Consider the following 57671-nt stretch of genomic DNA (forward strand, 5'->3'; position numbering starts at 1 on the left):
GCGAGTTCCTTGTGGACGCGCTGGGACACGTCTTCGGCCTCGGCCATCGTCTCCACGCCCGTCTCGATGTGAGTCGTGGCGACGGTGATCTGGCTGCACACCTGCCACCCGTGCAGGTCATCGATCTCCTCGACGCCCTCTATCTCCCGAAGGTGCGCTCGGATTTCGCCTGCGTCGAACGGCGACCGGTGGAAGAAGATGGCACCGCTACCGCGCAACACGTTCCCCGCCGACCACGTGATGACCACCGCGATGAGGGCGGCAGTAATCGGGTCAACGATACGCACGCCAGTTACCTCGATCACGACGGTCGAGACGATGACGGCGACCGAGCCACCGGCGTCACCAAGGAGGTGGTAGAACGCACCCCTCTCGTTGAGGCTCATCTCGCCACCCTGCAAGACGTATACCGAGCCGACGTTGACCAACAGGCCGCCGAACGCGATTGCGAGCGTGGGGCCAGTTCCAATTTCGATCGGGTTGAGGAACCGCTGATAGGACTCCCAAAGAATGAACCCAACCATCGGCAACAACAGGATGCCGTTGAGAAACGCTGCCGTCGGCTCCAATCGGTGGAGGCCGTACGACCACTGGTCGCCCTCGTCGTAGTGGTCAGCCACGTACGCCGCGGCGAATGCCATCACGTACGCTAGCGCGTCAAACAGCATGTGGAACGCGTCGCTCAGCAGTGCGACTGACCCGAACAGGATGCCGCCAGCAAATTCGACAAGGAATCCGAGGAGGTTGATGACCGAGACAGCAGCGAGCTTCCGGCTGCTCGTCGATGAGCCACCGTGTCCGTGACTGTGGTCATCATGCGACCCATCGTGAGTCGGGGGTGACCCGTGTTCGCTCATCTTACTTCGGTCTTGAGACGGGATGTTGTTAAAACTGCTTCTAATACTCCGGGTCTAGTTACCAACTGCTAATAAAAAATAGCGCGTATATTATTAATAAACCGCGCTCCTCCCGCGCATCCCTCCCGACATTCAGCACGAGGCGGTTTACGACGCACTCGGATTGCAGCGATAGGTTTTGACGCTACCTCTACCGTCGCATGACCGACTCGCGCACTCTATTCAGCACGGTCACGTCTAGCTGTCATATACCCGGAGTTTCGACGAGGCCAGTCGTTTCCACTGTTCTGTCCATCTCCACCGCTCATTAGCCGCGACGGTCACCGTTATCCGCCGCCCGCACCTACCCTCGACCATGCCGACCTACGAGCGGACGACACGCGTCGCCGCGCCGCTGGAGGAGGTGTGGGAATTCCACTCCCGCGTCGAGGGGCTGGAGACGCTCACGCCCGACTTCATGAACCTCCGTGTCGAGCGCGTCGTCGGGCCGGACGGGGAGTCCGACCCCGAGGTGCTGGAGACGGGCGCACGCATCGACATGTCGATGCGGCCGTTCGGTGTCGGGCCGCGCCAGACCTGGACCTCCGTCATCGGGGCCCGCGAGGCCCACGAGGGTGCGGCCTACTTCCGGGATACGATGGAGGACGGCCCCTTCCCGGAGTGGGAGCACACGCACCTGTTCTACGCCGACGACGGCGGGACCATCTGCCGGGACCGGCTCCGATACCGGCTTCCCGGCGGGCCGCTCGGGCGACTCGCGGAACCCTTCGGCGACGTGGGATTCGAGCCGATGTTCGCGGGCCGCCACCGGAAGACGAAGCAGGTCCTGGAGTAGGGTGAACGCGACGAACCGGGAGCGCTTTTGTGCCGCCGGGTCCCGGGAGGCGTATGGACTGGTTCGTCGTCGCCCACGTCGGCGACACGTCGCTCGGGCTCCAGGGCGCCATCGGCGTCGGTGCGTTCGCGGGCCTGCTCGCGACGATACTGATGAACGTCCCGATGCAACGGCTCCCGGAGGGGAGTACCCCGCCGTTCGTCGCGGCCGGCGCACTCACGGGCGAGGAACTGTCCGAAGTGTCCGAAGGACTGGCCAGCCTCGTCCACTACGCCGCCGGAACCCTGGGTGGTGTCGGGTTCGTCCTGGCCGCCGAGGGTATCGAACGGGTCGTCACCGCGCGCGGCGGGGCCCCGGGGTTCGACCTGGTGCTCTCCGGAACCGGCATCCGTCTGGTGCCACATTTCATCGCCGCCGCCATCACGTTCTCCGTCCTCTTCCTCCTCTTCAGCTACGTCGTCCTCCCGCTGTTCGGCAAGGGAGCCGGGGACCGGGCCCGACAGGTCCGCAACGACTGGGCCATCTCGGTGGCGGTGTACACGGCGGCACTGACCATCGTTCTCCCCGTCCTGACGGTAGCGCTGACCTGACGGCGCGACTGTGTGCGCCCGGGCGGGCCATCGAACTCGGCCACCGCCGCGTCCGGGGACCGCCCGGACTTTTGCCGGGCGCGCGAGGAGCGGGCGTATGGCCAAGCAGCCGCACATCCTCTGCGAGCCGGGCGACCTGAACGACATCGCGCTCGTACCGGGCGACCCTGGGCGGGTCGAGCGTATCGCGGGGCAGTGCGACGACCACTCGCTCGTCGCCGAGAACCGGGAGTACCGGGTGGTGAACGCCACCTATGGCGGGGTCGACCTGACGCTCTGCTCGACCGGAATCGGGGCCCCCTCGACCGCCGTCGCCGTCGAGGAACTGGCGAACGTCGGCGTCGAGACGTTCCTGCGCGTGGGGACGACCGGCGCACTGCAGCACGGCATCGAGATCGGTGACATGGTCGTCGCCACGGCGGCCGCGAAGGACGAGGGGACCACGAAGCGCTACGAGGACGCCACGGTGCCGGCGGTCGCGACCCACGAGGTGGTCGCGGCGCTGCTCGCGGGCGCACAGGCACGTGACGAGGACATCCACGTCGGCCCCATCGCGACGGACGACGCGTTCTACGCCGAGACGGAGGCGTACGTCGAGCGCTGGGAGGCCGCCGGACTGCTCTCCGTGGAGATGGAGGCCGCCGCGCTGTTCACGCTGGCACGGCGGAAGGGACTGGACGCGGGCGCCATCTGTACGGTCGATGGTAACCTCGTGGCGGGGACCCAGAAGGGCGAGACGGACGACGACGAACTGCCCGAGAAGGCCCACGACAACGTCGAGCGTGCCATCGGCATCGCGCTGGACGCCGTCGTCACGCTCGACGAGGCCTGAGCCACACGCCGCCACCGCGGAGGCCGGCGCTTCGCCAGGCATCCGGGTGGCGCTCCCCCCTTGTATCTCGGCCGTGATGAACCGTGTAGTATAACGATTCTGCCGCCCCCTTGTCAGACATATTAACACACTTAGTGATATATTATCTCACGATATTCTTATTATGCTACATCGTCTGGACAGCAGCATGCACCAGCACGCGGTCCGAACGGCGATGGCCCTGTACACAGGTGGGACACTGGACCTGGAGACGGCAGCACGACAGGCGGGTGTGTCGACCGACCGCATCGAGCGGGCGGCCCGGCGTCTCGGCACCACCCCATCCGCACGCACGACCTCCCGCGAACGGCTCAACGTCTCCGCGGACTGACCGCGTCCGGCAGTCAGGTCCCCGAGCGATACGTACGGAATCGACTCTCTCTCTCTTCCGCGACTACCACCAGCCACGCAGCCGTCGCTTCAGGGCGGTCATCGAGCGGCAGTCAGTTCTCGGACACCGTACCGCCAGCGAGAGTCCGCGGGCGGCTAGCTCCCTTCGGCGGCCGCCGTGGGCGGCGCGAGCGCGTTCGTCGAACTCGTGCCCGTCGACCCGGACGAGCCGTCGTCACCGCCACCGAGGAAGTCCGTCTCGATGGTCGTGTCGTTGCCGAGGATGTCGAAGGAGACACGCTTGGTTCCTTCCGGCGTCTGGATGGTCGCGGTGGTGTTGCTGGACATCCGGGTGACCTCGTCGTTGCGGATGTGAGTCGGCCACCACTCGTCCATCTTCTGGTTGTCCAGGTAGATGACGTAGGAGACCCGCCGGGTCGCACCAGGGGCGATGGTGTGGCTGTTCTCGGAGCTGTTGTCCGCGACGGTGACGCTGTTGAGGTTCACGACGTAGTCGATGCCCTCGATGGTGACCGAGGAGAACGTGTTCTCGTTGCGAATCTCGGTCGTGACGATGAGCGGCGCCGACTGCGGGTCGGAGACACCCCACTCCGCGTCGACCTCCGTGATGGTGAGGACGTGTTCGCCGCGCTCCGTCGTAACGCGCTGGGAATCCTCGGTCTCGACCTGTCCGATGATGTTCGTCGTCTGCGTGTTCTGCCGGTCCGGCAGACTCACCGGGAGCGTCGTGACCGCGATGTCGGCGGTGCCGGTGGCGGTCGTCGTGACCGTGGAGCGCTCACCGTTGTTGACGTGGCGCGACCACCAGCGCGGGACGGCGTCGTTGTCCGCCAGCGCGGTGATGGTGAACGTCCCCTCGCCGGCGGGGAGGCTGTCGACGGTCGACGTGTTCTGTGCGAACAGCACGTCGTTGACCTCGGTCGTCTGGTTGACCTGCAGCGTCAGCAGGTCGTTGAACTCGCCCTCGTTCGGGTTGTCGACGGTGACGTCGGTGACGATCTCGGTCGTCTCGTCGGTCACCGCGCCCCAGTCGCTGCTGGTCGACTGGACCTCCGGCTCGCCGAACTCGGGCGCGACGCCGTCCTCGGCGGGGAGTTCGGTGATTCGCGTGGGCTCGTCGCCGAGGAAGTCGGTCTCGAACCGGATACGCCGGTCGAAGACGTTCAGCGGCACCCGCTTCAGTTCACCGTCGTCGCGGACGAGGCCGAACACCTCGACGCGGAGGCGCGTGGACTGTGAGTCTCGCAGGTGCGTGACCCACCACTGCTCCATCCGCGGCGTGGACAGCGCCGCGTTCGCGGTGAACGTGTCCGCCTCGCCCGGTTCGAGGACGATGGAGTCGTTCGTTCGCCCCTCACCCACCGTGACGTTGTTCATCACGATTCGGTACTCCGTGCCGTCGAGCTGGACACTCCGGTTGTGGACGTTCTCGAGGTCGACGGAGAAGGCGATGGGTGTCTCCTCGGCGGTCGCGGTTCCCCACGAGGCCCGCTGGTCGGAGACGGTCATGATGTCCTGGTCGGCGATGCGGACGGTGCTACTGTTGTCGCTGGCGAACGCGGTGAGCAGGTCGGTCTCGATGGAGCGGTTCTGCGGCGGGAGCGAGGCACCCAGCCCCGCCACGCCGACCCTGGCCTGCGTGGAGACGACCGTCCGCTCGTCGTTGTTGACGTGGGTCACCCACCACGCCGGGATCTTCGCGTTGTCGAGCTGGGCGGTGAAGTCGACCACGTTCCGCCCGGGGTCGAGACCGATACCACCCTCGGAGCCCTCCGAAACCCGCACCGAGTTCATGTATATCTCGTAGTTCAGGCTCGCGGCGCCCGGGAACGACTGGTTGTTCGGATTGGTCACCACGACCTGTGTCTCGATGCCGGTCGACTCCTCGGAGACGCTGCCGAACTCCGTCTGGACCGACTCGACGATCGGCTGCTCGAAGGAGAGATCACCACCAGTGAAGAACAGTGCTGCCGCGCCACCGGCGGCAGCCACCACGACGATTCCACCGACCGCAGCCGCCACCTTCGTTGACACCACGGTTACCTCGGATAGTCCGTCGGCGCGGTAAAACGTGTTGGCCACCCGGCGTACCCCCGGCGGCTAAGGGGGCGGCACGCCCAGCGCGGGTGTGAACGTCGGCTACATCACCTACTCGCTCGTCGCGCTCGCGGCGTACACGCTCGTCTCCCCGCTGACGAAACTGGCCACCCGGGACCTCCCCAGCGACGCCGTCGCCGCCGTCACCAACGGGATGCTCGCGGTCGCCGCGCTCGGGTTGACACTGTACGCCGGGGACTCGGTCACCCGCACGCTGACCCACCCCGACCGCGTCTATGTCCTCGGTGCGGGCGTCTGCCTCTCGGTCGGCATCGTCGCCTACTACCGCGCGCTCAAGGCCGGCCCCGTCTCGGTGGTCGTGCCCATCTTCGGGATGTTCCTGGTGACCTCCTCGCTCGTGGGTATGGCCTTCCTCGACGAGGCGCTCACGTTGCGGAAGGGCGCGGGTATCGTGCTGGCGGTGGTGGCGGTACTGCTGGTCACGACGGAGTAGTGGTTCGGAAAGCACTCGATGCCGGCATTCAGCTTCTCCAGTACGCGAACGCGAGGAGGAGTCCCAGAGGAGTTGAGTATTAATTGCGGTGGTGCAGAAATCAGCACACACGCTGCCCAGGAATCCCGCTATGCCGTTTACACCATTCCATCTCGGTCCCGGACTCTTGCTCGGGCTGTTGGCCCTGCGGTGGCTCGACCTCCCGACAGTGCTGGTCGCCAGCGTGCTCGTCGACATCCGGGCAGCACTGGTGTTCTTCGACGTTTTGACTGGCCCACTACACGGTCCGTTCCACACGTTTCTCGGGGCGACCCTTCTGGGGGTCGTACTCATCGCTGTCTCGCTGCCGGTACGTCCGACACTCGATTCCGTCCTTGCCTGGTTCCGGCTACCACAAGAACCGTCGGTGACGCGGATTGTAGCCGGTGCGTGTGTTGGGGTCTGGCTCCATATCGTCCTCGACGCGATACTGTACGCGGATATGGCACCGTTGGCACCGCTCTCCGGGAATCCACTACTCGGTCTGATCGGTGTCACAGCGGTCTATATCGCCAGTCTCGTCGCTGGTGTCCTTGGCGTTGGGCTGTACGTGCTGGCAGCGTCTGGTCTGGTAGAACTGCTGCCACAATCCACTGGACGATAGCGACCACGCCGCTCAATAGGCCGCGACCCCACCGGACGAGTAGTGAGCGAACCGGAGCCGGTCGCGGGTGCGGACGCGTTCACCCACCTGCACGCGGACGTTCGGGCGGCCCTCTCCGAGCGCGGCTTCAGTACGCCGACGGAGCCACAGCGCCGCGCGATTCCACCGCTGGCGCGAGGCGATGACTGCCTCGTCGTCGCGCCGACCGGCACGGGCAAGACCGAGACGGCGATGCTGCCGGTCCTCTCCGCCATCGTCGAGCGGCGCGAGCGTACCGACGAGGACACCCACGGCGTTCAGGCCCTCTACATCACGCCGCTCCGGGCCCTGAATCGCGACATGCGCGAGCGGCTGGAGTGGTGGGGCGACGTGCTGGATGTGACTGTCGACGTGCGCCACGGCGACACCACCGACTACCAGCGCTCGAAGCAGGCCGAGAACCCGCCGGACGTGCTCGTGACGACACCGGAGACGCTACAGGCGATGTTCACCGGCAAGAAGCTCCGGCGGGCCCTGGCGGACGTCGAGCACGTCGTCATCGACGAGGTCCACGAACTCGCCGCGGCCAAACGTGGCGCGCAGTTGACAATCGGCCTCGAACACCTCCGGGAGTACGCCGACGACTTCCAGCGGGTGGGCCTCTCGGCGACCGTCGGCGACCCCGCCGAGGTCGGGCGCTTCCTCACCGGTGGCACGGACCCGACCATCGTCGAGGTGGACGTGGGCTCTCGGCTCGAAATCGAGGTTCGCGAGCCCGCCGTGACCGAACGTGACGAGCGACTCGCCGGCCAGCTCATGACCGAGGCGAGCGTCGCCAGCCACGTCCGTGTCATCGACGACCTGGTCCGGGAGAACGAGGCGACGCTCGTCTTCGTCAACACCCGGCAGACCGCCGAGGCACTTGGCTCGCGGCTGAAGGAACTCGGGACGAACATCGGCATCCACCACGGCTCGTTGTCGAAGGAGGCCCGCATCGACGTCGAGGACGGGTTCAAGGCCGGCGAGCTGGACGGGCTGCTCTGTACCTCCTCGATGGAACTGGGCATCGACGTTGGCCACATCGACCACGTCGTGCAGTACCAGTCGCCGCGGCAGGTCTGTCGGCTCCTGCAGCGCGTCGGGCGGGCGGGGCACCGCCGCGACGCCGTCTCCTCGGGGACGGTCATCACGACGCGCCCGGACGACACGTTCGAGGCGCTGGCCATCACCGAGCGCGCGCTGGACGGCGATGTCGAGCCCGCCCGCATCCACGACGGGAGCCTCGACACCGTGGCCAACCAGCTATGCGGGCTCCTGATGGGCTTCGGCGAAATATCGGCGCGGGGCGCCTACGAGATAATCACGCGCGCCTACCCCTTCCGCGACCTCGACGAGGACGCGTTCAAGGAGGTCGTCCGCGAGTTGAGCGAGAACCGCATCCTCTGGCTGGACGAGGAGGCCGACCGGCTGGAGAAGTCCCGGGGGACGTGGCAGTACTTCTACGCCAACCTCTCGATGATTCCCGACGAGGCCAACTACACCGTCGAGGACATGGCCTCTGGACGCACCGTCGGTACCCTCGCAGAGCGCTTCGTCGTCAACTTCGCCGGCCCGGGCGAGGTGTTCATCCAGGGCGGCGAGATGTGGCGCATCACGGAGGTCGACGAGGAGGAAGAAGCCGTGAAGGTGACGCCGGTCGAGGACCCCGGCGGCGAGGTCCCCTCCTGGGTCGGCCAGGAGATTCCCGTGCCGTACGACGTGGCCCAGCACGTCGCCCGACTCCGTGAGAAGGCCGCGAGACGGTTCGAGTCGGGGGCCGACCACGACGCGGTCGCGCGGTGGCTCGCCGACGCGTACCCCACAGACGAACACACCGCACACTCCGCGCTCGGACAGGTCGCCGACCACGTCGAGGCCGAGGCGCCCGTCCCCGGACCCTCACGCGTCGTGGTCGAGTTCAAGGGCCGCGAGGTGGTGCTGAACGCCGCCTTCGGCCATCGGACGAACGAGACGCTGGGGCGCGTGCTGTCGGCACTCCTTGGCCAGCAGTCCGGCTCCAGCGTGGCGATGGAGGTGGACCCGTACCGCATCGAGATGGAGGTCCCGGGTGGCATCCGCGCCAGCGACGTGGTGGAGAAACTGGAGACGACGGACCCGGACCACCTCCGGCCGCTGGTCGAACTCTCGCTGAAGAACGCGGACTCGCTGAAGTTCAAGCTCGCACAGGTCGCCGCGAAGTTCGGCGCGCTCAAGCGGTATCGCGGCACGGGCGCTGCCAGCTTCGGCCGCGACCGCCTGCTCGCGGCGCTGAAGGACTCGCCCGTCTACGACGAGGCCGTCCGAGAAACCCTCCACGAGGACCTCGCGGTCGGGCGGGCCGCCGATGTCCTCCAGCGTATCCAGACGGACGCGGATGCTGACGCAGGGTTCGTCCCCATCGACATCGAGGTGGTCGGCAACCGTACACCCATCGGGCTGGGCGGGCACTCTTCCGGTCGCGAACTGCTCGCTCCGGAGAACGCCGACGCGAGCGTCATCGCGACGGTGAAGGAACGCCTCCAGAACGACCGTGTCATCCTGCTGTGCTGTCACTGCCACGAGTGGGACCGACGCCAGCAGGTGAAGCGGGTACCCGACCAGCCCGAGTGCCCCGAGTGTGGCTCGACCCGTGTCGCGGCGCTCAACCCGTGGGCCGACGAGGTGGTGCAGGCCGTCCGCGCGGACGAGAAGGACGAGGAGCAGGAGAAGCAGACCGAGCGCGCCTACCGGGCGGCGAGTCTGGTCCAGAGCCACGGCAAGCAGGCGGTCATCGCGCTCGCCGCGCGGGGCGTCGGCCCGCACAACGCCGCGCGGGTCATCAACAAACTCCGGGAGAACGAGGACGACTTCTACCGGGACATCCTCACGAAGGAGCGCCAGTACGCCCGGACGAAGTCGTTCTGGGACTGACCGCGTGTCGGTCGCCAGCCTGCGGGCGTCAGCAGACGCTGTACGTCGCGTCCGCGCCGCCGTCGTCGGTCGGCCAGACGATGGCGTCGCCGTAGCACTCGCTGGTCTCGATGGTGACCGACGCACGGTCGCCGCCGCGCTCGGCGACGACGCGGAACGACTCGATGCCGTCCGGGTCGGCCGCGGCGGTGTTGTAGACGACGCGCTCGCCGGGCGGAAGCGTCACGGACTCGTCGTAGACGGTCTCGCTCGTCGCCTCACGGAGCACCTGCACGTGGATGGTGACCTCGCCGTCGAGTCGGTTCTCGACCACGACCTCGTGGTCCGGCTCGGGCCCGTAGTGTGGCGTCCCGGGCGTCGGGTCGGCTGTCGGCGTGGCGGAGGAGCCCGGTGTGTCGGTCGGTGTGTCGGTCGGTGTGTCGGTCGGTGTGTCGGTCGGGGATACTGTCGGCGACCTCTCGGTCGGGGACGGGGCGCCATCGGTCGGGACGAATCCGGTACAGCCCGCGAGCAGGAGGCTCGCGACCAGGAGGAGGGCGTACGGGCGGGGCATCGACCGGGAATGGCCACTCCCCCGGCATAGGTCTTCCTCGTGTCGTCACCGCAGGACAGGGTGCGGATGAGCCACACGGTCGGGAACCGCTCGATACCACGGTACTTCGGGCACCATCCATGTCCGACCCGGTCTGTTACGCCAGCGTGGTATCACGGCTCGGTGTTCGGAAACAGTACCGTCTGCTCACTCACTCCCGGAGCGACGGCTCCACGGCCTCCAGCGCCTGCTCGAAGTGCGCCCGTGTGATGCGGACCTCGTCGGCCCGCTCGGTCGCGGCCTCGGGTCCCAGGTCGGCCGCGAACTCGCGGATGGCACGCATCGAGGCCGTCCGGACCAGTGCCTCCAGGTCAGCCCCCGAGTAGCCCTCCGTGACGGCGACGAACTCGTCGAGGTCCACATCGTCGGCGAACGGCTTGCCCCGGCCGTGGACCTGGAGGATGGCCCGGCGACCGTCGGCGTCGGGGGCCGGCACCTCGACGTGCTCCTCCAGCCGACCCGGGCGCAGGAGCGCCGGGTCCAGCGCGTCCCGGCGGTTCGTCGCCGCCAGCACCACCACGTTCGGGTTGTCCTCGAGTCCGTCGAGTTCCGTCAGGAGCTGGGAGACGACCCGCTCGGTCACCTCGTGCTGGCCCGAGCCCCGGGCACCGGCGACGGCGTCGATCTCGTCGAAAAAGAGGATCGAGGGCGCGGCCTGTCGCGCGCGGTCGAACACCTCCCGGACGGCCCGCTCCGACTCGCCGACGTAGCGGTCCAGCAGCTCCGGCCCGTCGACGGCGATGAAGTTGACCTCGGACTCGCCAGCGAGCGCACGGGCGAGCAACGTCTTCCCGGTTCCGGGGGGGCCATACAGCAACACCCCTGACGGCGGGTCCGTCCGGGTCGCCTCGAACAGGGCACCGTACTGGAGCGGCCACTCCACGGCCTCCCGGAGGGTCTGCTTGGCCCCGTCCAGCCCACCCACGTCGGCGAACGTCGTATCCGGCGCCTCGGCGACGTACTCGCGCATCGCGCTGGGCTCGACCGCGTTCATCGCGGCCTCGAAATCCGCCTTCGTCACCGTGAGCGGGTCCCGGTTCGCGCGGTCGCGCAAGGCGACCATCCCGGCCTCCTTCACCAGCGACGCGAGGTCCGCCCCGACGAACCCGTGGGTCCGGTCCGCGTACGTATCGAGGTCGACATCGTCCGCCAGTCGCACGCCGCGCGTGTGGACATCGAGTATCTCCCGGCGGCCCTCGGCGCGCGGCGCCCCGATCTCGATCTCGCGGTCGAACCGCCCGCCCCGGCGGAGCGCCGGGTCGATGGTATCGACGCGGTTGGTCGCCCCGATGACGACGACCTCACCGCGGTCGTCGAGGCCATCCATCAGTGTCAGGAGCTGCGCGACCAGACGGTTCTCCATATCCGCGTCCTCGTCGCGCGCGCCGGCGATGGAGTCGATCTCGTCGATGAAGACGATGGCAGGGGCGCTGGCCTCCGCACGGTCGAACGTCTCGCGGAGCCGTTCCTCGCTGTCGCCCTTGTACTTCGAGACGATCTCCGGCCCCGAGATGGTCTCGAAGTGTGCATCGACCTCGCTGGCCACTGCCTTCGCAATGAGGGTCTTCCCGGTCCCCGGCGGGCCGTGCAGGAGCACCCCCTTCGGCGGGTCGATGCCGAGCTGGCGGAACAGCTCCGGCTCGGAGAGCGGCAGCTCTATCATCTCCTTGACGAGGTCGAGTTCCTCGTCGAGCCCACCGATGTCCTCGTAGGTGACGTTCAGCCCGCTGCCGGCGTCCGCGTCGGTCGGGCTGCCGGTCTCGACGGTCGTCCGGCCGGTCTCGTCGGGCTCGCCCTCCGCGTCGGACGGCGGGCTCCTCCCATCACCCGACGGCGCGTCCGATGCCCCGGGCGCGCTTGCCCCGGGCTGTGGGTGTGAGATGACACGTACGTCGGTCCGTCCGGTAACCCGAACGGTCCCGTCCGGGTCGGTCGACCGAATCTCGGCGCGGGTGTCGAGCCGTTCCAGTCGGACGGTTTCACCGACCCGGAGGGGCCGGTCGAGGAGGTCCCGCCGGACGACCTCCAGCGTGTCCTCGTCGAGGCCCACGGGCACGTCCAGTGTCACCTCGTCGGCGTCGGCCACGGAGACCGGTCGGACGGTCACCTCGTCGCCGATGGTGACCCCGGCGTTGGCCCGCGTGTCGGCATCGATACGGATGCCTTCCCCGTCGCCGCCGGGCCACACCTTCGCCACGGTCGGGCGTTCGCCCTCCACGACGACCGTGTCGCCGCTGAGCACGCCGAGCGCCCGGCGCGCGTGTTCGGGCAGACGCGCGACCCCGCGGCCGGCATCGCGCTTCTCCGCGCCGTGGACGACGAGCGTCACGCTCCGACCGTCCTCAATCATGCACGGGGGAACGACGGGACGACGGATTACCGTTCCGGGCTAGTACTTCGGCTCGGCGCCGGTCGTCTCGTAGATGTCCTCCATGATCTCGTCACGCTGGTCGCGCCAGGCCTCGAACGCGTCGGGGCCCGACGGGTACTCCTCGTAGTGCTCCGTCAGCCGGTCGGCCAGCTGCTTCGTCTGGTAGAAGTCGTACAGCGTCCCCCAGTGGCCGAACGACTTGATGGCGGTCTGGACCTTCAGCTTCAGGCCGATCTCGGCCTTCCCGTCGTAGAGCTGCTCGGAGAGCTTGTCCGCCGGCAGCGACGCGAGCAGCGCCATCAGGTCGTCGAGGTCGTAGGCGGTGGTGAAGATGTTGTAGACGTCGAGCGCGGCGTAGCGCCCGCCGAAGTGCTCCATCACCCGCTCGTTGTACGACCAGAGCACGTCCTCGGAGACATCTCCCTGTTCGAGCGCGTCGATGGCGGCGTCACCTGCGTACGTGCCGGCGTAGGCGGCGCCGGCGATACCGCCGCCGGTCGTGGGGTTGACGTGGCCCGCGGCGTCGCCGACGGACATGAACCCCGGCGCGGTCGCCGAGTCGTACGGGCGGCGGGTCGGGACCGCGGCGCCCAGCTTGTCCTTCACCTCGGCGTTCTCGAACTCCGGCCGCGTGCGCATATCGTCGCGGAGGTCGTCGACCAGCTTCATCGGCTCCTCGTTCATCTGGAAGCCCAGCCCCGCGTTGATCTCGGTCTCGGTCCGGGGGAAGTACCAGAGGTACCCCGCCGACCGCTTCGTCGGCTTGAACACGAGCGCGTCGTGGTAGTCGACCGGCTCCTCGACCTCGATGATCTCCCGGTACGCCGAGGAGAACTGCGAGAACCGGACGTTCGTATCGAACGTCGCGTCCGAGAGGTCGGCCTCGTCCTGCAGGATGGAGAGCGCGCCCGCGCCGTCGATGACGAGGTCGGCGTCGTATCGCACGGGGTCACCCTTCCGGATGCCGGTGACCCCCGTCGCGCGGCCGTCCTCGTCCTGGAGGACGTCCTGGACGACCGTGTCGTAGTGGAACTCGACGCCGGCCTCCTCGGCGCCCTCGATGAGCAGTTCACCGTACAGCTTGCGGTCGATGACCGCCAGCTCCCCGGGCACGGGGATGTCGAGGACGGCGTCCTCGGCGGGAATCTCGAACTGGCCGTGGTCGACGACCGTGTTCGTCAGCGCGGGCTCGATCTTCGACTTGGGGATGACCTCGGGGAACTTGTCGGCTCCCTTCAGTGCGTCCCCGCAAGCGATGTGGCCCGCCTCCTCGGCGGTCTTGCGCTCGACGATGGTCACATCGTAGCCCGCCTCCGCGATGGTCGCCGCCGCGTAACAGCCCGACGTCCCGGCGCCAACGACGACGACGTCGACCTCGTGCGTGTGCCGGGTCCCCGCCGCCGCCGTCCCGGCCTCGTCGGTACTCATACCCGCCTCTGGTCACCGGACCGGCAAAACTCTTTATTACCGGCCCCCGCGCTCCGCGCGCACGCCGCTTTCCCCGGTCCGTTCGACAAGAGTTTTGTCGGCCGTTGTCGAACGACCCGGCATGACCGAGTACACCGTCGAGTTCGTCGGGACGGGCGAGACCATCACCTGTTCCGACAAGGAGACCATCCTGAAGCGGTGCATCGAGGAGGGCATCGCGCAGGAGTACTCCTGCCGCGTCGGGATGTGCCTGGCCTGCTCAGCCGAGATACTCGAGGGCGAGGTCGAGCAGACTGTCGCCGTCCGCCGTGGCCTCACCGAGGAGGAAGCCGAGGACTACGCGCTCACCTGCATGGCGCGCCCGCTGTCGGACCTGAAGCTGGAGCGCGGGAAGTACCCGCCGAGTATCGAGAACGATATGCAGGCCGGGAGCGGCGAGGCGGCTGCCGACGACTGATTCTGACGGCCGGAGATGGAAGCTAGGACTCGGCCAGGAGTGTCGAGTGGGGCTGGAGAGACAGGAGTGGGAACGGGAACAGGGCGAGCGAGGCGCCGACGACGGTCACCCGGTGACCAGCGTCGACAGCACCCGCGACTCGGCCTTCCGCAGGTGCTCGTCGACGGTAGAGGGCGCACAGCCGAGGTCGTCCGCGATATCCTCGTGGGTCGCGCGTCGGGGAATCTCGTAGTAGCCCAGGTCGACTGCGGTCCGGAACACTTCGAGCTGGCGGTCGGTGAGCATCGAGAGCATGTCGCCGCGCTCGGGGGTGTACTGCCCGACCTGCTCGACGGTGACCTGGACATCGTCGGGGACCTGGTCGAGCGCCTGCCGGAGCATCTCGTGGGTACCCACCAGCGTCGTGCGGAGGCCGCCACGGTCGGTGAACTCGAGCGGCGTGTCTATCATGAGCGCGTAGCGCTGGGCCAGCGTCATCAGCGAACCCGCGGGCTCGCCCGGCGGGACGTGGACGTAGCAGTGGAAGCGCTCGCCGCGGACGTTCATTATGTCGTACGCGAGGACATCGTCGGACTCCTCCAGGGCCGGCGTGAGGTCGTCGGGCTCGCCACGCAGCCGGTAGAGCATCACGCCTGTCCCGTCACCCAGCGCGTTCACGTGCATGAGAGCCTCGCGCTGGACGCCCGGCGTCTCCGCGATAATCGCATCCACGGGGTGGATGGTCCCGTCTTCCGGGGTCAGAGTGAAGTCGAAGTATCTCATGGGCCCTCCGCTGTCGCGGGTTGCCACTGCGTTCGACGCCGCCCGGTTAGGCGTTTTGGCCTTGCGAGCACGGGCGACCCACTCGACGCAGGCTCACGCCAGCCCGGCCACCAGTCCGTGCGTCCCGTTGCCGTTCCCCGAGGCATAACAATTACCGGAGATAAGCGGGCGGGCAAGTATAAGTGTACCGTCAGGGGGTGTCACGGTCGATGGGCACACGGCCGCTCTACGCGTGCCGAAGCGCCGGAACGCGGGCTCGGCGGTCACAGTTTCCGGAAGCGCTCCGCCACGTCGAACGGCGGCTCCGGGTAGTCTCGCCCGAGGACCACGCCGTGGCGTTCCTGCCCGGCCGCGGAGAGGCGCCACGGTCGGTGGGCGTACTCCGCGGGGAGCCCGTCGAGTTCGGGGAGCCAGTGAGTGACGTACTCGGCGCCGGGGTCGTAGTGCTCGGCCTGCGCGAGCACGTCGAAGTAGTTGTCCCGGGAGTCGTTGCCGACGCCGGCCTGATAGGCCCAGTTCCCCCAGTTCGAGGCCACGTCGTAGTCGACGAGCCGCGACTCGAAGTAGGCCGCCCCCAGCCGCCAGTCCACCCCCATCGCGTCCGCGAGGAAGGAGGCGACGTTCTGACGACCACGGTTGGACATGTATCCGGTCGCGTTCAGTTCGCGCATGTTGGCGTCGACGAACGGGACACCCGTCTCGCCCGCGGCCCACCGCTCGAACGCCTCGCGTGCCTCCGGGCCGCGGCGCCACTCTTTCTCCACGTCGCGGATGCCGTTCGGCCGGAAGAAGTCGGCGCCGTGTTTGACGAACTGGAACTGGAAGAAATCCCGCCACAGCAGCTCGAAGACGAGCCAGTAGGTGTCCTCGTTGGCGACGCGCTCGTCCTCGTAGCGCTCGACCGCGGCGTGGACGCGCCGGGGCGAGAGACAGCCGTGTGCCAGCCACGCCGAGAACTTCGAGGAGTAATCGGCACCCAGCAGGCCGTTGCGTGTCTCCTTGTACTTCCGGAGGTGGTCACCATCCCAGATGTAGTCGTCGAGCCGCTCCAGCGCGGCGGTCTCCCCACCCTCGAAGGCGAGGACACCGCGGTCGTCGTACGAGGCATCGGCCGGGTCGTGGCCCAGCTCCTCGAGGCTCGGCACGTCGGCGTCACCCGCCGCGCCGAGCGGCGGCGTCGTTACCGCAGCAGGCGTCGATAGCGGCGCACGGACCGTCGCCTCACGCTCGACCTCCTCGCGCCACGGCGTGAACGTATCGTGGATGTCGTGGGACGGTGTCGGCAGGTCGTCGACGTGATACAGCGTGTGCGTCCAGTGGCGCTCGGTGTCGATGCCGCGGTCGGCGAGCAACGACTGCACCGCGTGTTCGTCCGCGAGTTCCTCCGTCGCCGGCTTCGTCTGCAGGTGGACGGTGTCGGCATCGACCGTCTCCGCGACCGCGGGCACCACGGCTCGCGGGTCGCCGTGCCGGACGAGGAGGTCGCCACCGAGGTCACGCAATGACGCCCGGAGGTCGACCACCGCCTCCCGGCGGAACCGGCCCCACCGTGCCCCCTTCTTCGACAGGTCGAACATCCCCGTCCCCGCGTGTTCGCGCTCGTCGAACACGTACAGCGGAACGACCCGCTCCGCACCAGCGACGGCCGCGTTCAGGGTCTCGTTGTCGTGGACCCGCAGGTCGTCACGGAACCAGACCACTGCAGTCTCGGACATGAGAACGTGCCTATCGATTCGGTCCGGACGACCCTGAACCTACGGGCGCCGGCAGGGGGCGCGGGAGACATTTCCCGCCAGAACAGCAGATACGCCGATAATTCGTTTGATTGAGATTTTATTATGCAATTCTGGTTGTTATCGCCCAGACAGTCACCCGAACACCTCGACCGTCCGGGTCCGGGGGCCGTCGCACTCGACGAGCAGGACGGACTGCCACGTCCCGAGGTCGAGGGTCCCATCGCGAACGGGAAGCGTCTCCGAACTCCCACAGAGGAGCGCCCGGAGATGCGAGTCCGCGTTGTCGTCGATCTCGTCGTGGCGCCACCCCTCGTCCGGGACGAGGTCCCCGAGGAACGTCTCGATGTCGGTCAGGAGTCGTCGTTCGGCCTCGTTCACCACCACACCCGCCGTCGTGTGGCGCGAGCGGACCGTCACCGTTCCGTCGCGGTCGGCTGGAAGCGCGGCCTCGACACGGTCGGTGATGTCGATGGCCTGCAGGCGCTCGTCGGTCCCGACCTCGAATCGCTCGTGCATGTGGCCCGCCACGCGGGCGGGCCGCAAAACGCCTGCTCTACTCCTTCCGGAAGCGCTGGAACAGGATGCGGTCCTGCTGTGCGTAGACGTGGTACGTCGAGGACAGCATCAGGATGATGAAGAAGACGGTGGCGGTGACCGTCACGCCGAGCGCCTCGACGCCCGGGACGCCGAGCAGGACCGCGATGGTGGTGAGCGTGCCGAGCAGCCCCAGGCCGAAGTAGAACTCGCCCCACGAGAGCCCGTATCGGGGGACGACCTCCATGTACACCTCCACCTCGCGAACGCGGTCCTCCAGACAGACCCGTTTCTCGTCGGAGTCGTAGGAGACGATGCCGAACTCCTCGAGTTTCGGCAGATGGGTCTGGTGGAGCGAGACGTAGACGGACTGGCGCTTGTCGCTCGGCGGCGGGTCCTCGCCGGTCTCCAGCGAGGCGATGGCCTCCGAGAGCTCGCGGACACCCATCGTCCCATCCGGCTGCTCCTGCAGGTTCTTGATAGTGAGCCGGCGACGGTCGTTCCGGAGGATATCGTGGATATCGCTCGGTTCCATCTCCGTCGGCGTGTTCGCCTCCGGAGTGACTGCACTACCCTCTGACACTACACCCGGATTGCGCCCGGGGGGTCAAGAACCTATCCACAGGGCCGTCCAGCCCGCCGTCATCCGGACCGGAGCGGGGAGACCGGCGCGTCACGCCAGCCACTCGTCGGGTTTGGTGTCGTAGTCGACATCCGTCGCGGCGATGCCCTCGACGGCCTCCCACGGGAGGTCCTCGACGGTGAACGTCTCGCCGTCGTAGCGCAGCAGTTTGCCCACCTCCTCGGGTTCAGGCTCGCGGTCGCGCCGGCGTGCCACCTCCACGTCGTGCTCGTCGACCTCCTTCACGATGGTCTTGAGGTTGACCGGCCGGCCCCAGAGCTGGAAGACGCGTTCGAGCGTCTGCCGGGCCTGCTGGATGTCCAGCATCACGCCGTTATACTGGTGAGCGAGCAGGAGCTCGTTCCGGTTCTCGTAGTTGCCGTCCTCGACCGCGATGGTCGGCTTCCCGAAGTTGGTGAACCGGAGCATCAGCTTCTTCTTCACGTCGCGGTAGTCCGTCGAGGTGACCCGGTAGTCCCGCGTCGTGTGCGTGTACTCGTAGGTGAAGTAGTCGTTGTCGTCGACGAACTCCTGCGTGAGGAATTCGTCCAGGAAGGTGACGTCGTTGTGGGACTCGCGGATCTCGCGCATCCGGTCCCAGCCCGCCGCGCGGTCGACATCGGCGACCGCGTCTTCGACGCTGTCGTACCGGTCGGTGTCGAACAGATAGCGCGCGATACGTTCCAGGTCCGACTGGCTGATGCGCTTGAGGAAGCCGCGGAACGCCGGTTTCACGAGCGAATAGTGGCGTTCCGCGAGGCCCGCGTAGGTGAGCACCTTCCAGGGGTACTTCTGTACGTCGACCTCGCCATCGTGGGCCGCCGCCAGCGCCTCGGCGTCGACGCGCTCGTCGTCTGGGTCGAGGTCGTCCAGGTGCCCGACAACGTCGACCAGCCACGGCTCGGGTTCGAGCAGGTCCCGCACCTCGTCGAGGTCGATCACGTCCTCGAAGTTGCGCCAGGTGACGCCCTCGACGCGGAGCAGCTTCTCGACGACCTCGCGGCGATTGGTGGTGTTCTCGACGTAGTTCCAGAGCTGCAGGCCGAGCTTGTACGGGTTCAGCCCGGGCGAGCCCAGGACGGCGGCCATGTGGTCGGCGTACGAGAGGAACTCGTCGTCGCCGGCGAACGCCTCGTCGGTCATCATCTTCGACTCCCAGTAGGCGGCGTGCCCCTCGTTCATCACCTTCGTCATCTTCTGGGGGGCGAAGTAGTACGCCTCCTTGCGAAGGATCTCCAGCACGTCGCGCTGCCACTCGGTCATCTCCACCGCCTTCTCGGCCTCCTCGTCGTAGGCCTTCCCGTGGCTCCAGAGGAACGCGAGGAGGTCCTTCTCGGGTTCGGCCGGGAACCGGACCTCCTCGTCGTCCTCCTGGGCCTCGAGCCACTCCTCGTCGAACACCTGGTCCCGGACCTCGTCGGAGAGCTCCAGCTCGTCGAGCTTCTCGGCCACGACCTCCGTCTCGACATCCTCGCCATCACCGCCGCGCGTCTCGGCCGGGACGAACGCCCGGTGCTGGTCGACGTTGTCCTCAAGGCAGAGGACGTGGTCGATCCAGGCCTCGACGGCCTCGCGGTCGATGTCGGGGTCCTCCATGTACTCCCGGATGGTCTCGGCGTGGCGCTCCAGCATCGCCGCCGCGTCGGGGTCGTTGGCGAACAGGCCGAACCACTCGTTGTTCCTGAAGAAGTCCGAGTGGGCCTCGACGTGCGTGATGACCGCCTTCTGGTTCGCCAGCGAGTTGGACTCCTGGAGGAACGCGTGGGCGGGGTTGTCGTTGTTGACGATCTCGAACGCCTTGCCACCCATGAACTGGCCCTGCTTCTGCTGGCGGTCGTACTGCATCCCCCAGCGCCAGTGCGGGTAGCGGGTCTGGAACCCGCCGTAGGCGATGAGCTCGTTCATGTCGTCGTAGTCGACGATCCAGTAGTTGACCGGGAACGGCTCCAGCCCCAGCTTCTCCGCGAGGTTGGCGGCCTCGCGCACCGGCTCCTCCAGTCCCTCGGCGATACGCTGCTGTTCGATGCGGTCGGGGTTCATGATGCGGTCACCTCCTCGCGCTGCTCCGTGCTGAGGATGGTGTAGATGGCGTCGACCACGTCCTCCGGGCTGGAGACGTAGGCGACGGCGACGTTGGAGTCGCCGCCGAAGTGCTCCTCGACCTCCTCGGCGTGGGTCGCGTTGATGGCGTTGCCGGAGGGCTGGGTCTCCACGTACGCGTGCAGGTTCGCGGGAATCTCCTCCATCGCCGGGATGACCCGCTCCTCGGTGTCGTTCGAGGAGTTCTCGCTATCGCCCGCGGCGAACACGTACCGGTTCCACTCGTTCCACGGGTAGCGCTCCTCGAGGAGCTCGGCCGCGAGGTCGTACGCACTGGAGATGCGCGTGCCGCCGCCGCTGCGGATGCCGAAGAACTCCTCGCGCTCGACCTCCCACGCGTCGGCGTCGTGGGCGATGTAGACGAACTCGGCGTTGTCGTACTTGCCCGTGAGATACCAGTCCAGCGGCGTGAACGTCCGCTCGACGAGTTCCCGCTTCTTCTCGCGCATCGACCCGCTCACGTCGCGGATGTTGACCACGACGACGTTCTTCTCGCGCTCCTCGACGATCTCGGGGTAGCGGTACCGCTCGTCGTCGCGGCGGAACGGCACCTCGTCGATGCCGTCGCGTCGGATGCGCGTCGCGGTGGACTCGCGCTCGACGTTGGCCTCCATCTCCTCGATGCTGGTCCAGCGGTCCCGTTCCTCGCGGGGGATGTCCTCGTACGCCGTCTCGATCCACGGCCGGGAGACGGGGATGTGCTGCTCGCGGGCCCACTCGAACACCTTCGCCGGCCCCCAGCCCTCGACGCGGAGCGCCTCCTGCAGGTAGTTCTCGTCGAAGTCCATCGCGAGCTTCCGCTTCAGCCCCTTCTTGAACAGGCGCTCGAAGTCCAGCGTGGACGCGGGCCCCGTGCGGGTGATGTCGGTGAAGTCGCCCTCCTTCTCCTCGATGACCTTCTTGCCCTTCGGGTCGAGGTCGAAGCCGAGTTCCTCGTCCAGTTCCTGGGCGAACTCCTCGGGGTCCATCTCGTAGTACTCGTGTTCGCCACCCTCCTCGCCGGGCTCGCCGTCCTCGTCACCGTCGCCGTCGCCCGGCTGGGGCTGTGGCTCGCCGACCGGCTGGCCGACGTCGGGCGTGTCGCCGTCGCCCTGCCCCACGCCGCCCATGTCGCGCTGGTCGTAGGCGAACTCCGGCAGGTCGACGATCTTGATGGGGATCTTCACCTCGTCCGGCAACGATTGGCCCATGTCGCCGTACTGGATGAACTCGGAGAGGTCCTGCCGCTTTTCTTCTCCTACTTCGCGGTATCGTTCGAGGTCGTCTTTCAGTCCCATTACGTTGTTACCTCGCTTCTTATTCCGCCATTCTGTTCGATATTCTCTGATTTCTCCCGTAATCTGGGTGTGTGCGAAGCCGGCGGAGACGCTACCGAAGCCCTCGGGCGCTCGGGGCGCCGGGACTCGCTGCGCGCTTCCCTCGCGGCTCGCAGAGCTCGCCGCTCGGTCGGGTGCTTGCGTCGTCCGGGCACCACCGAGCGCCCTCGCCCTTCGGGAGTCCGCCAGGGTTCGGGGGGCAACCGGAGCATTCGCGCGTGGAGGTTCCATTGGGGCGCAGAGTCCCCACACCTCCCCGCGCGGGCGCCGGAGTGTTCCGGCACGCTCGCTTCGCTCGCGGCCTCCACGGAAAGGGCGCCCGCGCGCTTCCTGTCCGTGGAACCGGCCGGTCGACCCGTCGCTCGGCTAGTGCGTGCCAGCCCCGTCAGTCCAACCGGCGCGCGCTGGCACCCGGCGGCCGGCTCACCGCGGGCGACCTCGTGTCGCCCGCTCACCTGCCGGCCGCCGGAAGCCCCTGTGCGCGCGAGGGCTGAAGCGCGCAGCGCAGCGAGCACTGCAAGCGGCTGGGGAGGCACGAGGCCCACGGTCCCGACTGACCCACACGCGGTCCTGGTGGACTCGAAGGGCGAGGCCGCTCGTCGTGGCCCGGGCCCGGCAAGCACCGCAGCGAGCGGAGCGAGCGAGGAGCGCAGCCGTCGCCGCAGGCGACGCGACCCGAGCGGAGCGGAGGGAGCGGGTCCCGGCCGCACGAGCGGCCGAGGGCTTCGGAGCCGTTCCTGCCGTCGCTGTGGCCGTCCGAGCATGAACCGGACACGACCAGCACAGCGGCCCATCACTCCCATCGGTAGCTCACCTGGTCCATGACGTGGCGACTGGTCAGCTCGGCCGACGCTTCGGAGTAGTCGAACAGCTCCTGCATGTTCCGGATGGTATCCGCTTTCACGGAGGCCGTCTCCGTCCCGGACGGCGGGTCGTCCCACTGGTCGGGGTCGAAGTCCGGGAACGTCCGGCGGACGTCGTCCCAGTCGTGGCTGCCCAGCACCGTCTTGATGACCGGAATCTCCTTGACGTTCACATCTGCCACCCGGAAGTCCTCGTCGCGGTGACGCCAGGCGTGGCGATTCAGCGCCGTCACCACCTTCTCGGCGCGGAACTCCGCGACCGCGCTCTCGGGGTCGGTCCCGTCGTAGTCGTCTTCGTCGAACCGGCCCAGGTGCTCGGTCTCGAACACCTTCATCTTCAGCGGGTCCGGCTCCTCCAGCTCCCCGCGCTCGTTCTCGATGCCCTCGTCCTCGACCCAGGCGTAGACGTGCTCGATGTACTCCTCGACGGTGGCCTCGTCGACGCGCTTCTCGCGCATGATGGCCTCGAGCACGTCGTCCTCCTGCTCGGTGAACACGTGGTTCTTGATGGGGACGAGCCGGTTCTCGAACTCCGTCTTCTCGTTGGGGCCGAAGACGGGCGTGTCGCTCAGCTCCTCGGCCATCCGGTTGAGCACGTCCCGGGGCATCACCACGTCCTCGACCGGGAGGTCGGGGTGGTGGCGGTCCTGCACCTCGTGGAGCAGGTCCGCGATGATGTCGCGCGTGTACGTGACCGGGATGCCCGTCTCCCCGTCCTCGGCGTCGGGGTCGAAGTCGAACTCCCCCTTCTCCCGGCGCTCGTCACCGTCCTGCAGGTAGCCCCGGTCGAACACCAGGGCCTTGTCCACGAGGTCGAGGCCGGGCGGGACGTCCTCGCCGTCGAGCCGCGTGACGACCGCGTACAGCGCGGCCGCCTCGATGGTGTGCGGGGCGAGTTCCTTCTCCCGGACGACACCCTCACCGTCCCGGACGCGGATGGTCACCGGCTGTCGGATGCGCGCCGCCAGCTCGTCGTACGAGTCGGCGGTCCAGACGGTCGTCTCGTTGGTGAGCTCGCGCTGGATGAGTTCGGCCTCCAGCGAGAGGTTCGTCAGGTAGGTGAACTCGTGCTTGTCGAGCCGGCGCTTCAGCGCTTTCAGCGGGTCGGACCCGGAGCGGTCGGCGTGCTGGTTCAGCCGCGCTTCGAGGTCCGGGTTCGAGATGATGACCAGTTGCGTATCGATGTCCATCCCGATGCCCTTGTCCAGCTTCACGCTCCCCTCGTCGGGGACGTTCAGCAGTTTCTGGAGCAGGTCGGCGTGCTGGGCGGCGTCCTCGACGATGGTCAGCAGACCGTTCCCCTGCGAGAGCACGCCGTCGTAGCTGAACGCCTGCGGGTTCTTGCGCCCGCGCGAGTCGAGTTCCCGGAGCATCCCGGCCATCCACGAGCCGACGAGGCGCTCCTTCGGCGAGCCGTCGTCCTCGGAGTGGAGGACGCCGATGCCCTGGCCCACGTCGGCGACGTAGTTCTTCACCCGGAGGTGCTTCGGGTCGGTGACCGCCGAGAACAGGTCCTCGACACCCTGCCGGCGGTACTGCTCCTCCAGGTAGTCGTACGCCTCGCGCGAGAACGGGTCGAGGCGGCCCTCCACGCGGACGGGGATGTGGTCGTCCAGCCGCGCGTTCAGCTCCGCGAGCAGGTCCTCGCGGACGTCCTCGGGGAACACGGTCAGCGGGTGAGCCTGGACGGGCGAGGCGTACCAGTCGTCCTCGTCGGGTTCCGGCGGCCCGCCGCCGTAGGTCATCGCGCTCGCGCCGTCGTCGGCACCCGCGACGTTCCACTCGACGGTGTAGCGCCGGCCCTCGGGCGTCTTGCTGAACTCCCGGAGCCCGTTGATGAGACACCGCTTCAGCTCGGACTTGCCGGTCGCGGTCGGTCCCTCGAGCCAGACGATCTTCTCGTCCTTCCCGCGGCCCGCCGCGATGGAGCGCAGGTCGTCGACGAACGCGTTCAGTACCTCCGTGTTCCCGAGGATGGCGTGCTCGCCGTCGTTGTGCGGGTCGTCGAAGAAGCGGTAGCGCTGCTTCTCCTCGCCCTCCTCGACGACCGTGCGGCGTCCGGCAGCCTCGATGGCCTGCAGCAGGTACTTCGAGGCGTGGCTCGCTGTCCCCGGGTTCTCGAACAGCGCCTCGACGTACTCCGAGAGCGACATCGGCGGCTCGTAGGTCGCCTGCAGGCTCTCGTCGGCCGCGGCGATGAACGAGGCCGCATCTCGGACACCGCCATCCGAGCGTTGCTCGGACGAGGCGCGACTCGCCTCGCCTCGGTCCTTGGCCGGTTCCTCGCCCCGGTTGTCGTCTGTCATGTCAGTCTTCCATCTCCGTCTTGGCGACCTCGGCACCGGCGAACTCGAGCACCTCTCTGGCCCCGTCCTCGGAGTAACCCTGGTCGGTCAGAGCCTGCACCCAGGCGGACCGCTCGTCGTCGTCCATCTCCCCGCTCGACACGAGTGCCGAGAAGTTGATGTTGTGCTTCTTGTCCTCCCAGAGCTTGCGCTCCAGGGCCCGGCGCAGCCGGTCGTTGTCCTGCGGGTCGAACGTCTCCCCCTCGCGCGCTCTGCGGCTGACCCAGTTGGCGACCTCCTGGCGGAAATCGTTCTTCCGGTCCTCCGGGATGTCGAGTTTCTCCTCGACGTCGCGCAGGAACTTCTCGTCGGGCTCCTGCTCCCGACCCGTGATCTCGTCCTCGACGGTGTCGTCGTCGATGTAGGCCATGACGTGGTCCATGTACTTCTCGCCCTGGCGCTGGATCTCGTCCAGGTCGTAGGCCAGCGCGTGGCGCACGTCCTCGATGGCGCGCTCCTTGTACTCCTCACGGACGAGTTCGAGGTAGCGGTAGTACGTCTCGAAGTTCTCCTGGGGGATGGAGCCGTGGTTCTCGAGGTTCTCCTCGAGGTGGTTGAACGTCGTGAGCGGGGAGAGGAAGCCCCGCCCCCGGTGCATCGAGTCCATGATGGCCTCGGCGATCTCGTCGCCGATGAACCGCGGCGAGACGCCGTCCATCCCCTCACCGAGGTCGGTGGTCTCCTCGGCCTCGTCGCGGAGCTTCTTCACGTCGATGTCCTCACCCTCGTCGATCTCGCCGTTGTACGCCTTCGCCTTCTGGACGACGCCGACCTGCCCGCCGTCGGGCTCGGCGATGCGCGTGAGGACGCCGAACAGCCCGGCCATCTGGAGGGTGTGGGGCTCGACGTGGATGTCGGGCACGTCGGCGTTGTGGAGCATCTTCTCGTAGATGCGGGCCTCCTCGGCGTACTGGAGAACGTACGGGAAGTCGATGCGCTTCGTGCGGTCGTTGAACGCCTCCATCTTCTCGTCGCCCTTCTTGTCCCGGTACTCGGGCATGTTCGTCCGGCCGACGATGACCTGGTCGATGTCGATGCGCGGGTTGTTCTTCGGCTTGATAGTCTGCTCCTGCGTGGCGTGCAGGAAATCGTAGAGGAACTCGCGCTGGAGCTTCAGCAGCTCCTCGCCGGAGAAGATACCGCGGTTCGCGTTACAGAACGCCCCGCTGTAGTCGAACGCCCGTGGGTCGGACTCCCCGTAGACCGCGATCTTCGAGTAGTTGACGTCCCCCGTCAGCTCCGTCTCGTCCTGGTTCTTCTTGTCCTTGGGCTCGAACGTCTCGATACCCTGGCGCTTGTTCTCGTCGGCGATGAACCGGACGATCTCGACGTGGTTGGACAGCACCCGCTCGAGGTCGTCGTCGTACTCCTCGAGCAGCCGGTCCATGTAGAACTCGCTGGCCGGGTCCAGCGACTGCTCGTTGCGGATGGTGTACGGGGCGTCCAGCGCCTCGTTCACCCGCTCGAGGACCCGGTCGCGCTGCTTCTGGGGGAGCAACACGAGCGGGTCCTGGTTCATCGGCGACCGGACCGTGTCGTCGGCCGGGTCCTGGTCGCGGATGACATCGCCCAGGTTGGTCCAGCGGAAGGTGTACATCCGGCCCTCGTCGGTGGCGGTGTAGTCCTCGTAGTAGGTCCGGACCTGCCGGTCGAACTCGGATTTCCCCGAGCCGACCGGACCGAGCAGCAGTTTGATACGCTTCTCGGGGCCCAGTCCGCGGGCACCGGATTTCACCTTGTTGACGAACTCGTGGATGGACTCGTGGACGGCCCGGCCGTAGAACGTGTTCTCGCCGTCGTTCAGCGGGTCCTCGCTGGCGAGCAGGTACTCGACGACGCCGGCGTCCTCGTCGTACTCGGTCCCGTAGTAGTCGAACATGTCCGCCACGCGCTGGTGGGCGTTGCGGGCGACGCGCGGGTGGTCGTAGACCTCGTCGAGGTACCACTCGAAGGAGTGGGTCTCCCGGAGGTCCTCGGGGATGGTATCACGGTACTCCTGGCTGAGTGCTTCGAGGCTCTCTCGTTCGCTCATGTGTTGGTCTGGGTGGTCGTCATCTCGGGGGATGGGTCACAGCCGTCGGCCCGCCGTCACGGCGGCCGCGGTCGGGGTCGACACGGAGCTGGCGCCCGCCCCCGATGCATCGACGGGGGAACCGCGGGCACGGGGGTCCGGCCCGAGGAGCGCTCGCACGGAACCGGGGATGAGTGCATCGTGGCATGAGTGGGCGTACCACACTCCGGTGCCGGCACCGACGTCACGGGGCGACGTAACGGGAAGCACGGCCGGGGCGTTCGGTGGCTCGGCGCCACCGCACTATATTAACCATGAGAGTCCTTCACTCATAAGTTTTGCCGCAATCACCCCGAGAGAACACGACCGTCCACCGCCGAAACCACACGCCGACGCGCTGGTGTGACTGACTACCAAGCCTCCAGGTGGAGTGGCCCTTATATACCTTCCGGCCCGCCGGTGTCGGAACCGCCGGACTCAGGGACACCGACGACGTACCGGCAGGCGATGACCGACGACGCGCGAGACCCCGGGACCTCGCTCGACCCGGCGACGCTCCCCGACGGCTGGCGGCTCTGGAGCGACGACGACCAGCGGACGGTCCTCGTCTATCGACCGGATATCTTCGACGGCGGGGCGTTCCCCGCACCGTGTCTGCCCACGCTGTACGTCACCCACGGACGGCGCGACCGCCGGCCCGGCGTCGAGCGCGAGGCTCCGCCGGGTGCGTCGTGGGTCGTGACGCTCTACCTCGAACCCGACGTGTCGGCCCCGGAGGAACGGTACGATACGCGGGAGGCCGCAGTGGAGGGTGCCCGCGAACTGGCCGCGCGTTTCGCACGCGGGGACGTGGACTACCGCGACCTCTATCAGGTCCCTCGCGGGGACTACTTCGACGAACTGGACCGGCTGACCGGCGAGTGACGGCCGTTACGCGAGACTGCTCCGTGCCACCGCCAGCGAGCCGTCGGCCTCGACCATCACCTGCAGGTCGTCGTCGGACTCGTCGACCTGCCAGTCCACCCGTTCCTCGCGCCCGTCCAGCACGAGTCGCGTGTCGTAGACGCCGCGCTTCGCCACGAGAGCTTCGGTCCGCCCCTTCCCGCCGGCGGCCAGCGCCACGTCGCGCTCGACGACCGTGCGGTCCCCGTCGTGGACGGCCAGGTCCAGCTGCCGGTCGGCACCGCTCCGGTTGACCCACTCGAGTCGGGCGGGCTCGGCCACGTTCTCCGACGGGTCGCTCGACTCGTACGGAAGCGAGGCCGCCTCGCACTCCCCTCTCGCCCGGTCCGGGAGGTCCTCGACGGGCCGTGTCTCGACGGAGAGCGTTCCGTCACCGGAGATGTCGACGAGTACCCCCTGCGGGTCGTCGGCGCCGGTCGCCGTTGCGAGCGTCGTCTCCGCACTCGCGTCCCGGCCCAGCGACGCCCGCACCGTGTGGGTCGCGGCCTCGCGGAGGAACGCGCCGTACCGGACGACCGAAGCCGGCGGCGAGGGCTCCCACCGTGGCGTCTCGGCCACCAGTTCCTTGTCGACCGTCGCTGTGACGCGGACCGGGTGGGACTCGCAATCCCGGTTGCGGACGACGAGCGGCCGGGGCTCGTCCAGCAGTTCCCGGCCGTACCGGCCGACGGTGCTGAACCGCGTGGTATCGCCGCGCTGGGGCGTAATACCGACGGTCGCGTGCCGGACGGTCGGGTGCGCCACGCGGACGAGCAGCAGGTCCGTCGTGATGTCGTCCGTGCCGGCGGTACCGGGGTAGCGCGCCGCGAGCGTCACCGCCTCGCCCGAGACCCGCGCCGAGACGAGTTCCAGGTCCGGCACGGAGGACGACCCGGTCTCCTGCACGCAGACGACGCTGGCGGCGTCGTAGTCGGTCTCCCGGAGGAAGGCGGGCGCCTCGCTCCCGGCCTCGCCGTCCTCCAGCGCGGTCGCGATTCGCTCACCGTGGCTCGCCTCCGTCGCTACCGCGAGGTAGAACCCACCGACCGTGCGCTGGGCGAAGGGGGCGTCCAGCCGGACGAGTTCCGGCGTGCCGTTGGCCGTGAGCGTCCCGGTGACGGTCGCCCCGGTGCCGGTCGGCGTCGACCCGGAGCCGGGCGTCGTGCCGCCGTCTCCCGGCCCGTCCGTACAGCCCGCCAGCCCGACGAGGGCGCCACCCGTGAGGGCGAGATACTGCCGTCGTTGCATGGGTGTCGGGGGGTCGCCAGCGGGCATATGCCTTCCAGAGAGTCAAGCCGCCGTTTGACCGGGTGGCGCCCGGGTGCTTTTCACCCGTCGCGGCGAACCGTCGGCCATGTCGAAGGTCACCCTCATCGGGACCCGGCTGGCCGAACCGGGGACCGAGTTCGTCTACGGCGGCGAGGCGAGCGGCTGTGCGGGCTGTCCCTACCGGAACCAGTGTCTCAACCTGACCAAGGGGCGCAAGTACCGCGTCACCGAGGTCCGCGACGGCGGGCAGACCCTGGAGTGTGCGCTGCACGATACCGGCGTCCGCGCGGTGGAGGTGGAGCCGGCCCCCATCACGGCGAACGTCGCCGCCACCTCCGCGTACGCCGGCAGCCGCGTCACGCTGGAGGGGCCCTGCCCGCACACGGAGTGCCCGAGCCACGAGTTCTGCGACCCCGACGGCGCCGAGTTCGACGAGGAGTACCGCATCGACGAGGTGCTGGGCGACCCACCACACGACCACTGTGCGCTGGGGCGGGACCTCGAACTGGTCGAGTTCGAGGCGCCCGGCGAGTGACGTGACCCGGGAGCGCCCCACCGAGTTCCCGTCCGGCACGACGGAGCCACTGGTCGGGAGGCAGGAACGGAAACGGGAGCGGGAAGACGTGGGACGACGGCATCACGCCGTCGTCTCGGTGTCGGCCTCCGCCTCGGCCTCGGGCTCGGCGTCCAGTTTCCCGACGAGTTCGCCGGTGTAGCCGAACACGTCCTCGTAGCCGTAGGCGGACATCAGAATCGGGTAGAACGGCTCGTCGGCGACGAGCTGGTCGCCGTCGACGGCCGCGAACGGCGCGTCCGCGTCCACGCGCTGGAAGTTCTCGACGAGAACCTCGTAGCGGTCGCCCCGCTGTTTGGGGATACGCCGGTGCATCCGGAAGACGGGGACCTCGCGGTTCTCGTGGGGTTCGCCCGGGAGCGCACCGACGGCGGCGAGGAACTCCCGGACCAGCCGCTCGGCGTTCTCGGCGGCCTGGTCGCTCCCCTGGAGCCCACACTCCACCTCCAGTACCTCGTCACGCTCGATGAGCCGGCCCTCGGAGAACTGCGAGGTCTCGACCAGCGCGTCGACCGAGAGGTACGGACACGCCGAGCGCGCGAGCGCGTCCACCGTGTCACAGAGCGCGAACGGCTGCGCGTAGGACTGGGTCGAGTGCATCGAGAAGACGACACAGTCGCGAAGCTCCGCCAGCAGTTCGTGGGCCAGCCGTGCCTCGTGGGTGTCGGCGTCCGGCGCACCCGGGAAGGCACGGTTGAGGTCCTCCTCGACGTAGCGGAGGTTCCGCGCCATCGCCTCCTCGTTGGCGACGATGAACTTGACCGGGCGCGCGAGGTCAGGGTCGTCCTGCAACACCGCGTCGATGGCGCGAGGGCCGCACGGCTCGTCGCCATGGATGCCACCGACCACGGCGATCTCCGGCTCACCATCGCCCAACTGCTCGACCCGCATTACACCGAGGTATCGACCCGAGCCCTATCAACGGCGCGCTTTCCGGGCGGTGTCGAGCATCGGTGGCCGTCGAGACGGAGTGGTTTCCCAGGGACTCCGGCGGGTAGTGCCGAGCCCCGTGTGTTCGCGCCCGAATCACTCCGGCTGCACGGAGAGTGTCAGTTCGAGGGCGGCGTCGCAGCTCCGACACCGCCCGGTGTCGATGACGTCCTTCAGGAGCTGCTGGCTGAAGCAGGACGGACACGAGACCGCCTTCATCGTTCCGGGGAGCCCGGCGAACGTGTTGTCCCCGTCCAGTACGAACTCCATCGACCTGCCGTCCTCCGTCGACATGTGGAACGTTGACTCACACCACGACAATGAAGCTTCGGCAGACGGACGGCGGACACGGCCGAGCGTCATACGCCGGCCGATCGCGTGAGTGTCACGCCACGTCGCGGGGCGGCTGGTCCGACCGCCTCACGCCACGTCGCGGGCCGCCTCGGCCAGCAGGTCCACGCCCAGCCGCATCTCCCGTTCGGTCGCGTCCAGCGGCGGGAGCAGCCGGAGCGTCCTGTGACCACAGCCCAGCGTCAGCAGGCCGTGCTGCATCGCGGCCGCCTGTACGTCGTCACGTCGCTGCTTGCTGTCGAACTCGACCGCGAGCAACAGGCCGAGACCGCGGATGTCGGTCACCCCCGGCAGGTCGGCGTCGGCCAGCAACTCGCGGGCCTGTCGGCCCCGCTCGGTCGCGTTGGCGAGCAGGTCGTGCTCGTGGATGGCATCCAGCGTGAGTGCGCCCTGCAGCGAGGCTGCGATGTCGCCGGCGCCCCACGTCGAGGAGAGCCGACTCCGCTCCTCGGGGAACACGTCCTCGCTGGCGACCGTCGCGCCCACGCGCAGCGCCTTCGCCGCCGTGATGACGTCCGGCTCGATGGGGTAGTGGTCGCTGGCCCACAGTTCGCCCGAACGACCCACGCCGGTCTGGATCTCGTCGGCGACGATGTGGATGTCGTGCTCGTCACAGACCGCGGCCACCTCGTCCATGAACGCGTCACTGGGGACGTGGTAGCCGCCCTCGCCCTGCACCGGTTCGAGGATGAGGAAGGCGAGTTCGTCGGCGTTGACGTGGCCCCGCTCCGGGTCGAGCATCCGGCGGAGGGTCGAGGGGTCCTCGCCGTCGGGGTCGGGGAAGAACCCGCACCCGCAGGTGGCCGGGTCACAGGAGCGGTCCCGGCAGAACGGCGCGTCGTGGACCGGGCCGACCTCGGGGAACTCGCGGCGGTACACCTCCTTCGAGCGGTTGAGCGAGAGCGTCCCCAGCGTCCGGCCGTGGAAGGCACCCTCGAAGGTGATGGCGTACTTCCCGCCGGTGTCGTCGTAGCAGATCTTCATCGCGTTCTCGACCGCCTCCGCCCCCGAGTTCGAGAGGAACACGGTGTCCATCCCGTAGTGGCTCGTCGCGTCGACGAGGCGGTCCATCAGCTCCGCCGGCCCCGGGAACTGCGGGTCGTCCGGGTCGCCAGCGGAGAGGTAGAAGTCCTGGCCGGCAATCTTGCCCGGCTCGGGCAGGTCGAACTCGGCCATCGGCTCCGTTATCTTCGGGTTCTGGTAGCCCAGCGGCGCCGCACCGACGTGGCTGGTGAAGTCCATGAGGACGTTCCCGTCGACGTCCGTGCAGAACGGGCCGTCGGCGGGGGCGGTGTGGTCCCAGACGAAGTCGTAGACGTACGTGGCTGGCGCGGCGAACGAGCGGTGGTAGTCGACCCGTGCCCTGGCCTTCTCGCCGGGCAGTTCGGCCACCTGTGGCTCCGCCCGGTCGCGGTCGAGACCCATACCCCGCGGCTACGCGAACCCGGAGCAAAAGGCTGTGGGGGCGACGGGACAGAGCCACGGTGACGGAGGTTTATGGTCGTTCCTGTGGACCGGCCGGTATGGAGGTCCCCGTATCGAAGTCCCGCGCCGCGTGGTGGGGGGGCGGTGCCGCCGTAGCGTTCCTGCTCGCCTTCGTCGCGTACTCGTTCGTCGGGACGTTCGTGCTCGCCCTCTTCGTCTACTACGGGACCCGGCCGTTCTACACCCGGTTGCGCCGGCGGTTGCGGTCGAAATCCCTCGCCGCGGCCCTGGCGCTCCTGGCGCTGGCCCTGCCGGTCCTCGTGCTCGTGACCTACGCGCTCGCCATCGGCCTGCAGGAGTTCCAGCGCTTCCGCAACACTGCCGACCTCGGCCCGCTGGAGGAGGCCGTCGCACCCTATCTGGAGCTCTCGGACGCCGTCGGCGACCCGGCCACGCTGCTGTCGGACCCGAACGCCCGTGCCGCCATCGAGAGCGCACTCGGGCCGGCGCTCGACTCGCTCGGCTTCGTCGGCAACGGCCTGCTCCACCTGTTCGTCGTCTTCGCGGCCGCCTTCTACATGCTCCGTGACGGCCCCCAGCTCACCCGCTGGGCCATCCGGCGTTTCGGGACCGAGACGGGCGTTCTCGCCGCGTTCGTCGACCACGTCGACACGGACCTCCACAGCGTCTACACGGGGAACCTGCTGAACGCCGTCTTCACGGCCGGCATCGGTGCCGTCGTCTACTCGCTGCTCAACTTCGTCGCCCCACCCGGCATCTTCATCCCCTACCCGGCGCTCATCGGGCTGCTGGCCGGTGCTGCCAGCCTCGTCCCCGTCGTCGGCATGAAACTGGTCTACGTCCCGGTGGCGATCTACCTGTTCGTCGTCGCCGGAGCCAACGACGCGCCGGTCTGGTTCCCCACCGCGTTCACCCTCCTCTCCTTGATTATCGTCGACACCATCCCGGACCTGCTGCTCCGGCCGTACGTCTCCGGGCGTAACCTCCACGTCGGCCTCGTGATGTTCGCCTACATCTTCGGCCCACTCCTCTTTGGCTGGTACGGCATCTTCCTCGGCCCGCTCCTGCTGGTCCTGACGTACCACTTCGCCGACCTCGTCCTCCCGGAACTGGTCGCCGGGAGCGCCATCCGGCCGGCCGCGGTCGACCCCGGCACCGTCCCGGACGACGACGTGACCACGGGGGCAGGCGATGGGCCCGCCGAACCGAGGGCCGATGCGGGCGAGAACGGGGAGGAGAACGGAGACGGAAGCGGAGACGGAAACGGAGACGGAGACGAAGGCGAAGGCGAAAACCGGTAGCGGGACCGTCTCACTCCAGCCGGGTCCCGTCCCGGGGACAGTACTCGTGGTCGGTCGCCCGGGTCCGGTAGCCACACTCGGGACAGGTCCGGACCGGCGGCTCCCCCCGCTCGCTCTCCGCCTCATCGCCGCCGCGGAACAGGAACGGCACGAACGGGAGGAAGAGGAACAGGAGCAGCGTGTCGAAGTAGACGTACGCGGCGACACTCACCAGCAGGCTCACCAGCAGTCCGGCGGCCGCAGTGAGGAGGCGCGAACGGCTGGGCACGCCCGGAGGGAGGGACCCCGGCCCGGAAACGGTTGCGGCTGCGACCGGGCGCCGGCGATCCGACTCGACTACCGCATCCCGATGTCGTCCTCGTCCTTGATGACGCGGACGTCGGCCTCGCCGCTTGAGACCTCGTTACAGAGCTCGTAGAACTCGTTCTGCAGGCCGGCCGGGAACTTCAGCACGCCGACCCAGCTCCCGTCGGACTGCCACTCCTCGCGCTGCAGGTCACCGAACTCCCGGACCTGCGCCTGGCCGGAGCCGGCGTGGTCCGCGGGCAACTGGACCGCCATCACGACCTCGTCGAAGCGGATGGGGATGACCGGCCGGAGCGCCTCCAGCGCGTCGTCGACCTGGTTCTCGACGGGCTCCATCGGGTCGACCTTGAACCCGGCCTGCTCCAGTGCGCGCTCGATGCGCTCGGGCGGGTGGGGTGTGTCGTCCTGCTGGGGGTTGACCGCGTTCCGGACGATGGTGTTGACGAGCTGCTTGTGCTTCTGTTCCTGCATCTCCCGGCGCTGCTCGGCCGTGATCTGGATCTCCCCGCGCTTGATGACCTCCGGGATGATCTCCATCGGATCGGTCGTCCCGAACACCTCCTCCAGCGCGTTCTCGGGCGGCCGGTCGCCACGCGAAGCGTCCTCGAACACGTCTTCGGCGGCGATGACGTCCTCGAGGTCGCCCTCGAACTCGTCGCGCTTGATGGCCAGTGCCGCGTCCGGGTCGACCAGCACCTCGAACCGCTCGCCGTGGGATTCGAGCCGGGCCGTCACGGCCTCGTCGAGTGATATCATACCGCCGGCTACGCAGGCGGACGGTTAAAAGGTGTGTCCCTGACGGCGTGGCCGTCGCTGGAGGGTGTGAGAACGAGTGGAGGGCGAGTGGGGAACGGGCGGGGACGTGGGGGGTCAGAGCGTGTCCGAGACCGTGTCGGTCGTGCCGCTCACGGTGTCGGTCGTGTCACTCACGGTGTCGGTGATGGAGCCGCCGTCGCTGCCACCCGAGGAGCCACCGCCCGAGCCACCGGTCGCGTCCGAAATCGGGTCGGTCGCGGAGGTGGGGTCGCTGGCCGTCTCGGTGGTCGTCGAGGTCGCCGAACTCGCGCTCGGCGTGACGGCGTTCTCGTTCGTCCCGCCGAAAGTGGCCCGGTCGTTCCGGACACCCTTCGACTCGGGAGCGTCGATCTCGACGGCAGCGGGCCCCAGCGTGGCCTGGCCGCCGCTCTCCTGGACCTCGACCTGGTAGTAGAACTCGCGGCTGTCGCCGTCGTCGTTGACGATATCCGCGTCGTACTCGCCGAGGTCGACGACGACGCGACCGTTCTCGGTCGTGAAGTCCTCGGCGTCGCCGGGACCCTCGACGACCGGCGTCCAGCCCTCGGGCAGGCTGTCACGGACCGTGATGGTGTCACCGTCGGACAGCTCCGTGACGTCGTCGAGCGTGACCCGCATGTCGACAGTGGAGCCGCCGATGTAGGTCTGGGTCTCGTCGGCCCGGGAGCCCACCGCGCCGAAGGTGGGCAGCTTCTCCAGCGTGAAGTTCGGGGCGAACGAGACCGTCGTCCGGGCGTCGAACCCGTTGACCAGCCCGGGGACGTTGACGAGCTTCGCGACGACCAGCAGCTTGCGCGTCTCGCCGTCACCCGACGCGGCGTCGAGCGTTCCGACGGCCGAGTCCGCCTGCTCCTGCGGGCTCTGGCTACGGCCGTCCGTGTAGACCGTGAGCTGGCTGGCACTCCCGTTCTGGATCTGGGTCTTCGCGACGACGTTCGGCTCGCCGTTGGCGGCGGGGTTCTCCGCGTCGTAGACGAACACGTCGACGTGGGGGCCGCCGGCCGCCATGCCGGCATCGGAACCCTCTAGCTCGCCGGCACCGACACGGAGGTCGAGCGACCCGCGCGGTGCCTCGATGAAGCCCGCGACCGCTCGCGAGTCCTTCGGGACGTCGAGGCCGACTTCGCCGCTGTAATTCGTGGAGACCGTCTGTCCGGGCTCGAACGAGTCGTCCGTGAGCGACCGACCGCCGCCGTACATGTTCTGCGTGACGGCGTCGATGGCGGCGTCCGGGTTCACGCGACCGTACCCCTCGAAGGGGTCGCGGTCGCCGTACTGGTACGAGGGCGCCTTGGCGCGGTGGTACGGGGCCGCGGTGAAGGCCGTCTCCGAGGCCGTCGCGAGGATGACCTGCTTCCACCGCATCACGTCCTCGAGCGTGGTGTTCTCGGGGGCCGGGAGGAGGCCGTCGTCTCCCTCGTCGAAGACATCGCCGTCCTCCATCGCGTCCGCGACGAGGCCCGCGACGCCGTTGACGAACGGGGAGGCCATCGAGGTCCCGGCCTTGCCCGTGTAGTCGCGCGGCGTCTCGTCGTCGCTGAAGTCGTCGGTGTTGGCCTTCGCGGCCTGTGCGAGGTCGGTCAGCGAGCCACCGGGTGCGGTGACGTCCGGCTTCATGTACGCCCCCTCGCCGTCCTCGTCGTTGCCACCGATACCGCCGGAGGAGTACGCGACGATGCCGTCTCGCGGGCCGGTCGCGACCACGCTGACCGCCTCGTCGGCGACCGCGGGTGCACCGTTCCCGTTGGCCGGCGTCGCGGCGTTGCCCGCCGCAGCGACCGTCATGATACCCTGCTCGGCCATCCGCTTGATGTTCGCGACGACACCGCCGTCCAGGCCCTGCCCGAAGCCGCCGAGCGGCAGGCCACCCGTGTACCCCCACGACATGTTGACCGAACGGAGGTTGAACTGCTGGGTGAACGTGTCACCGTGGTCGGCGAGCACCTGCACCGGCGCACCGAAGCCCTGCAGACCGACCAGTGACGCGTCCGGCGCGACACCGGAGTGGATGGCGACCTCTCCGTCCTCCGTACGGTCGCCGTCGCCGGCGTTGGCGACCGATTCGAGGGCGCCGACCGCGAACTCCTTGACGCGGCCGACCGTGGGGGAGGCGCCGCCGAGCTGGTCGTCGGGGTCGACCTCCACCGTCTGCTCGGGGAGGGTCTGGTTCCCGACGCTCTGCCCACCGACGCTGGCGGAGGTGCTCGGGGAGCCGGGCTGGATGCGAACCGTGTACGTCCCGGTCTTCTCGGCCGGATGCGTGACGACGTTGTTGTCGAACGCGCTGGTGTCGGAGCCGACCGCCGACTCCGCGACGACCTCGCCCCGCGGGTTCTTGATCTTGATCTCCAGGTTGTCACCGTAGGCGGAGGCGAAGACGCCCTCGCCGCTCTGGACATCGACGTACTCGACCTTCGCCATCCCCGAGAGGAGCGCCTCGGCGCTCTCGTTCTCGACGTGCCTGGTGACATCCTTGACCGTACTCGCGCGGCCGGAGCCGCCCATGATGGAGCTGACGTGGCTCCCGTGGCCGTCGGGGTCGCGGGGTTCGCTCAGCTTCCCGAAGCGGCCGGTGGGGTCGACCCAGCCGACCGTCTTGGTGTCCCCGTCCCGGTAGTCCTCCATCACGTTCTCCGAGTCTCCGAGGACTCCCCTCACCCCTCCCTTCGTGTAGAAGCCGAGGGTCTCGTCGGGCTCGGCATCCTGTCCGGGGTTGCTGTTCGGCGACTTTGAGGAGCGCACGTAGACCGTTGCCGTCGACACCGTGTTGACGTACAGTTCCGCGACGAATCGGTACTCCGTCTCGGCCTTGACCTTCGCGTCGAGGATGCGCTCCGGAACGCTCCCTGTCGCGGTCGTCGTGACTGGCTTCCACGTCGGGTCGTCCGGCGTCCCGGTGTTCTTGTCCAGCCGGAACTCCAGGTCGTTGGCGTTCTGCTGGCTCGGACTCCAGTCGAGTTCGGCGTTGACGTACCGCGTCGAGCCTGGGTTCATCGTGAACCGGACCACTTCGACCTCCTGGCCGGTCGCGAACGTCCCCGGCGTCGCCTGCGCGGTGGCCGGGAACGTATCCGGGTTGCTGACCGCGTCCTGGAGGGGGGCGTCCGGCGTGTTGATGTTCCGGATAGTCTCGTCGACCAGCTGGAGTCCGTCGTCGCCGACGATACCCCGAACACCGTTCCACGGACCCAGGTCGGGGTGCCGGGCGTCGAGTCCGGAGTCGGTCAGGCCGATGGACCGGTTGGCGTTCCCGCGGTAGCCACGGTCCCAGACCTTGACGAGTTCCTGGACACGCGGGTTGGCGAGGTCGGACAGCGCGAGCTCCGAGTGACCGGCACTCGCGCTGTTGGCCGAGGCGCCGAGCAGCCCTGCACCGGCCGCAGCGCCCGCTGCTTTGGTGAACGTTCTGCGTGACAGTTCGATTCCGTTTTCGCTGCTTGAGTCGTCCCCACTCATGCTTCACCCCGACCTTTCTACAGTATCTAAAAAGGGATTCTGACAAATCCATCCAATAATCACGCCGTCCGGTGGTTCTGCCGAAATCCATCATCCGGCTGAATCCGGCGTTATACAACAATAGAGCGTATTTAACGCCGTCTCACTATGGTTCGGATTTCGTTTGGACGATTGGATTGGACCCCTGGATGGCTGGACGACTGGATGGACACTGGCACCGGCAGCGACGGACGCGTGTGGACGGACGGTGGACGGGAGACGGCGGACGGCGGACGGTGGACGGCCGACAGCGGACGGAGGACAGCGGACGACCCTGTACGGTTCCACCCACGGCCCCGAGACGTGACAGGTCACCGGTTGAACCACACGGCTACGAGGGCCCGTGCCACACCAGGGAACGGGGGAATACCCCTCGAAACCCGTGGCTGTCCGGGTCGTTCATGGTCGTTCGTGGCGTTGAGACGGCGAGAGCGGTACTAATTTGTCCCGACCCTTCGTTGCGCCGGCTATGTCATACGACAAGGTGGAAGTTCCTGCCGACGGGTCGCGGATCGAGGTGGACGACAACGACGAGTTCGTCGTCCCCGACGACCCGGTCATCCCCATCATCTACGGGGACGGTATCGGAGTAGACGTCGGCCCGGCAGCCCAGAAGGTACTGCAGGCCGCCGCGAACGCGACCGGCCGCGAGATCAACTGGATGCGTGTCTACGCTGGCGAGTCTGCCCGCGAGAAGTACGACGAGAACCTGCCCGAGGACACGCTGGAGGCGATGCGCGAGTTCAAGGTCTCCATCAAGGGGCCGCTGACGACGCCGGTCGGCGCCGGCTTCCGCTCGCTGAACGTCGCGCTCCGGAAGAAACTCGACCTCTACACCAACGTCCGACCGACCTACCACCTCGACGGCGTCCCCTCGCCGGTGAAGGCGCCCGAGCAGATGGACATGGTCACCTTCCGCGAGAACACGGAGGACGTCTACGCTGGCATCGAGTGGGAGGCCGGCACCGAGGAGGTCGAGCAGGTCCGCGAGTTCATCGAGGAGGAGATGGGCTACGACTCGACCATCCACGACGGCCCGGTCGGCATCGGCATCAAGCCCATCACGGAGTTCGGCACGAAGCGGCTGGTCCGCAACGCCATCGACTACGCCCTCGAGCGCGACCGCGATTCGGTCACGCTGGTCCACAAGGGGAACATCATGAAGTTCACCGAGGGCGCGTTCCGCGACTGGGGCTACGAGGTCGCCGAAGAGGAGTACGGCGAGGAGGTCATCACGGAGGACACGCTCTGGAACGAGCGCGACGGCGAGCCGCCCGAGGACGCCATCGTCGTCAACGACCGCATCGCGGACAACATGCTCCAGCAGATTCTCACGCGCACGGACCAGTACGACGTGCTCGCGATGCCGAACCTGAACGGCGACTACCTGAGCGACGCCTGTGGCGCCCAGATCGGCGGCCTCGGCATCGCGCCGGGTGCCAACCTCGGCGACGGCCGGATGCTGGCCGAACCCGTGCACGGGAGCGCCCCGAAGTACGCCGGGCAGGACAAGGTCAACCCCTCCGCGCTCATCCTCTCGGGCCGCATCATGCTCGAGCAGATGGGCTGGCTCGACGCCGCCGACCTCGTGCGTGACGCGGTCGAGGCGACCATCTCGGCCGGCGAGGTCACCTACGACATCCACCGCCAGATCGACGGCGGCGAGAAGCTCGCCTGCAGCGAGTACGCGGCGCGGGTGGCCGAGCGCATCCACGAGATGGCCGAGTAAGTCGCAGACAGAGGGAATTCGGACCTTTTATCGATTATTATCTGATTATTTCTGTCATATCCGCAATATCTCTGGGAGAACCGTTGACCTCTCGCGGCCGCAGGGAACGGGGACGCAGGCTCACGAACGACGACCCACGGACACCACTCCCCGGAAACCGACCTGATGTGACCACGGCAGCGCCGGCACGGCGCTGCCGACGTAGCCGTGTTGGTCAGTCGGGCTCGTGAGCCTCACACCTCCCCAGCCGCCTGCAGTGCTCGCTGGCGCTGCGCGCTTCGGCCCTCGCGCGCTTAGAGCCGGCAGCCCCGCCACCTGTGCGAGCGAGCTGAACTCGCTCGCGGGCTCCGGGGCTGCCGCCAGCGCGCACCGGGTGGACTGACGGGGACGCGCGCCCCCGATAATCCACGGGCCGGGAGCGCGTGGTGAGCGCGAGCGAACCCGCGCGACGCGGGGAAGGGCAGGGCTGCCCGAGCCGCCACGGACCACGGGGAGCCGTCGCCAGCGCCCGCGGGCGCTGGCGTGGTCACAGCAGGCCGGCTGTCGTGGCCGGTGCTGTGCGGCGATATGGTTCACTACTGAATGACGCGAGACACCCCGCATCAGGTCGGCTTCGTCGTCGCAGGGGTGACGCGAGAGCGCGAGGATATGGGCGAAAGTCCCGTCACAACAGCGCGAGAACCCCACCGAAAAATCAGAACCGTCCGAACGCGGCCGTTACTCAAGCGTGAAGCTCTCGTCGCCCCCGAGGACGTGCACGTCAGCATCCGACCCCGTCGCCTTGACCTCCTTCACGAAGTCGTCCGTGTCGATCTCGATGGGCGGGAAGGTGTCGTAGTGCATCGGGAACGCGTGGTCGACGTCGAGCCAGTCGACGGCGATGGCGGCCTGCGTCGGGCCCATGGTGAAGTGGTCGCCGACCGGGACGGCGGCGGCATCCGGCTCCAGGTACGGGCCGATGACGTCTTTCATCTCGCTCATCAGGCCCGTGTCGCCGGCGTGGTAGAACGCCGTGGAGTCGGGGTCGGCCTCCTGGGTCGGCTTCGTGTCGCTGATGACGAAGCCCGTCGGCATGCCGAGGTCGTACTCGTAGCCGGTCATCGCGCCGTTGGTGTGGTCGGCCCGATGCATCGTGACGAAGGCGTCGCCGCACTCGACGGTGCCGCCGATGTTCATCCCCATCCCGCCGACAGCCTCGTCGATGCCGAGTTCGGCCTCGGCGTACGCCGCGAGTTCGGGCACCGCGACGAGCGTGCTGTCGGCGAACTCCCCGGCGTGGGCGATGTGGTCCTCGTGCGCGTGCGTGAGGAGGAGGTAGTCCGGGTCGTCCACGTCGCTCGGGTCGAGCGAGGTCTGCGGGTTCCCGAAGAACGGGTCGATGAGGAGGCTCGTGTCACCGACCTGTACGTGCCAGCAGGAGTGTCCGTGCCAGGTGAGTTCCATGACACGAGCGGTTACTCGCGGCTCCGTCTTAACGGTTCAGGGAGAGGCCGTCACCGACCGACGGCGGGTCGCTCAGGCGAGGTCGGCCCCGCACGACGGACAGAAGTTCTCGGTCCCGTCGAGGCCGTTCCCGCAGTCCGGACATTCGGGCTCGGCGGGAGGTTCGGCCGCCTCGCGGACGCCCTCGGGCAGGTCCTCGGCGGGCGGTAGCGCGACCGCCTCGGCGCCCGTCTCCGGCACCGCGTCGGGGTCGACGAGGTCCGTCTCCACCAGCCGCGCGGCGACGGTCGCGACGGCGACCTCGGCGTCCGCGCGCGAGTCGGCGTCCGCGACGACCAGCTGCCCGGTGCCGAAGACGAACACCGTCGCGGGGTCGCCCTGGTAGACGACGCCGGGGAAGGCGTCGGGCTGGTAGGTCGTGGCCTCGATGCCGAGTTCCAGCGTCGCCATGTTCGTGTCGACCGCGGCGTCGAGCGCGAGCGCGTAGACCGGGTCCGTGACCTCGACCTCGGGGACGTCCGCGAGGTCGATGCTGGCCAGCCCCTGCACGTCGAGGCCGTCGAGGGCGACGAGCAGGCACGCGCGGTCGGCAGTCATACGCGTGGCTGGGAGCGGCCGGGCAAAAGGCGTGCCGCTTACTACCGACCACGCCGGGGCGAGAGGGTTTTGTCCGCCCCCATCCTGCGTGACCCCATGAGCGACCCACGCGTCGAACTGGTCACCGACGAGGACGCTCCCGACGCCGCCATCGCGGTCCGACGCGATGTGTTCGTCGAGGGGCAGGGCGTCCCCGAGGACCGCGAACTCGACGGGCGTGACGACGAGGCCACACACTTCCTCGCCCGCGACGGCGACGCCGTGGTCGGGACCGCACGCCTCCGCGAGTACGACGACAGCGAGGGGGACGGGCCACGGACCGCGAAGGTCGAGCGCGTCGCCGTCCGCGACGCCCGCCGCGGCGAGGGGTGGGGTGCCCGCATCATGGCCGCCGTCGAGGACCACGCCCGCGAACAGGGCTACGAGCGCGTCTACCTCCACGCGCAGGTCCCCGTCGTCGCGTTCTACGAGCGACTCGGCTACGAGGCCCACGGCGAGGAGTTCGAGGACGCCGGGATTCCCCACCGCGAGATGACGAAGGGATTGTAGAGACATCGCCGGGCCGACCTCCGGTCGTTCGGCGGAACGGCCATGCACCCCGTGGCCCTACCGGGCGGTATGCAGGAGTACGTCCCGGCCGACATCCACGTCCCGCCGGGTGAGGAGGGCCGGACCGACAGGTTCCGTGTCTACCGGAACCTCGGGGCGATTCCCCACGTGAACCTCTACGGGACGACGAACGAGCGGCTGTTCAGCGTCTACCGGGACGGGTACGGCGAGGAGTTGCAAGCCACCGTCGACGGCCTCAGCACGGGCGATTGCGTCGTCGCGACGATACTGGGCGACCCGGACGACCCCGACGAGGCGTGGCGACTCGTCCGGGCGATACGCGACGACACGCTCAGCACGTCGGTGGCGTTCGCACCGGGCGTCGACCCCGAGCGCCTGCCGGCGCCGGTCACCGAGGCCCCGGACCTGCGCGAGCGAGCCGCGGTGGAACCAGTCGGTCGCGTGCTGGAGCACGAGGGCCAGCCCGTGGGAGAGGTGTGGTGTCAGCCACGCGACCCGCTGCCCCACGACGCCTTCCTGCTGAACGTCCTCGTCGGGCAGGTCCCGATGGAGTCACACCTCGACGGGCTCCCGAAGATCGAGGCACTCCCGGCGGAGGTGCTGGTCCTCGACACCGCGACGCCGAGCGACACCTCCTACGACCTCCCCTTTGGCGTGTTCGTCTTCCTCACCGAGGCGGGCGAGGCGCTCGGCGACGAACTCCGCGAGCGCTACGGCCTCCCGCTGGACCGCGACGCCGACACCCGGCCGGACATCGACCCGTACTGAGGACTTGCAGGCGCACGTCGACCGTCAACCGTGGCCAGGGGGTGCCCATGACACCAGCAACAGGACCGTGCCCATGACACCGATATCGACTGCATACCGCGCGAGCGCAGCGAGCGCGGTTTCACCGGCCGGAGCGAGCGTCGCGAGCGGAGGCCGGCCTTTTTTCTGAACGTTTTTTGCGCAAGTGGTTCCGCAGGCGGGCCGGCGGAGCCGGCCCGCCGAGGAAACCCGCAGCGGAAAAAAGCTCGCGTTCTAGTACTCCTCGTACGCCAGCGTCATGATGTACTGCGAGAACTGGTCGCTGGTGGCGTCGATTTCCTCGTCACCGATGAAGGGGCTCAGCATGTCGCCGGCCATCAGCAGCGAGAAGTCCAGGTCACGGGGGTCGTGGACCGGCTCGATGTAGTAGGTGTTGTGCCCCTCGTAGACGGTCTTCTCGCGCTCGATGAGGCCCTTCTCCTCGAGCGACTCCAGGATGCGACTCCCCTTGCGCGAATCGACATCGAGTTCCTTCCAGAAGTCGCTCTGGTGGATGCCGCCGATCTGCCGGATCAGCTCCAGTCCGGCCTGCTCGTCTTCGGAGAGGTCCGCCTCTTCGTCGGCCGTACTCATCGTACGAGGCGAGGAGACGACCCCCCATAAGACTGTTCCACCGCGCGTGCGGGCCGAGCGGTCGCGTCCCTGTCCGAGGGTGTGCCCTCAGACGGACTCGTCGAGGCCGTAGACGCCCTCGTCGAGCAGTTCCCGGGTCGCCCGGCGAACCGCGTCGTCGCTGGAGCCGGGCGCCTCCCAGCCGAGGCCAGCCAGTTTCTCGACCGAGAGTCGCATCCGGGGCACGTCGCCGGTCCAGCCGCGGTCGCCGCCCGTGAACTCGTAGTCGGGGTCGAGCCCCATCTCGTCGGCCACGATGTCCGCGATGGTCTTGACCGAGGTGGTCGTGCGTGTCCCGAGGTTGTAGGTGTTGACGGGCTGGTCGGCGTGCTGGACGACGTGACACATCGCGTCCACGCAGTCGGCGACGTGGAGGTAGGACTTCTCCTGCCGGCCGTCGCCGAGAATCTCCAGCGTCGAGGGGTCGTCACGGAGTTTGCCGATGAAGTCCGGGACGACGGCACCGAGCTGGAGCCGCGGCCCCACGATGTTGGCAAAGCGGAACGACCAGACCTGGAAGTCGTGACTGTGGGCGTAGACCGAGAGGAGCGACTCCTCGGCCAGTTTCGAGGCGCCGTAGACACTGATGGGTTCCAGCGGCGCGTAGTCCTCGGGCGTCGGCCGCGGAGCCTCGCCGTACACCGTCGACGAGGAGGTGAAGGCGACGTTCCGGACGTCGACCTCGTCCATCCGCTCGATGACGCGCTGGGTCAGCGTCGTGTTGACCCGGAACTGCTCGGTGTCGTCGCGGGAGGCGTCCTTGTCGGCCGCGAAGTGGAAGACCACATCCACGTCCGGAGTGATGGCCTCGGCCACCACGTCGGGCTCGGTGAGGTCGCCCTCGACCAGTTCGGCCCCCGCCGGAACCCAGTCGGGCGAGGAGTTCGAGAAGCGGTCCGCGATACGGACATCGGCGTCGTACTCGTCGATGAGGTGTTCGGCCAGATGCGAGCCGACGAAGCCCGCGCCGCCGGTGATGCAGACCCGCGCGTTCTGGAGGTCCATTACCGGAGGCGTGGCGGTGTCCCGGCAAGTGGCTTCTGGTCGCTGGGGGCCGGCGCCCGACCCCCGTCTAGTCGTCCTCGGTCTTGATGTCCGCCGAGAGCCCCTGCGCCATCTCGATGTCCGTCGAGTTGTTCACCGTGAAGGCGGTGCGCTCGGTGACGGCCTCGATGACCTCCCGGGCGGAGGGGTAGCCGTTGCCGGACTTCTTGACGCCGCCGAACGGGAGCTGGACCTCGGCCCCGATGCACGGCAGGTTCGCGTACGCCAGCCCGAGTTCGGCGTGGTCGCGGTAGTGGTTGATCTCGCGGTAGTCCTCGGAGATGACGGCGCCGGCCAGCCCGTAGTTCGAGTCGTTCTGGATGTCGACGGCGTCGGCGATATCGCCGTCGTACTCGACCAGCGCGACGTGCGGGCCGAACACCTCCTCCTGCAGCACCCGTTTGGGGTTCTGGGGGTCGTACTCCATCTCGTAGACGAACGGGCCGACCCAGTACCCCTCGTCGGCGCCGTCCGGAATCTCCTCGCTGTCGAGGGCCTCGCGGTCGACGAGGACGGTCGCGCCCTCCTCGCGGGCGAGGTCGTTGTAGCGGCCGAACTTCTCGACCTGACTCTCGTCGACGAGCGGTCCCATGAAGGTGTCCTCCTCGAGCGGGTCGCCGACGGCCACGGACTCGGCGAGGTCGACGAACCGGCGCTTGAACTCGTCGTACACGTCCGTGTGGACGATAAGGCGCTCGCTGGAGACACAGCGCTGCCCGGTCGTCTTGAACGAACTCATCACCGCGGAGTGGACCGCGATGTCGAGGTCGGCCTCGGCGGTGACGACGATGGCGTTCTTCCCGCCCATCTCGCAGGCCGCGAGCTTCCCGGGTTCGCCGCCGACCCGGGAGGCGATCTCGTGGCCGACCTGTGCGCTCCCCGTGAACAGGACCGTGTCGACGCGGGGGTCGTCGACTATCTCGCCGCCGGCTTCGCCGAACCCCTGGACCATGTTGAACACGCCGTCCGGGGCGCCCGCGTCGGCCAGCATCTCGGCCACGACCTCGCCACACCACGGCGTCTGCTCGGCGGGTTTCCAGACGACGGTGTTGCCCTCGACCAGCGTGACCGCCATGTGCCAGAAGGGGATGGCGACCGGGAAGTTCCACGGCGTGATGCAGCCGACGACACCGCGGGGCTTGCGCCGCATCGAGGCGTCCTTGCTGGCAATCTCGCTCGGAACGACGTCGCCGTGCGGGTGCCGGGCGTTGCCCGCGGCCCACTCGACCATGTGCGCGGCCTCGACCACGTCCGCGCGGCCCTCGGATATCTCCTTGCCGCATTCGCGCGTGACAATCTCACCCAGTTCGTCCGTGCGGTCGCGCAGCTCGTGGTAGACGTCCCACAGGACCTCCGCCCGGTCGATGTAGGACATCCCGCGCCACGCCTCGGACGCCTCGTCCGCGGCCGCGAGCGCGCGGTCGACATCCGCCGGGGTGGCGACCGGGTACTCGCCGAGTGACTCGCCGGTCGCCGGGTCGATGCTCTCGAACGTCTCGTCACCCTCGCCGGCGACCCACTCGCCGTCGATGTAATGGCCGGAGGAGCTATCGTTGGCCATATCCGGCAATATCTGCGGCCACTATATAATGTTGGGCCTCGAGTGGGGGTCAGTTGGCCAGGGGGAGATGAAGACGGACTCACGTTGTCGGTTGGTTCGGCGTGGCTCCGGCTAGAACGAGGGGGTGGGAGCTCCTGGCCGTCGCTGTCCTCTACACGACCGACCAGAACGGTACACCCGCAGCACGCTGGCAGTCGGACACGGCCGTCCGACGGCCGGCGGCGCCCCGCCCGGCGGCCTTTTGTCCGGGCGCGCCGACCCCCCGGCATGGACGAGCGCGTACGCGAACACGCGAGGACGCTGGTGGACTGGAGCGCCCGCATCGAGGCGGGCGACGACGTGGTCGTGCAGGTCGGTGAGGGGGCCCACGACCTCGCGGTCGCCGTGGCCGCCGAACTCGGCGGCCGGGGGGCGAACCTGGTCACCCTCTACCGGTCCGGCGAGGTGTCCCGGGCCTACCTCCGGGCACACGACGGCGAGTTCGAGAGCGACCCCAAGTACGAGCGCTCGCTGTACGAGAACGCGGACTCGGTCCTCTCGTTGCGAGCCGACCACAACGCGACCGCGATGGCCGACGTGCCGAGCGAGCGGTCACAGGCCAGCAACCGGGCTCGCCGGGGCATCCGCGAGGCCCGGCTCGCGACCGACTGGGTGGCGACGGTCCACCCGACGCGAGCGATGGCCCAGTCGGCCGGGATGAGCTACGAGGCGTATCGCGACTTCGTCTACGACGCGATGCTTCGGGACTGGGAGGCCCTGGCCGACGAGATGGCTCAGCTGAAGACGATTCTCGACGAGGGCGACACCGTGCGGTTGCGGAAGGCCGGCGGCCCGGTCGAGACCGACCTGACGATGTCCATCGCGGGGCGGACGGCCGTCAACTCCGCCGCCTCGGTCGCGTACGACTCCCACAACCTCCCGTCGGGCGAGGTGTTCACCGCCCCCTACGACACGGCGGGCGAGGTTTTCTTCGACGTGCCACTGACGGTCGAGGGCCAGCGGGTGCGCGACGTACAGCTCTCGTTCGAGGGTGGCGAGGTGGTCGACTGGAGTGCCGAGCAGGGCGCGGGCGCCCTCGAATCGGTCCTCACCACTGACGCGGGGTCACGCCGCCTGGGCGAACTCGGCATCGGGATGAACCGCGGCATCGATCGGTTCACGGACAGCATCCTCTTCGACGAGAAGATGGCCGAGACGGTCCACCTCGCGGTCGGCCGGGCGTACGACGACTGTCTCCCGGAGGGGAAGTCGGGCAACGACTCGGCGGTCCACCTCGACCTCATCACGGACATGAGCGGGGAGTCCTCGCTCACGGTGGACGGCGAGGTGGTCCAGCGGAACGGCCGCTTCCGCTGGGAGGAGTGACGCGGGTCGCGTTCCGGGTTACGACCGCCGGCGGCCAGTGCCCTGTCACCTGATAACAACAAAGAAACAGTTTTCAGTTGTCACGGACTCCGCTCGTGTATGTCGACGAGCGATGAGGGTGGTGCCGGTGGGCCGCTCGGCCCGGTCTGTGCGTTGCGACGGACGGTCACCCGCGAGGGGGTTGCGCTCCAGCGTGACGTGGAGCAGTCGCTGCTCGAGGAGATCGAGCGAGCCGAGAACCGCTGCCGTCGTGTGCGCCTCTCCTCGCACTACGCGGCCGTCCGCGGCGTCGACCAGGTGGAGACGCTCCACCCGGACGAGGAACCGCCGACGGACCCGCTGTACGACAGTGTGGGCCGCACGTTCGAGATCCTCACCGACCTCGACGACCGCGCCCGGGAGTCGGCCATCACGACGGTCGAGACGGCTGCGACCCTCTCCGAGCGGCTGACGCGCCAGCTGTTGTCGCCTGGGCTGGACCCGAACTGACCCGACCCGAACCGACCCGAACCGAACCGAACTGGACCGGGGGTCGGGAACGCGCCGTCCTGTCTCGGCCCGCCCGGTCCTGTCGACCGATGTCGCTTTCCGTTCGTTGAATACCGATAGCATCACGTTAACAACGTTCTTCTGTCGGCTCGCTGTCCGACACGGTGGAAAGCCTTATACAATACCGTCCTGTTTTAGGAGGCTGTATGGTATCGGATGACGTGGACCGGGGTGGCCTGTTCGGGCCGGTCCTCTCGATGCAGCGCTCCCTCGTTCGTGGTGGGCTCGGCGTGCAGCGCCAGCTCGCCGAGGATGTCCTCGACGGTATCGAGAACCTCGGAGACCTCAGCCGCCGGACGCGGCTCTCCTCGCACTACGCGGCCGTTCGTGCCGTCGACCAGATCGAGGAGGCCCACCCCGACGACGACGCCGCGCTGGACACCCTCTACGACGGAGTCGGGCGGACGTTCGAGCGGCTCGCCGAGGCGGACGACCGGGCGACGAACGCCATGAGCGACGCCGTGGAGACGAGCGCCGACGTGACCGAGGAACTGGGCGAGCGCTACCTCGAGGTGAGCGAGACGACCTGCGGGCCGCTGGCCGACCAGCTCGGCGCCACGGAGTCCGGCGCCGCCCACGGCTACGGCTACGAGGGCGCCGCGGCCGACGACTGACGACCCCGCAGCCGCCGGGACGGGGCGGACCAGCCGACGGATTCTCGCAGCCACTCTCGAGCCACACGGTCCCGGAACTGGGAACGGCTACAGATCGGCCGCATCGAACCGGCGGTAGCCCAGCACGAGCGGGACCGCGAACCAGGCGACCAGGAGCAGGACACCCATCCACCAGTCCACGTAGACCGGCGTCCCGTCGCCCACGTACAGCGTCGCGAGGTCCACATCGAACCCGGCCCTGACGAGCCGTCGGTACGACTCCCCCGGCCCGAGCAGCCGGAACAGCAGCGCCCAGTCCGGCAGGTTCGACAGCACGCTGCCGTCGAACCGGTGGAGGAGCAGCATCGTCAGCGAGTGGACGCCGTCCCAGAACGTCACGAACGCGACGTAGGCACCGAACGCGCCGAGCGTGATCCGCCGGTCGATGGTCGTCGACATCGAGAGCCCGACGGCCACGCCGACGAACGCCAGCCCGTAGAGGGCGGTCGCGAGCATGAACCACGGGTACAGCGCCGCGCCCTCGGTCCCGTACCGGAACGCACCGACGACACCGGCAGCTGCGAGCGCCACGAGCGTCGGGGCCAGCAGCACGACCGAGCGGCCGACAGCCTTCCCCAGGAGGTAGTCCCACCGCGAGTGCGGGAAGGACATGGTGAGAAACAGGCTGCCGCCGGTCCGCTCGTGGATGACGGACTTGTAGCCGACGAGAATCGCGAGCACCGGCAGCGCGACGGCGAACAGCCCGGTGAGGCCGCCGAGGAACGCGGGGAACGTCCGCTCGCCGAGGTAGGAGTGGCCGACCGCGTAGCCGACCGACAGCACGGCCAGCAGGGCGAACAACACCCAGAGGCCGCGCGACCGGACCGCGTCGCGGACGTCCTTGCGGGCGATGGCCTGCCAGCTCATGCCAGATCACTCCCCTCGAACCGGCGGTAGGCGAGCCCCAGTGGCACGACCGCCCAGAGGACCAGCAGGCCCAGGGCGACCCAGCCGCCGAGGTACCACGGGCCCTCGACGGCGGTGCCGGGCGTGATGAGGCCAGTCGTGGCCCGTTCGAAGACCCGCCCCGGGGTGAGCCCGAGGACGAACTGGAGCGTACCGGGGAGCTGGCTGTCGATGATTCCGGCAGCCTCCAGGCCGAGTGCGAGGGCCTCGCTCGCCGAGCCCCACACGATCACGAACAGGAAGACCAGACCCATCCCGAGGACGAGTGCGCGGCGTCTGGTCGCCGCGGCCAGCGAGACCGCGATTCCCAGCCCGCTCCAGGCCATGCCGAACAGCGCCGCCAGGGCGAGGAAGCCGAGGAACGGCAGCGGGGCGAGTTCGCCGAACGGGTAGACGACGAGCGCCCCGGCCACCAGCAGCGAGCCGAGCAGTGCCCCGACGACGAGGCTGGCCCGGCCGACGGTCTTCCCGACCACGAGCCCCCGCCGACTGAGTGGGAGCGACAGCGACAGCCGTATCGCCCCCGACTCCCGGTCACCGACGATCGCGCCGTAACTGGTCAGCACGCCCACGAACGGGACCAGGGTGGTGAGCGCACTGACGACGAATCCGGGGAACCGGGCGGTCGTGAACGGCTCGGTCCCCGCGATGGGGTAGATGTAGCCCGCCAGCAGCACGACGGTGACCAGCGTTCCGAGCAGGAGCTTGACCGACCGTGCCCCGAGCGTCAGCGTGCCGTCCCGGCGGGCGATGTGCCGCCAGGTCATGCGCCCGCCCCCGTGTACTCGATGAACATGTCCTCGAGCGAGGCCTCCTCCGTCCGGAAGTTCACCACGTCGACGCCGGCGTCGGTGAGTTCGACGAGGATGTCCATCTTCGCGTCGTTCGTACACGTCACCTCGATGGTCGTCTCGTCGTTGGCGACCGCGGTCTCGACGCCCTCGACGGTCCGGAGCCGGCCGACCGTGCTGTCGTCGAACTCGTCGACCGTGATGATGAGCTTCGTGCCGCCGCCGATGGACTCGCGGAGCCCCTCGATGGTGTCGACCGCCACGAGCTCGCCGTCCTGCAGGATGCCGACGCGGTCACAGACCGCCTCGACCTGCTCGAGGATGTGGCTGGAGAAGAACACCGTCGCGCCGCGTTCGTTCTCCTCGCGCAGGATGCGGCGCATCTCGGCGGCGCCGTTGGGGTCCAGTCCCGTGGAGGGCTCGTCGAGGACGAGCAGGTCCGGCTCGCCGACGAGCGCCATCCCGAGGACGAGCCGCTGGGCCATCCCCTTCGAGTAGTCGCTGGCCTGCCGGTCGGCGTCCCCCAGGATGCCGACGCGGTCGAGCACCTCACCGGGGTCGCCGTCGACCCCTTTCGACTCGATGGCGTACTCGATATGCTGCCGGCCCGTGAGCCGCTCGAACACGGCGTACCCCTCCGGGAGGACGCCGACCCGGTCGCGGGCCATGACACCCTCGGTCTGGCAGTCGTGCCCGAAGATCTCGACCTGCCCCTCGGTCGGGGCGGCGAAATCGAGCAGGAGGTTGATGAACGTCGACTTCCCGGCCCCGTTGGGCCCGAGGAAGCCGAACGTCTCCCCCTCCTCGACGGTGAGGTCGACGCGGTCCAGCGCCGTCTCGGTCCCGTAGCGTTTCGACACGGCCTCCGCATCGATCGCGACCATGGACGGGGGGATGCGGAGCAGAGTGATAAGGGTCGAACCACCGTCTCCGAGACGGAGACACCCGCCACGCGTGCTGGACGGCCGGCACAACTCGCCCGTCGGGCGTCCGGGGGCGTCGGCGGTCCGGTAAATACCTTCGCTCGCGTCTCGTGGTGAGCGACCCTGGCCCCCGGTACAACACGGTCACCGTCGAACCCCCGGCTGCATGGTCCCTGACAATCCCCGTGCGACCCTGACAGCGGTCGCGGTCGGCATGCTGGTCCTCCTCTCCAGTATCGGTGCTGGAGGCGCGGCCGTCACCCAGCAGCCGCCCGCTGTCGACCGACCCGCACACGATGTACAGCTGACGCCCTCCGGCGTGAACGACTCGACGGCCACCGACGGCGACGAGGTCGTCGAGCAGCTCGAGGACCGCCTCGCGTCGCTCGACACCGCCGTGGTGACGTACGAGACCACGATGCGGTCCGACGACCGGACGACCACCAGCGAACGGAGACTGTGGATCGACCGCGAGAACAACCGCGTTCGGACCGAGGTCGAGACCAACCGGACGAACCGGATCACGGTCCGCAACGAGAGCGCGATCGTGACCTACGATGTCGAGAACAACCGAGTCAGCCGGGTCGACCGCTCCGGCGAGGCCACCCCGCAGACGTTGATCGAAACCCTCGTCAACAGCAGTGAGTTGACCTACGAGGGTCGCGATCGGATCGACGGCGAGCCGACCTACCGGCTGGACGTGGAGCCGACGGACGGGGCCGGCTCGGGTTCGTTCGACATGACGCTCTGGCTCGATCCGGAGACCTACTTCCCGACGCGGATCACCACCGTCTCGGGGAGCGGCGACAGCGAGTTCACCTCGACCATCCGGGTCCGGAACGTCACGCTGAACGAGCCGATTCCCGACGACCGGTTCACCATCGATACCCCGGAGGACGCCGACAGGCGCGACCACTCGACCCCGGACCGGACGACGTACGACTCGCTGTCGACCCTCCAGGCGGAGACCAACGGTCCGGGACCCGACCCGGACCTCCCCGACGCCTACACGTTCGAGGAGGGCGTCGTCACGGCGGGTGCGGACCACGATTCGGTCTCGCTCCGGTACGCCGCCGGTGACGAGAACCTCCACGTCGTGAAGCGGCCCGCGAGCGGGTACGACCTCGGCCAGATCGATGCCTTCCAGGAGGTCGATGTCGGGAACGACACCGCCTACTACACCGAGTACGAGTTCGACGGAGACACCACCGCGGTGGTCATGCTCCCCTGCGGGGATGTGACCTACAGCGTCTCCGGCCCCCTCTCGAAGGGCGAGAGTCTCGGGGTCGCCGAGTCGCTTGGCTGCGAGTGAGCCCCGACTGACGCCCTGCCCTGACGACCGGCCCGTGCGATGGGGCCAGACTCGTTCTTCGGAGCCGCGGCCGCTCGCCGCCTCGCTGGCCCCTGGCTGTCCAGACACCACGCTGTTCCGGACGCCGGCCGGCTACCCTCCTCTCGAACCTGGCGTCCGGCCACTCCCTCCGGTCCTCGTGTCGGCCACCGGACCGGGGTGCCGTCGCGTGAACCCGCGACCGGACGCGGGCGGCGAGTCGTCGCCGGTATGGCCGGCCGAGTGTTTCGGGCCCGGAGACACGGGCGGGGGGACTTTTCCCACCCGGCTCCAAGCAGCTATCGCCCGCGTTGCCCCTGCGGGCACCGATGGCGCCCCGTCATCGGACGGCTCCCGCCACCATCTACCCGCCCCTGCCCCCGTCCCCCCGCTTTGGCCCTCCGCCGCCCCCACCACGGCGGGCGGGCCGTGCCCTCCCCCCCTTTCGGACGTGTGCCCGACCAGTTCCGTGCCGCAGAGCGTCAGGTGTCCGCTGGTCACCGCCCACGGCTGAAGCCGTGGGTTCTCGCCTCGAGCGGTCGAGACCGGTCGAGACGGTCGGGGGAAAGCGGTCCCGACGGCTTGCTCGTCCGGAGACAGACGTCCTCCGAGAACACGGCCGTTCGGTGACCGATTCCCGTTCGCGAAGATGGTCGCTACCTCCCCCGAAGTCGGAATCGACTGGTGACCGGGCTCAGTTCCCGGCGACGGCTGTCGGGCGGTGCCCCAGCTTCGCCGCGAGCCAGCCCCCCACCTTCGCGCCGAGCACGCCGATGACGATCGAGACCAGGACGGCGAACACGATGAACGAGACCACGAGCATGCCGGTCCCGAGCATCTGGAACCACGCGGGGCCGCCGACCGAGCCGCCGAACAGGAACGTGTCGAGGGCGAGCCAGACGCCGGGCAGGCAGCCGACCAGTCCGGTACGGACGCCCACGGGCGCCGCTCGGACCTGCTCTGCCCCGACGGCGGCGAGGTAGCCAGCGACGAGTCCGCCGACGAACACCATGTTGAGCGACAGTTCGTTCGCCGTCTCCGACAGCCAGTGAACCGCCGTGAGCGGAATCGATGCGAGGCCCCCGACGAGGCCGTACCGCCACGCCGGCGTGAGCCGGGGGGCCCCAGGGTCGGTCGAGCGCATACGAGGTGGTCGACCGCGGTGGGAGAAAAGCCCGGGCGGCGTGTCTCGGAGCCCGAGACGGGGCTCGAACGTCCCGTTCAGGGCAGTTACGGGGATTTTTACCGATCGAATCGGAACACGGGACCGATGGGTCCCTCCGCCGATGCCCTCCTCCTCGCCGGCATACTCGCCGGTGCCGTCGTCTACTGGGTCGGATATCGCGTCTCCCGGCTGCCGGCACAGCCGGGACGCCGGTCGTTCATCGCGTTCACGGCGATTCTGGGTGGCGGCTGTCTCACCACCGGGCTCCTCGCCGTCGCCCCGTCGCTCCTCGGGCAGGACCCGGCACAGTCACCGTGGACGCGGTGGACGGACCTCCCACTCCTGTTCTGGTTGCTCTCGACGCTCCCGTGGTTCGTCTTCGGAATCCAGTACACGGGGACGCGGACGAGGGTGAGTCGACGGGCCATCCTCCTGATGGGCCTCCCGTACCCTCTCCTGTTCCTGCAGATCGTCGTGAGCGAGCTCTATGGGTTCGACACTACCAGTACCCTGCTCAACAGCCTCGGGTCGGCTGCGTTCGTCTACGTCATCCTGCTCGCCGCGGGCGGCGCCTACCTGCTGTTGCAGAAGAGCTACGCGTACGAGCACCTCCCGCTCGGGCAGGGGGCCGGGCTGGCCGTCACCATGATCGGAACGCTGATCGTCTGGAACGTGATCGGCATGGCCCCCGAGACGGCGACCACGACACAGGCTGCCGCGTATGCCGGCGGGAGTGGGGTCGCAGCGCTGGGCCTGGGCGCCGCACTGCTGCGGTACGACCTGTTCGAGGCGACGCCCTCCATCGGCACCCTGGGCAACCGGGCACTCACGCGGGAGACGGACGACCTGATGTTCGTCGTCGACGACGAGGGGCGCATCGTCAGGATCAACGAGACCGCCGTCGCGACCCTCGATACGGCGCGTTCGGACGCCATCGGGCGCCAGCTCTCCGAGGTGCTCGATCACGACCGTGAGACGCTGCAGCGGTCGGAGACGGTGGCCGTCCAGACGACCGATGGAACGCGCCGGTACGACCCACAGGTGACGACGGTCCGTGACCACCGTGACACCCGGCTGGGGACGATGTTGAGTCTCCGCGACGTGACCGACCGGGAACTGCGCGAACAGCGGCTCGCAGTGCTGAACCGGGTTCTCAGACACAACCTCCGCAACGAGACCGATATCCTGAAGAGCCACGCCGAGGCCCTGGAGTCGACCGGGGGCGACCACGTGGACGCAATCGTCGACTCGGCCGACGCGATCGCGGCGCTCGGGGAGCGGGCCAACCGGATCGACCGGTACGTCTCCGAGTCGCCCGACGACGCGACCGTCGATCTCGTGGCGCTCGTCGATGCCGCGCTCGAGACGGTCGACGTGGAGGACACGACCGTGTCGGTCTCGACGGACCTGCCCGCGTCGGCGACGCTCGTGACGAACCGACTGGCCCTGATGAGCGCTCTCGAGAGCACGCTCGACAACGCGGTCGCGTACGCCGACAGCACGGTCGAGGTGGCCGTCGAGCCGCGGCCGGGCGGGTACATGGTCCGGGTCACCGACGACGGGCGGGGGATTCCGGAGTGGGAGCTCGACTCCCTCGAGACCGGGACGGAGTCACCGCTCCAGCACAGCACCGGGCTCGGACTCTGGCAGCTCAAGTGGGCCGTCATGACGCTGAACGGCGCGCTCTCGTTCGATACCGGCGACGGCACGACCGTCGAGGTCGTCGTTCCGGACCGTGGGGACGACACTTCGAAGTCGGTCGCCGCCGGGAGCTGAACGGGGGCAGGTCCGGCCGCGGACACGGTGTCTCAGGCCCCCTTGGTGACGCTGTACCACTCACCGTTCCAGCTGAAGAGATACTCGACGACGGCCTTGATACCGGCCAGGCTGTACAGCGGAAGCACGGCCGGCGTCACGACGTAGCCGACGCCGAACCCGCCGAGGCGCCCCCCGCGGGTGTCGTAGGCTCGCATCGCCATCGCCGTGCCGACCAGCGTCAGGGCCGGGAGCAGCACCCAGTTCGCGACACCGTTGACGACCAGGACTGCCATCTTGGGGACCAGCGACAGCATGAACAGGTTGCCCAGGACGGAGCCGGCACAGATGACCGGTGAGACCAGCGTCCGGTAGTTCCGCGGTGCGGTACAGTCGGCCACCAGCGCGTGGAGGACCTGGGCGTAGCCGGTCATCCACCGTTTCCGCTGGCCCCACCAGTCGGTGAGGCTGTGGGCGGCCTCGATCGTGGAGGCGCAGGCGAACTGCTCGGTGACGTCGAGACCGCCCTCGTAGCACGCGAACGCGAAGGCGTAGTCCTCGGTGAGCATCTCCGGGTCGTAGCCGCCGACGGCCTCGAAGGCGGTCCGTCGCATGACGACCGTGCGGCTCGCGGCCACGGTGAAGTCCGTAACGGCCGTGAGGAGCCGCTGGCTGAGGTCGCCCAGCACCACCGACTCGTAGTAGGCGACCGTCTCGACCAGCCCGCCGGGCTCGGGAATCGTCCGCCCCTGGACGACATCACAGTCGTCCAGTTCCGCGACCGCCCGCGGCACGAACCGGGAATCGACGCGCTCGTCGGCATCGAAGACAGCCAGGTACTCACTGTCGGTCTCCTCGGCGGCGTAGTTCACGGCGCCGGCCTTGCTCCCGGGGTAGCGGGTGTTGACGAGCAGCTCGACGCGGTCGTCGGCCGCGAACTCCCGGGCCCGCCCGATGGAGGCCTCGTCGCCCGGCTCGGCGACGATGACGACCCGGAGGTCCTCGTACCGGCTCTCGAGGAGGCTCTCGACGCTCCGGTGGAGCGCCGCCGCGTCCCGGTGGACCGGGACGACCGCCGTGACGGTCGAGCCCGCGGTCCGGAGCCGGCCGACGCCGCCGGAGACGACCTGTCCGAACAGAACGACGGCCGAGAGGGCGAACAGTCCGGAGAGGCTGAGGCACGCGATGACCGCCTGCAGCACGACGACGCTGTGTCCGCCGAGCACGGCCGGCAGGGCGACGACCATCGACAGTGTGCCCTGGAGATAGCCGGTGACGAGCACGGCGACGACCACGAGGCCGAAGACCGGCACCTCGACCGCATCCCGAGGCGAGACCGGGAGCGACCGGCGGGCGAGACGTGAGACCTGCTGCAATCGGTCCCGGATACTGTGCGTGGGGTGGAGGGCAGATGGGGGCATCGCTCGTTCCGGTGGTCCCCCCGTACGCCCCTTTATCGACACGCTATCAATCGGAGACGGTGACTGGAAGCACTCTAGCTATACCGAGACCCACCGTGGCGTCCGGGGGCCGACCGCCGGAATCGCCCGATACGGCGGCTGCGGGGCCGTCGGTCCGGACGAAGGGATAGCCGCCGGGCTGTCGGCGTGGCTGGACGGTCCGGTCCCGACCAGCGTGCTGGATGTGCCCGCGGGCTCACGACCGGATTGGTCAGCGGAGCAGCCGCATCACGGATCGA

Annotated in this window: 50 protein-coding genes (2 of these 50 cut by a window edge); 19 read left to right on the plus strand and 31 right to left on the minus strand. The window is 68.5% G+C overall.

Going from position 1 to position 57671, the window contains the following annotated elements:
* Positions 1-857, minus strand: partial view of a cation diffusion facilitator family transporter gene (locus tag NL115_RS00540; RefSeq protein WP_254831285.1) — the 5' portion only. Its footprint begins 85 nt before the window's first position; the window shows 857 of its 942 coding nt (coding positions 1-857); it begins with the start codon at positions 855-857; its stop codon lies beyond the left edge, outside the window.
* Positions 858-1212: 355 nt separating this feature from the next.
* On the opposite strand from NL115_RS00540, the gene NL115_RS00545 reads away from it, so the two are divergent.
* The 4 genes from NL115_RS00545 to NL115_RS00560 all read left to right on the plus strand — a co-directional run bounded on the left by NL115_RS00545 (position 1213) and on the right by NL115_RS00560 (position 3484).
* Entirely contained in the window at positions 1213-1692 is a 480-nt protein-coding gene (locus NL115_RS00545) for an SRPBCC family protein (RefSeq protein ID WP_254831286.1), read from the plus strand.
* 53 nt (positions 1693-1745) lie between these two features.
* Positions 1746-2282 (plus strand): hypothetical protein, encoded by a 537-nt coding sequence (locus NL115_RS00550; RefSeq protein WP_254831287.1) that lies wholly within the window; start codon positions 1746-1748, stop codon positions 2280-2282.
* Between the two features lie 97 nt (positions 2283-2379).
* Positions 2380-3114, plus strand: coding sequence for a nucleoside phosphorylase (locus NL115_RS00555; RefSeq protein WP_254831288.1), 735 nt, complete (start codon positions 2380-2382; stop codon positions 3112-3114).
* 187 nt (positions 3115-3301) lie between these two features.
* Positions 3302-3484, plus strand: coding sequence for a DUF7317 family protein (locus NL115_RS00560; protein WP_254831289.1), 183 nt, complete (start codon positions 3302-3304; stop codon positions 3482-3484).
* Positions 3485-3639: 155 nt separating this feature from the next.
* Here the strand turns inward: NL115_RS00560 and NL115_RS00565 are convergent, their stop codons facing one another.
* Positions 3640-5538, minus strand: coding sequence for an LEA type 2 family protein (locus NL115_RS00565; RefSeq protein WP_254831290.1), 1899 nt, complete (start codon positions 5536-5538; stop codon positions 3640-3642).
* A 94-nt stretch (positions 5539-5632) separates the two neighbouring features.
* On the opposite strand from NL115_RS00565, the gene NL115_RS00570 reads away from it, so the two are divergent.
* From NL115_RS00570 to NL115_RS00580, 3 genes are all read left to right on the plus strand, one after another.
* Positions 5633-6055: an EamA family transporter gene (locus NL115_RS00570; protein WP_254831291.1), complete on the plus strand. Its 423-nt coding sequence runs from the start codon at positions 5633-5635 to the stop codon at positions 6053-6055.
* A gap of 223 nt (positions 6056-6278) precedes the next feature.
* On the plus strand, positions 6279-6698 hold the full coding sequence (locus NL115_RS00575) for a hypothetical protein (RefSeq protein WP_254831292.1): 420 nt from the start codon (positions 6279-6281) through the stop codon (positions 6696-6698).
* Positions 6699-6740: 42 nt separating this feature from the next.
* Positions 6741-9626, plus strand: a complete 2886-nt coding sequence (locus NL115_RS00580) for a DEAD/DEAH box helicase (protein WP_254831293.1) — start codon at positions 6741-6743, stop codon at positions 9624-9626.
* Positions 9627-9654: 28 nt separating this feature from the next.
* On the opposite strand, the gene NL115_RS00585 is transcribed toward NL115_RS00580, so the two are convergent.
* From NL115_RS00585 to NL115_RS00595, 3 genes are all read right to left on the minus strand, one after another.
* The gene (locus tag NL115_RS00585) at positions 9655-10179 is read right to left on the minus strand and encodes a hypothetical protein (protein WP_254831294.1); all 525 of its coding nucleotides are present in this window, start codon (positions 10177-10179) and stop codon (positions 9655-9657) included.
* Positions 10180-10369: 190 nt separating this feature from the next.
* Positions 10370-12568, minus strand: coding sequence for an AAA family ATPase (locus NL115_RS00590; RefSeq protein WP_254831295.1), 2199 nt, complete (start codon positions 12566-12568; stop codon positions 10370-10372).
* 39 nt (positions 12569-12607) lie between these two features.
* A complete protein-coding gene (locus tag NL115_RS00595; protein WP_254831296.1) occupies positions 12608-14017 on the minus strand; it encodes a geranylgeranyl reductase family protein in 1410 nt (469 codons plus the stop codon).
* A gap of 121 nt (positions 14018-14138) precedes the next feature.
* On the opposite strand from NL115_RS00595, the gene NL115_RS00600 reads away from it, so the two are divergent.
* Positions 14139-14474, plus strand: coding sequence for a 2Fe-2S iron-sulfur cluster-binding protein (locus NL115_RS00600; protein WP_254831297.1), 336 nt, complete (start codon positions 14139-14141; stop codon positions 14472-14474).
* A gap of 105 nt (positions 14475-14579) precedes the next feature.
* On the opposite strand, the gene NL115_RS00605 is transcribed toward NL115_RS00600, so the two are convergent.
* From NL115_RS00605 to NL115_RS00640, 8 genes are all read right to left on the minus strand, one after another.
* Complete coding sequence (locus NL115_RS00605; RefSeq protein WP_254831298.1) at positions 14580-15236, minus strand: helix-turn-helix domain-containing protein; 657 nt, start codon at positions 15234-15236, stop codon at positions 14580-14582.
* A gap of 263 nt (positions 15237-15499) precedes the next feature.
* Positions 15500-16951 carry a DASH family cryptochrome gene (locus NL115_RS00610; protein ID WP_254831299.1) on the minus strand — a complete coding sequence of 484 codons (1452 nt, stop codon included), beginning with the start codon at positions 16949-16951 and terminating at the stop codon, positions 15500-15502.
* 153 nt (positions 16952-17104) lie between these two features.
* Positions 17105-17488 (minus strand): secondary thiamine-phosphate synthase enzyme YjbQ, encoded by a 384-nt coding sequence (locus NL115_RS00615; protein WP_254831300.1) that lies wholly within the window; start codon positions 17486-17488, stop codon positions 17105-17107.
* 37 nt (positions 17489-17525) lie between these two features.
* On the minus strand, positions 17526-18089 hold the full coding sequence (locus NL115_RS00620; RefSeq protein ID WP_254831301.1) for a DUF7344 domain-containing protein: 564 nt from the start codon (positions 18087-18089) through the stop codon (positions 17526-17528).
* 90 nt (positions 18090-18179) lie between these two features.
* Positions 18180-20168, minus strand: a complete 1989-nt coding sequence (locus tag NL115_RS00625) for a SpoVR family protein (RefSeq protein WP_254831302.1) — start codon at positions 20166-20168, stop codon at positions 18180-18182.
* Positions 20165-21505 carry a YeaH/YhbH family protein gene (locus NL115_RS00630; protein ID WP_254831303.1) on the minus strand — a complete coding sequence of 447 codons (1341 nt, stop codon included), beginning with the start codon at positions 21503-21505 and terminating at the stop codon, positions 20165-20167. Before NL115_RS00630 ends, NL115_RS00625 begins: the two co-directional genes overlap by 4 nt.
* 832 nt (positions 21506-22337) lie before the next feature.
* On the minus strand, positions 22338-24713 hold the full coding sequence (locus tag NL115_RS00635) for a PrkA family serine protein kinase (protein ID WP_254831304.1): 2376 nt from the start codon (positions 24711-24713) through the stop codon (positions 22338-22340).
* 1 nt (position 24714) lies between these two features.
* Positions 24715-26784 carry a PrkA family serine protein kinase gene (locus NL115_RS00640; RefSeq protein WP_254831305.1) on the minus strand — a complete coding sequence of 690 codons (2070 nt, stop codon included), beginning with the start codon at positions 26782-26784 and terminating at the stop codon, positions 24715-24717.
* A gap of 486 nt (positions 26785-27270) precedes the next feature.
* Here NL115_RS00640 and NL115_RS00645 point away from each other — a divergent pair, with 486 nt between their 5' ends.
* Positions 27271-27687, plus strand: coding sequence for a DUF5820 family protein (locus NL115_RS00645; protein ID WP_254831306.1), 417 nt, complete (start codon positions 27271-27273; stop codon positions 27685-27687).
* A gap of 6 nt (positions 27688-27693) precedes the next feature.
* On the opposite strand, the gene NL115_RS00650 is transcribed toward NL115_RS00645, so the two are convergent.
* Entirely contained in the window at positions 27694-28953 is a 1260-nt protein-coding gene (locus tag NL115_RS00650; protein WP_254831307.1) for an Ig-like domain-containing protein, read from the minus strand.
* A 106-nt stretch (positions 28954-29059) separates the two neighbouring features.
* Here NL115_RS00650 and NL115_RS00655 point away from each other — a divergent pair, with 106 nt between their 5' ends.
* Positions 29060-29509 carry a UPF0179 family protein gene (locus NL115_RS00655; RefSeq protein WP_254831308.1) on the plus strand — a complete coding sequence of 150 codons (450 nt, stop codon included), beginning with the start codon at positions 29060-29062 and terminating at the stop codon, positions 29507-29509.
* Between the two features lie 102 nt (positions 29510-29611).
* Here the strand turns inward: NL115_RS00655 and NL115_RS00660 are convergent, their stop codons facing one another.
* The 3 genes from NL115_RS00660 to NL115_RS00670 form a co-directional block, all read right to left on the minus strand.
* Positions 29612-30439, minus strand: coding sequence for a M14 family metallopeptidase (locus NL115_RS00660; RefSeq protein ID WP_254831309.1), 828 nt, complete (start codon positions 30437-30439; stop codon positions 29612-29614).
* Positions 30440-30574: 135 nt separating this feature from the next.
* The gene (locus NL115_RS00665; protein WP_254831310.1) at positions 30575-30772 is read right to left on the minus strand and encodes a hypothetical protein; all 198 of its coding nucleotides are present in this window, start codon (positions 30770-30772) and stop codon (positions 30575-30577) included.
* 126 nt (positions 30773-30898) lie between these two features.
* The gene (locus NL115_RS00670; RefSeq protein WP_254831311.1) at positions 30899-32254 is read right to left on the minus strand and encodes a class-III pyridoxal-phosphate-dependent aminotransferase; all 1356 of its coding nucleotides are present in this window, start codon (positions 32252-32254) and stop codon (positions 30899-30901) included.
* 98 nt (positions 32255-32352) lie between these two features.
* Between NL115_RS00670 and NL115_RS00675 the strand changes: the two genes are divergently transcribed.
* Positions 32353-33576: an AI-2E family transporter gene (locus NL115_RS00675; protein ID WP_254831312.1), complete on the plus strand. Its 1224-nt coding sequence runs from the start codon at positions 32353-32355 to the stop codon at positions 33574-33576.
* A gap of 10 nt (positions 33577-33586) precedes the next feature.
* On the opposite strand, the gene NL115_RS00680 is transcribed toward NL115_RS00675, so the two are convergent.
* The 3 genes from NL115_RS00680 to NL115_RS00690 form a co-directional block, all read right to left on the minus strand.
* On the minus strand, positions 33587-33844 hold the full coding sequence (locus NL115_RS00680; RefSeq protein WP_254831313.1) for a hypothetical protein: 258 nt from the start codon (positions 33842-33844) through the stop codon (positions 33587-33589).
* Positions 33845-33912: 68 nt separating this feature from the next.
* On the minus strand, positions 33913-34638 hold the full coding sequence (locus NL115_RS00685; RefSeq protein ID WP_254831314.1) for a ribosome assembly factor SBDS: 726 nt from the start codon (positions 34636-34638) through the stop codon (positions 33913-33915).
* Positions 34639-34752: 114 nt separating this feature from the next.
* On the minus strand, positions 34753-38133 hold the full coding sequence (locus NL115_RS00690) for a S8/S53 family peptidase (protein ID WP_254831315.1): 3381 nt from the start codon (positions 38131-38133) through the stop codon (positions 34753-34755).
* 508 nt (positions 38134-38641) lie between these two features.
* Here NL115_RS00690 and icd point away from each other — a divergent pair.
* A complete protein-coding gene (icd, locus tag NL115_RS00695; protein ID WP_254831316.1) occupies positions 38642-39901 on the plus strand; it encodes an isocitrate dehydrogenase (NADP(+)) in 1260 nt (419 codons plus the stop codon).
* A 717-nt stretch (positions 39902-40618) separates the two neighbouring features.
* Here icd and NL115_RS00700 read toward each other — a convergent pair.
* Both NL115_RS00700 and NL115_RS00705 read right to left on the minus strand, forming a co-directional pair.
* Positions 40619-41344, minus strand: coding sequence for a metal-dependent hydrolase (locus NL115_RS00700; RefSeq protein ID WP_254831317.1), 726 nt, complete (start codon positions 41342-41344; stop codon positions 40619-40621).
* Positions 41345-41416: 72 nt separating this feature from the next.
* Positions 41417-41941: a hypothetical protein gene (locus NL115_RS00705; protein ID WP_254831318.1), complete on the minus strand. Its 525-nt coding sequence runs from the start codon at positions 41939-41941 to the stop codon at positions 41417-41419.
* A gap of 96 nt (positions 41942-42037) precedes the next feature.
* Here NL115_RS00705 and NL115_RS00710 point away from each other — a divergent pair, with 96 nt between their 5' ends.
* Both NL115_RS00710 and NL115_RS00715 read left to right on the plus strand, forming a co-directional pair.
* Entirely contained in the window at positions 42038-42490 is a 453-nt protein-coding gene (locus NL115_RS00710; RefSeq protein ID WP_254831319.1) for a GNAT family N-acetyltransferase, read from the plus strand.
* Between the two features lie 69 nt (positions 42491-42559).
* Positions 42560-43279 carry a hypothetical protein gene (locus tag NL115_RS00715; RefSeq protein WP_254831320.1) on the plus strand — a complete coding sequence of 240 codons (720 nt, stop codon included), beginning with the start codon at positions 42560-42562 and terminating at the stop codon, positions 43277-43279.
* Positions 43280-43531: 252 nt separating this feature from the next.
* Here NL115_RS00715 and NL115_RS00720 read toward each other — a convergent pair whose 3' ends face one another.
* The 3 genes from NL115_RS00720 to NL115_RS00730 form a co-directional block, all read right to left on the minus strand.
* The gene (locus tag NL115_RS00720) at positions 43532-43891 is read right to left on the minus strand and encodes a helix-turn-helix transcriptional regulator (protein ID WP_254831321.1); all 360 of its coding nucleotides are present in this window, start codon (positions 43889-43891) and stop codon (positions 43532-43534) included.
* A gap of 87 nt (positions 43892-43978) precedes the next feature.
* Complete coding sequence (locus tag NL115_RS00725; RefSeq protein WP_254831322.1) at positions 43979-44935, minus strand: NAD-dependent epimerase/dehydratase family protein; 957 nt, start codon at positions 44933-44935, stop codon at positions 43979-43981.
* A gap of 67 nt (positions 44936-45002) precedes the next feature.
* Entirely contained in the window at positions 45003-46535 is a 1533-nt protein-coding gene (locus NL115_RS00730) for an aldehyde dehydrogenase family protein (RefSeq protein WP_254831323.1), read from the minus strand.
* Between the two features lie 267 nt (positions 46536-46802).
* Here NL115_RS00730 and NL115_RS00735 point away from each other — a divergent pair, with 267 nt between their 5' ends.
* The 3 genes from NL115_RS00735 (at position 46803) to NL115_RS00745 (ending at position 49063) form a co-directional block, all read left to right on the plus strand.
* Positions 46803-47900 (plus strand): aminopeptidase, encoded by a 1098-nt coding sequence (locus tag NL115_RS00735; protein WP_254831324.1) that lies wholly within the window; start codon positions 46803-46805, stop codon positions 47898-47900.
* A gap of 99 nt (positions 47901-47999) precedes the next feature.
* Complete coding sequence (locus NL115_RS00740; protein WP_254831325.1) at positions 48000-48389, plus strand: hypothetical protein; 390 nt, start codon at positions 48000-48002, stop codon at positions 48387-48389.
* 206 nt (positions 48390-48595) lie between these two features.
* A complete protein-coding gene (locus tag NL115_RS00745) occupies positions 48596-49063 on the plus strand; it encodes a hypothetical protein (protein ID WP_254831326.1) in 468 nt (155 codons plus the stop codon).
* An 87-nt stretch (positions 49064-49150) separates the two neighbouring features.
* Here the strand turns inward: NL115_RS00745 and NL115_RS00750 are convergent, their stop codons facing one another.
* From NL115_RS00750 to NL115_RS00760, 3 genes are read right to left on the minus strand one after another with little or no spacing between them, the layout of a single operon-like run.
* Positions 49151-49969, minus strand: a complete 819-nt coding sequence (locus tag NL115_RS00750) for an ABC transporter permease subunit (protein ID WP_254831327.1) — start codon at positions 49967-49969, stop codon at positions 49151-49153.
* Positions 49966-50775 carry an ABC transporter permease subunit gene (locus NL115_RS00755; protein ID WP_254831328.1) on the minus strand — a complete coding sequence of 270 codons (810 nt, stop codon included), beginning with the start codon at positions 50773-50775 and terminating at the stop codon, positions 49966-49968. The genes NL115_RS00750 and NL115_RS00755 overlap by 4 nt, the downstream gene beginning before the upstream one ends.
* A complete protein-coding gene (locus NL115_RS00760) occupies positions 50772-51683 on the minus strand; it encodes an ABC transporter ATP-binding protein (protein ID WP_254831329.1) in 912 nt (303 codons plus the stop codon). The genes NL115_RS00755 and NL115_RS00760 overlap by 4 nt, the downstream gene beginning before the upstream one ends.
* A gap of 205 nt (positions 51684-51888) precedes the next feature.
* On the opposite strand from NL115_RS00760, the gene NL115_RS00765 reads away from it, so the two are divergent.
* Entirely contained in the window at positions 51889-53034 is a 1146-nt protein-coding gene (locus tag NL115_RS00765; protein ID WP_254831330.1) for a LolA family protein, read from the plus strand.
* A 712-nt stretch (positions 53035-53746) separates the two neighbouring features.
* Here NL115_RS00765 and NL115_RS00770 read toward each other — a convergent pair.
* The gene (locus NL115_RS00770) at positions 53747-54196 is read right to left on the minus strand and encodes a DUF5518 domain-containing protein (protein WP_254831331.1); all 450 of its coding nucleotides are present in this window, start codon (positions 54194-54196) and stop codon (positions 53747-53749) included.
* A gap of 126 nt (positions 54197-54322) precedes the next feature.
* Between NL115_RS00770 and NL115_RS00775 the strand changes: the two genes are divergently transcribed.
* Positions 54323-55993 carry an ATP-binding protein gene (locus NL115_RS00775; protein WP_254831332.1) on the plus strand — a complete coding sequence of 557 codons (1671 nt, stop codon included), beginning with the start codon at positions 54323-54325 and terminating at the stop codon, positions 55991-55993.
* 32 nt (positions 55994-56025) lie between these two features.
* Here the strand turns inward: NL115_RS00775 and NL115_RS00780 are convergent, their stop codons facing one another.
* The gene (locus NL115_RS00780; RefSeq protein ID WP_254831333.1) at positions 56026-57393 is read right to left on the minus strand and encodes a glycosyltransferase family 2 protein; all 1368 of its coding nucleotides are present in this window, start codon (positions 57391-57393) and stop codon (positions 56026-56028) included.
* 267 nt (positions 57394-57660) lie between these two features.
* Positions 57661-57671 carry the final stretch of an ATP-binding protein gene (locus tag NL115_RS00785; protein ID WP_254831334.1) on the minus strand. It continues 1654 nt past the right edge of the window, so 11 of the gene's 1665 nt are visible here — the last part of the coding sequence; the start codon falls outside the window, past its right edge; its stop codon occupies positions 57661-57663.

The organism is Haloglomus salinum, assembly GCF_024298825.1.
Taxonomy (GTDB): Archaea; Halobacteriota; Halobacteria; order Halobacteriales; family Haloarculaceae; genus Haloglomus; species Haloglomus salinum.

Bases quoted from the DNA above. Each gene is read 5' to 3' on its own strand.
- NL115_RS00545 (WP_254831286.1), top strand. From the start codon at position 1,213: ATGCCGACCTACGAGCGGACGACACGCGTCGCCGCGCCGCTGGAGGAG.
- NL115_RS00550 (WP_254831287.1), top strand. From the start codon at position 1,746: ATGGACTGGTTCGTCGTCGCCCACGTCGGCGACACGTCGCTCGGGCTC.
- NL115_RS00555 (WP_254831288.1), top strand. From the start codon at position 2,380: ATGGCCAAGCAGCCGCACATCCTCTGCGAGCCGGGCGACCTGAACGAC.
- NL115_RS00560 (WP_254831289.1), top strand. From the start codon at position 3,302: ATGCACCAGCACGCGGTCCGAACGGCGATGGCCCTGTACACAGGTGGG.
- NL115_RS00585 (WP_254831294.1), bottom strand. From the start codon at position 10,179: ATGCCCCGCCCGTACGCCCTCCTCCTGGTCGCGAGCCTCCTGCTCGCG.
- NL115_RS00590 (WP_254831295.1), bottom strand. From the start codon at position 12,568: ATGATTGAGGACGGTCGGAGCGTGACGCTCGTCGTCCACGGCGCGGAG.
- NL115_RS00595 (WP_254831296.1), bottom strand. From the start codon at position 14,017: ATGAGTACCGACGAGGCCGGGACGGCGGCGGCGGGGACCCGGCACACG.
- NL115_RS00600 (WP_254831297.1), top strand. From the start codon at position 14,139: ATGACCGAGTACACCGTCGAGTTCGTCGGGACGGGCGAGACCATCACC.
- NL115_RS00605 (WP_254831298.1), bottom strand. From the start codon at position 15,236: ATGAGATACTTCGACTTCACTCTGACCCCGGAAGACGGGACCATCCAC.
- NL115_RS00610 (WP_254831299.1), bottom strand. From the start codon at position 16,951: ATGTCCGAGACTGCAGTGGTCTGGTTCCGTGACGACCTGCGGGTCCAC.
- NL115_RS00615 (WP_254831300.1), bottom strand. From the start codon at position 17,488: ATGCACGAGCGATTCGAGGTCGGGACCGACGAGCGCCTGCAGGCCATC.
- NL115_RS00625 (WP_254831302.1), bottom strand. From the start codon at position 20,168: ATGAACCCCGACCGCATCGAACAGCAGCGTATCGCCGAGGGACTGGAG.
- NL115_RS00630 (WP_254831303.1), bottom strand. From the start codon at position 21,505: ATGGGACTGAAAGACGACCTCGAACGATACCGCGAAGTAGGAGAAGAA.
- NL115_RS00635 (WP_254831304.1), bottom strand. From the start codon at position 24,713: ATGACAGACGACAACCGGGGCGAGGAACCGGCCAAGGACCGAGGCGAG.
- NL115_RS00640 (WP_254831305.1), bottom strand. From the start codon at position 26,784: ATGAGCGAACGAGAGAGCCTCGAAGCACTCAGCCAGGAGTACCGTGAT.
- NL115_RS00645 (WP_254831306.1), top strand. From the start codon at position 27,271: ATGACCGACGACGCGCGAGACCCCGGGACCTCGCTCGACCCGGCGACG.
- NL115_RS00650 (WP_254831307.1), bottom strand. From the start codon at position 28,953: ATGCAACGACGGCAGTATCTCGCCCTCACGGGTGGCGCCCTCGTCGGG.
- NL115_RS00655 (WP_254831308.1), top strand. From the start codon at position 29,060: ATGTCGAAGGTCACCCTCATCGGGACCCGGCTGGCCGAACCGGGGACC.
- NL115_RS00660 (WP_254831309.1), bottom strand. From the start codon at position 30,439: ATGCGGGTCGAGCAGTTGGGCGATGGTGAGCCGGAGATCGCCGTGGTC.
- NL115_RS00665 (WP_254831310.1), bottom strand. From the start codon at position 30,772: ATGTCGACGGAGGACGGCAGGTCGATGGAGTTCGTACTGGACGGGGAC.
- NL115_RS00670 (WP_254831311.1), bottom strand. From the start codon at position 32,254: ATGGGTCTCGACCGCGACCGGGCGGAGCCACAGGTGGCCGAACTGCCC.
- NL115_RS00675 (WP_254831312.1), top strand. From the start codon at position 32,353: ATGGAGGTCCCCGTATCGAAGTCCCGCGCCGCGTGGTGGGGGGGCGGT.
- NL115_RS00685 (WP_254831314.1), bottom strand. From the start codon at position 34,638: ATGATATCACTCGACGAGGCCGTGACGGCCCGGCTCGAATCCCACGGC.
- NL115_RS00690 (WP_254831315.1), bottom strand. From the start codon at position 38,133: ATGAGTGGGGACGACTCAAGCAGCGAAAACGGAATCGAACTGTCACGC.
- icd (WP_254831316.1), top strand. From the start codon at position 38,642: ATGTCATACGACAAGGTGGAAGTTCCTGCCGACGGGTCGCGGATCGAG.
- NL115_RS00700 (WP_254831317.1), bottom strand. From the start codon at position 41,344: ATGGAACTCACCTGGCACGGACACTCCTGCTGGCACGTACAGGTCGGT.
- NL115_RS00705 (WP_254831318.1), bottom strand. From the start codon at position 41,941: ATGACTGCCGACCGCGCGTGCCTGCTCGTCGCCCTCGACGGCCTCGAC.
- NL115_RS00710 (WP_254831319.1), top strand. From the start codon at position 42,038: ATGAGCGACCCACGCGTCGAACTGGTCACCGACGAGGACGCTCCCGAC.
- NL115_RS00715 (WP_254831320.1), top strand. From the start codon at position 42,560: ATGCAGGAGTACGTCCCGGCCGACATCCACGTCCCGCCGGGTGAGGAG.
- NL115_RS00720 (WP_254831321.1), bottom strand. From the start codon at position 43,891: ATGAGTACGGCCGACGAAGAGGCGGACCTCTCCGAAGACGAGCAGGCC.
- NL115_RS00725 (WP_254831322.1), bottom strand. From the start codon at position 44,935: ATGGACCTCCAGAACGCGCGGGTCTGCATCACCGGCGGCGCGGGCTTC.
- NL115_RS00730 (WP_254831323.1), bottom strand. From the start codon at position 46,535: ATGGCCAACGATAGCTCCTCCGGCCATTACATCGACGGCGAGTGGGTC.
- NL115_RS00735 (WP_254831324.1), top strand. From the start codon at position 46,803: ATGGACGAGCGCGTACGCGAACACGCGAGGACGCTGGTGGACTGGAGC.
- NL115_RS00740 (WP_254831325.1), top strand. From the start codon at position 48,000: ATGTCGACGAGCGATGAGGGTGGTGCCGGTGGGCCGCTCGGCCCGGTC.
- NL115_RS00745 (WP_254831326.1), top strand. From the start codon at position 48,596: ATGGTATCGGATGACGTGGACCGGGGTGGCCTGTTCGGGCCGGTCCTC.
- NL115_RS00750 (WP_254831327.1), bottom strand. From the start codon at position 49,969: ATGAGCTGGCAGGCCATCGCCCGCAAGGACGTCCGCGACGCGGTCCGG.
- NL115_RS00755 (WP_254831328.1), bottom strand. From the start codon at position 50,775: ATGACCTGGCGGCACATCGCCCGCCGGGACGGCACGCTGACGCTCGGG.
- NL115_RS00760 (WP_254831329.1), bottom strand. From the start codon at position 51,683: ATGGTCGCGATCGATGCGGAGGCCGTGTCGAAACGCTACGGGACCGAG.
- NL115_RS00765 (WP_254831330.1), top strand. From the start codon at position 51,889: ATGGTCCCTGACAATCCCCGTGCGACCCTGACAGCGGTCGCGGTCGGC.
- NL115_RS00770 (WP_254831331.1), bottom strand. From the start codon at position 54,196: ATGCGCTCGACCGACCCTGGGGCCCCCCGGCTCACGCCGGCGTGGCGG.
- NL115_RS00775 (WP_254831332.1), top strand. From the start codon at position 54,323: ATGGGTCCCTCCGCCGATGCCCTCCTCCTCGCCGGCATACTCGCCGGT.
- NL115_RS00780 (WP_254831333.1), bottom strand. From the start codon at position 57,393: ATGCCCCCATCTGCCCTCCACCCCACGCACAGTATCCGGGACCGATTG.